The organism is Streptomyces sp. NPDC089424 (assembly GCF_044749345.1).
Classification (GTDB): domain Bacteria; phylum Actinomycetota; class Actinomycetes; order Streptomycetales; family Streptomycetaceae; genus Streptomyces.
In genome coordinates this window covers 958127-1012987 of record NZ_JBIVHU010000001.1, presented here as the reverse complement: position 1 = coordinate 1012987, position 54861 = coordinate 958127, and the positions used below count along the sequence as shown (strand labels likewise).

Annotated in this window: 57 protein-coding genes (2 of these 57 only partly in view); 35 read left to right on the top strand and 22 right to left on the bottom strand. The window is 73.3% G+C overall.

What is annotated here, in order from left to right; genetic code table 11:
* Window positions 1-211, bottom strand: partial view of a dienelactone hydrolase family protein gene (locus ACIP2X_RS04510; RefSeq protein ID WP_401668866.1) — the 5' end (the start) only. The gene continues 461 nt to the left of window position 1, outside the view; 211 of the gene's 672 nt are visible here — the first part of the coding sequence; its start codon is at window positions 209-211; the stop codon falls past the left edge of the window.
* 245 nt (window positions 212-456) lie between these two features.
* Between ACIP2X_RS04510 and ACIP2X_RS04505 the strand changes: the two genes are divergently transcribed.
* The 4 genes from ACIP2X_RS04505 to ACIP2X_RS04490 all read left to right on the top strand — a co-directional run bounded on the left by ACIP2X_RS04505 (window position 457) and on the right by ACIP2X_RS04490 (window position 3759).
* Window positions 457-864, top strand: coding sequence for a RidA family protein (locus ACIP2X_RS04505; protein ID WP_401667350.1), 408 nt, complete (start codon window positions 457-459; stop codon window positions 862-864).
* 77 nt (window positions 865-941) lie between these two features.
* Entirely contained in the window at window positions 942-2063 is a 1122-nt protein-coding gene (locus ACIP2X_RS04500; RefSeq protein ID WP_401667348.1) for an amidinotransferase, read from the top strand.
* Window positions 2064-2185: 122 nt separating this feature from the next.
* Window positions 2186-2605: a YciI family protein gene (locus tag ACIP2X_RS04495; RefSeq protein WP_401667345.1), complete on the top strand. Its 420-nt coding sequence runs from the start codon at window positions 2186-2188 to the stop codon at window positions 2603-2605.
* An 8-nt stretch (window positions 2606-2613) separates the two neighbouring features.
* Window positions 2614-3759, top strand: coding sequence for an RNA polymerase sigma factor (locus ACIP2X_RS04490; protein ID WP_401668863.1), 1146 nt, complete (start codon window positions 2614-2616; stop codon window positions 3757-3759).
* A 17-nt stretch (window positions 3760-3776) separates the two neighbouring features.
* On the opposite strand, the gene ACIP2X_RS04485 is transcribed toward ACIP2X_RS04490, so the two are convergent.
* Entirely contained in the window at window positions 3777-4733 is a 957-nt protein-coding gene (locus ACIP2X_RS04485; protein ID WP_401667342.1) for a GlxA family transcriptional regulator, read from the bottom strand.
* Between the two features lie 113 nt (window positions 4734-4846).
* Between ACIP2X_RS04485 and ACIP2X_RS04480 the strand changes: the two genes are divergently transcribed.
* Both ACIP2X_RS04480 and ACIP2X_RS04475 read left to right on the top strand, forming a co-directional pair.
* The gene (locus tag ACIP2X_RS04480; protein ID WP_401667340.1) at window positions 4847-5485 is read left to right on the top strand and encodes an HD domain-containing protein; all 639 of its coding nucleotides are present in this window, start codon (window positions 4847-4849) and stop codon (window positions 5483-5485) included.
* A 160-nt stretch (window positions 5486-5645) separates the two neighbouring features.
* Window positions 5646-6152: a hypothetical protein gene (locus ACIP2X_RS04475; RefSeq protein ID WP_401668861.1), complete on the top strand. Its 507-nt coding sequence runs from the start codon at window positions 5646-5648 to the stop codon at window positions 6150-6152.
* Between the two features lie 59 nt (window positions 6153-6211).
* On the opposite strand, the gene ACIP2X_RS04470 is transcribed toward ACIP2X_RS04475, so the two are convergent.
* A complete protein-coding gene (locus ACIP2X_RS04470; protein WP_401667338.1) occupies window positions 6212-7234 on the bottom strand; it encodes a hemolysin family protein in 1023 nt (340 codons plus the stop codon).
* A complete protein-coding gene (locus ACIP2X_RS04465; RefSeq protein ID WP_401667336.1) occupies window positions 7231-8589 on the bottom strand; it encodes a hemolysin family protein in 1359 nt (452 codons plus the stop codon). The genes ACIP2X_RS04470 and ACIP2X_RS04465 overlap by 4 nt, the downstream gene beginning before the upstream one ends.
* 340 nt (window positions 8590-8929) lie before the next feature.
* Between ACIP2X_RS04465 and ACIP2X_RS04460 the strand changes: the two genes are divergently transcribed.
* Window positions 8930-9877 (top strand): sporulation protein, encoded by a 948-nt coding sequence (locus ACIP2X_RS04460; protein ID WP_401667333.1) that lies wholly within the window; start codon window positions 8930-8932, stop codon window positions 9875-9877.
* A gap of 37 nt (window positions 9878-9914) precedes the next feature.
* Here ACIP2X_RS04460 and ACIP2X_RS04455 read toward each other — a convergent pair whose 3' ends face one another.
* Complete coding sequence (locus ACIP2X_RS04455) at window positions 9915-10847, bottom strand: M56 family metallopeptidase (RefSeq protein ID WP_401667331.1); 933 nt, start codon at window positions 10845-10847, stop codon at window positions 9915-9917.
* A gap of 6 nt (window positions 10848-10853) precedes the next feature.
* Window positions 10854-11240 (bottom strand): BlaI/MecI/CopY family transcriptional regulator, encoded by a 387-nt coding sequence (locus ACIP2X_RS04450; protein WP_401667328.1) that lies wholly within the window; start codon window positions 11238-11240, stop codon window positions 10854-10856.
* A 105-nt stretch (window positions 11241-11345) separates the two neighbouring features.
* Between ACIP2X_RS04450 and ACIP2X_RS04445 the strand changes: the two genes are divergently transcribed.
* On the top strand, window positions 11346-11585 hold the full coding sequence (locus ACIP2X_RS04445) for a twin-arginine translocase TatA/TatE family subunit (RefSeq protein ID WP_401667326.1): 240 nt from the start codon (window positions 11346-11348) through the stop codon (window positions 11583-11585).
* Window positions 11586-11621: 36 nt separating this feature from the next.
* Here ACIP2X_RS04445 and ACIP2X_RS04440 read toward each other — a convergent pair whose 3' ends face one another.
* Genes ACIP2X_RS04440 through ACIP2X_RS04430 form a run of 3 tightly spaced genes read right to left on the bottom strand, consistent with a single transcriptional unit; the run spans window position 11622 to window position 17199 of the window.
* Window positions 11622-13067 (bottom strand): NAD-dependent succinate-semialdehyde dehydrogenase, encoded by a 1446-nt coding sequence (locus ACIP2X_RS04440; RefSeq protein ID WP_401667324.1) that lies wholly within the window; start codon window positions 13065-13067, stop codon window positions 11622-11624.
* Entirely contained in the window at window positions 13064-15934 is a 2871-nt protein-coding gene (locus ACIP2X_RS04435) for an FAD-binding and (Fe-S)-binding domain-containing protein (protein ID WP_401667322.1), read from the bottom strand. Before ACIP2X_RS04435 ends, ACIP2X_RS04440 begins: the two co-directional genes overlap by 4 nt.
* A complete protein-coding gene (locus tag ACIP2X_RS04430) occupies window positions 15931-17199 on the bottom strand; it encodes an aspartate aminotransferase family protein (protein WP_401667319.1) in 1269 nt (422 codons plus the stop codon). The genes ACIP2X_RS04435 and ACIP2X_RS04430 overlap by 4 nt, the downstream gene beginning before the upstream one ends.
* Before the next feature lie 269 nt (window positions 17200-17468).
* On the opposite strand from ACIP2X_RS04430, the gene ACIP2X_RS04425 reads away from it, so the two are divergent.
* Window positions 17469-19121 carry a PucR family transcriptional regulator gene (locus tag ACIP2X_RS04425; protein ID WP_401668858.1) on the top strand — a complete coding sequence of 551 codons (1653 nt, stop codon included), beginning with the start codon at window positions 17469-17471 and terminating at the stop codon, window positions 19119-19121.
* A 197-nt stretch (window positions 19122-19318) separates the two neighbouring features.
* Here ACIP2X_RS04425 and ACIP2X_RS04420 read toward each other — a convergent pair whose 3' ends face one another.
* Window positions 19319-20002 (bottom strand): TetR/AcrR family transcriptional regulator, encoded by a 684-nt coding sequence (locus ACIP2X_RS04420; protein ID WP_401667316.1) that lies wholly within the window; start codon window positions 20000-20002, stop codon window positions 19319-19321.
* 103 nt (window positions 20003-20105) lie between these two features.
* Here ACIP2X_RS04420 and ACIP2X_RS04415 point away from each other — a divergent pair, with 103 nt between their 5' ends.
* On the top strand, window positions 20106-20840 hold the full coding sequence (locus ACIP2X_RS04415) for an NAD(P)-dependent oxidoreductase (protein ID WP_401667314.1): 735 nt from the start codon (window positions 20106-20108) through the stop codon (window positions 20838-20840).
* A gap of 102 nt (window positions 20841-20942) precedes the next feature.
* On the opposite strand, the gene ACIP2X_RS04410 is transcribed toward ACIP2X_RS04415, so the two are convergent.
* Window positions 20943-22079 carry a PQQ-dependent sugar dehydrogenase gene (locus tag ACIP2X_RS04410; RefSeq protein WP_401667312.1) on the bottom strand — a complete coding sequence of 379 codons (1137 nt, stop codon included), beginning with the start codon at window positions 22077-22079 and terminating at the stop codon, window positions 20943-20945.
* Window positions 22080-22391: 312 nt separating this feature from the next.
* On the opposite strand from ACIP2X_RS04410, the gene ACIP2X_RS04405 reads away from it, so the two are divergent.
* The 3 genes from ACIP2X_RS04405 to ACIP2X_RS04395 all read left to right on the top strand — a co-directional run bounded on the left by ACIP2X_RS04405 (window position 22392) and on the right by ACIP2X_RS04395 (window position 25047).
* Entirely contained in the window at window positions 22392-22877 is a 486-nt protein-coding gene (locus tag ACIP2X_RS04405; protein WP_401667309.1) for a cation:proton antiporter regulatory subunit, read from the top strand.
* A gap of 6 nt (window positions 22878-22883) precedes the next feature.
* The gene (locus ACIP2X_RS04400) at window positions 22884-24134 is read left to right on the top strand and encodes a cation:proton antiporter (RefSeq protein WP_401667307.1); all 1251 of its coding nucleotides are present in this window, start codon (window positions 22884-22886) and stop codon (window positions 24132-24134) included.
* Between the two features lie 160 nt (window positions 24135-24294).
* Complete coding sequence (locus ACIP2X_RS04395; protein WP_401667304.1) at window positions 24295-25047, top strand: DUF4142 domain-containing protein; 753 nt, start codon at window positions 24295-24297, stop codon at window positions 25045-25047.
* A gap of 34 nt (window positions 25048-25081) precedes the next feature.
* Here the strand turns inward: ACIP2X_RS04395 and ACIP2X_RS04390 are convergent, their stop codons facing one another.
* Window positions 25082-25618, bottom strand: coding sequence for a MarR family winged helix-turn-helix transcriptional regulator (locus ACIP2X_RS04390; protein WP_401667302.1), 537 nt, complete (start codon window positions 25616-25618; stop codon window positions 25082-25084).
* Between the two features lie 152 nt (window positions 25619-25770).
* Window positions 25771-26559 carry a GntR family transcriptional regulator gene (locus tag ACIP2X_RS04385; RefSeq protein ID WP_401667299.1) on the bottom strand — a complete coding sequence of 263 codons (789 nt, stop codon included), beginning with the start codon at window positions 26557-26559 and terminating at the stop codon, window positions 25771-25773.
* Between the two features lie 88 nt (window positions 26560-26647).
* Between ACIP2X_RS04385 and ACIP2X_RS04380 the strand changes: the two genes are divergently transcribed.
* Both ACIP2X_RS04380 and ACIP2X_RS04375 read left to right on the top strand, forming a co-directional pair.
* A complete protein-coding gene (locus ACIP2X_RS04380; RefSeq protein ID WP_401667296.1) occupies window positions 26648-27229 on the top strand; it encodes a sugar O-acetyltransferase in 582 nt (193 codons plus the stop codon).
* An 11-nt stretch (window positions 27230-27240) separates the two neighbouring features.
* Window positions 27241-27789, top strand: a complete 549-nt coding sequence (locus ACIP2X_RS04375; RefSeq protein WP_401667294.1) for a TetR/AcrR family transcriptional regulator — start codon at window positions 27241-27243, stop codon at window positions 27787-27789.
* Between the two features lie 12 nt (window positions 27790-27801).
* Here the strand turns inward: ACIP2X_RS04375 and ACIP2X_RS04370 are convergent, their stop codons facing one another.
* Both ACIP2X_RS04370 and ACIP2X_RS04365 read right to left on the bottom strand, forming a co-directional pair.
* The gene (locus ACIP2X_RS04370) at window positions 27802-28182 is read right to left on the bottom strand and encodes a winged helix-turn-helix transcriptional regulator (protein WP_401667291.1); all 381 of its coding nucleotides are present in this window, start codon (window positions 28180-28182) and stop codon (window positions 27802-27804) included.
* Between the two features lie 96 nt (window positions 28183-28278).
* The gene (locus ACIP2X_RS04365; protein ID WP_401667289.1) at window positions 28279-28665 is read right to left on the bottom strand and encodes a hypothetical protein; all 387 of its coding nucleotides are present in this window, start codon (window positions 28663-28665) and stop codon (window positions 28279-28281) included.
* Window positions 28666-28855: 190 nt separating this feature from the next.
* Here ACIP2X_RS04365 and ACIP2X_RS04360 point away from each other — a divergent pair, with 190 nt between their 5' ends.
* The 16 genes from ACIP2X_RS04360 (at window position 28856) to ACIP2X_RS04285 (ending at window position 44951) form a co-directional block, all read left to right on the top strand.
* Window positions 28856-30586 (top strand): enoyl-CoA hydratase-related protein, encoded by a 1731-nt coding sequence (locus tag ACIP2X_RS04360; protein WP_401667288.1) that lies wholly within the window; start codon window positions 28856-28858, stop codon window positions 30584-30586.
* 26 nt (window positions 30587-30612) lie between these two features.
* Window positions 30613-31701 carry a hydrogenase expression protein HypE gene (locus ACIP2X_RS04355; RefSeq protein WP_401667287.1) on the top strand — a complete coding sequence of 363 codons (1089 nt, stop codon included), beginning with the start codon at window positions 30613-30615 and terminating at the stop codon, window positions 31699-31701.
* A gap of 69 nt (window positions 31702-31770) precedes the next feature.
* Window positions 31771-33552: a nickel-dependent hydrogenase large subunit gene (locus ACIP2X_RS04350; protein ID WP_401667284.1), complete on the top strand. Its 1782-nt coding sequence runs from the start codon at window positions 31771-31773 to the stop codon at window positions 33550-33552.
* Window positions 33549-34109, top strand: a complete 561-nt coding sequence (locus tag ACIP2X_RS04345) for a hypothetical protein (RefSeq protein WP_401667282.1) — start codon at window positions 33549-33551, stop codon at window positions 34107-34109. The genes ACIP2X_RS04350 and ACIP2X_RS04345 overlap by 4 nt, the downstream gene beginning before the upstream one ends.
* A complete protein-coding gene (locus ACIP2X_RS04340; RefSeq protein WP_401667279.1) occupies window positions 34106-34768 on the top strand; it encodes a DUF5947 family protein in 663 nt (220 codons plus the stop codon). Before ACIP2X_RS04345 ends, ACIP2X_RS04340 begins: the two co-directional genes overlap by 4 nt.
* Window positions 34765-35403 carry a DUF6084 family protein gene (locus ACIP2X_RS04335; RefSeq protein WP_401667277.1) on the top strand — a complete coding sequence of 213 codons (639 nt, stop codon included), beginning with the start codon at window positions 34765-34767 and terminating at the stop codon, window positions 35401-35403. Before ACIP2X_RS04340 ends, ACIP2X_RS04335 begins: the two co-directional genes overlap by 4 nt.
* Window positions 35400-36860, top strand: coding sequence for a hypothetical protein (locus ACIP2X_RS04330; protein WP_401667274.1), 1461 nt, complete (start codon window positions 35400-35402; stop codon window positions 36858-36860). The genes ACIP2X_RS04335 and ACIP2X_RS04330 overlap by 4 nt, the downstream gene beginning before the upstream one ends.
* On the top strand, window positions 36857-37393 hold the full coding sequence (locus ACIP2X_RS04325) for a hydrogenase maturation protease (RefSeq protein ID WP_401667271.1): 537 nt from the start codon (window positions 36857-36859) through the stop codon (window positions 37391-37393). The genes ACIP2X_RS04330 and ACIP2X_RS04325 overlap by 4 nt, the downstream gene beginning before the upstream one ends.
* 46 nt (window positions 37394-37439) lie before the next feature.
* Window positions 37440-37556 carry a DUF6893 family small protein gene (locus tag ACIP2X_RS04320; RefSeq protein ID WP_401667268.1) on the top strand — a complete coding sequence of 39 codons (117 nt, stop codon included), beginning with the start codon at window positions 37440-37442 and terminating at the stop codon, window positions 37554-37556.
* 143 nt (window positions 37557-37699) lie between these two features.
* Window positions 37700-38077 carry a hydrogenase maturation nickel metallochaperone HypA gene (locus ACIP2X_RS04315; RefSeq protein WP_401667266.1) on the top strand — a complete coding sequence of 126 codons (378 nt, stop codon included), beginning with the start codon at window positions 37700-37702 and terminating at the stop codon, window positions 38075-38077.
* Window positions 38078-38079: 2 nt separating this feature from the next.
* Entirely contained in the window at window positions 38080-38775 is a 696-nt protein-coding gene (gene hypB, locus ACIP2X_RS04310) for a hydrogenase nickel incorporation protein HypB (RefSeq protein ID WP_401667264.1), read from the top strand.
* A complete protein-coding gene (gene hypF, locus ACIP2X_RS04305) occupies window positions 38772-41144 on the top strand; it encodes a carbamoyltransferase HypF (protein WP_401667262.1) in 2373 nt (790 codons plus the stop codon). The genes hypB and hypF overlap by 4 nt, the downstream gene beginning before the upstream one ends.
* A 44-nt stretch (window positions 41145-41188) precedes the next feature.
* Window positions 41189-41488, top strand: coding sequence for a HypC/HybG/HupF family hydrogenase formation chaperone (locus ACIP2X_RS04300; RefSeq protein WP_401667260.1), 300 nt, complete (start codon window positions 41189-41191; stop codon window positions 41486-41488).
* On the top strand, window positions 41485-42630 hold the full coding sequence (gene hypD, locus ACIP2X_RS04295; protein ID WP_401667257.1) for a hydrogenase formation protein HypD: 1146 nt from the start codon (window positions 41485-41487) through the stop codon (window positions 42628-42630). The genes ACIP2X_RS04300 and hypD overlap by 4 nt, the downstream gene beginning before the upstream one ends.
* Entirely contained in the window at window positions 42623-43690 is a 1068-nt protein-coding gene (gene hypE / locus ACIP2X_RS04290; protein WP_401667255.1) for a hydrogenase expression/formation protein HypE, read from the top strand. Before hypD ends, hypE begins: the two co-directional genes overlap by 8 nt.
* Window positions 43691-43760: 70 nt before the next feature.
* Window positions 43761-44951: a cytochrome P450 gene (locus tag ACIP2X_RS04285; protein ID WP_401667253.1), complete on the top strand. Its 1191-nt coding sequence runs from the start codon at window positions 43761-43763 to the stop codon at window positions 44949-44951.
* 12 nt (window positions 44952-44963) lie between these two features.
* Here the strand turns inward: ACIP2X_RS04285 and ACIP2X_RS04280 are convergent, their stop codons facing one another.
* The 3 genes from ACIP2X_RS04280 to ACIP2X_RS04270 form a co-directional block, all read right to left on the bottom strand.
* Entirely contained in the window at window positions 44964-45194 is a 231-nt protein-coding gene (locus ACIP2X_RS04280; protein WP_401667251.1) for a hypothetical protein, read from the bottom strand.
* On the bottom strand, window positions 45178-45429 hold the full coding sequence (locus ACIP2X_RS04275; protein WP_401667249.1) for a DUF6400 family protein: 252 nt from the start codon (window positions 45427-45429) through the stop codon (window positions 45178-45180). Before ACIP2X_RS04275 ends, ACIP2X_RS04280 begins: the two co-directional genes overlap by 17 nt.
* Before the next feature lie 107 nt (window positions 45430-45536).
* Window positions 45537-46931, bottom strand: a complete 1395-nt coding sequence (locus ACIP2X_RS04270; RefSeq protein WP_401667246.1) for a diacylglycerol/lipid kinase family protein — start codon at window positions 46929-46931, stop codon at window positions 45537-45539.
* Between the two features lie 290 nt (window positions 46932-47221).
* On the opposite strand from ACIP2X_RS04270, the gene ACIP2X_RS04265 reads away from it, so the two are divergent.
* The 3 genes from ACIP2X_RS04265 (at window position 47222) to ACIP2X_RS04255 (ending at window position 49905) form a co-directional block, all read left to right on the top strand.
* The gene (locus tag ACIP2X_RS04265; protein ID WP_401667243.1) at window positions 47222-47674 is read left to right on the top strand and encodes a hypothetical protein; all 453 of its coding nucleotides are present in this window, start codon (window positions 47222-47224) and stop codon (window positions 47672-47674) included.
* A 190-nt stretch (window positions 47675-47864) separates the two neighbouring features.
* On the top strand, window positions 47865-49025 hold the full coding sequence (locus tag ACIP2X_RS04260; protein WP_401667240.1) for a S1 family peptidase: 1161 nt from the start codon (window positions 47865-47867) through the stop codon (window positions 49023-49025).
* A gap of 259 nt (window positions 49026-49284) precedes the next feature.
* Window positions 49285-49905, top strand: coding sequence for a hypothetical protein (locus ACIP2X_RS04255; protein ID WP_401667237.1), 621 nt, complete (start codon window positions 49285-49287; stop codon window positions 49903-49905).
* Here ACIP2X_RS04255 and ACIP2X_RS04250 read toward each other — a convergent pair.
* Window positions 49889-50602, bottom strand: a complete 714-nt coding sequence (locus tag ACIP2X_RS04250) for an NAD(P)-dependent oxidoreductase (protein WP_401667235.1) — start codon at window positions 50600-50602, stop codon at window positions 49889-49891. The two genes, ACIP2X_RS04255 and ACIP2X_RS04250, sit on opposite strands and share 17 nt — an antisense overlap.
* Window positions 50599-51570, bottom strand: coding sequence for an EamA family transporter (locus tag ACIP2X_RS04245; protein ID WP_401667232.1), 972 nt, complete (start codon window positions 51568-51570; stop codon window positions 50599-50601). Before ACIP2X_RS04245 ends, ACIP2X_RS04250 begins: the two co-directional genes overlap by 4 nt.
* Window positions 51571-51647: 77 nt before the next feature.
* On the opposite strand from ACIP2X_RS04245, the gene ACIP2X_RS04240 reads away from it, so the two are divergent.
* Window positions 51648-52586 carry a LysR family transcriptional regulator gene (locus ACIP2X_RS04240; RefSeq protein WP_401668856.1) on the top strand — a complete coding sequence of 313 codons (939 nt, stop codon included), beginning with the start codon at window positions 51648-51650 and terminating at the stop codon, window positions 52584-52586.
* On the opposite strand, the gene ACIP2X_RS04235 is transcribed toward ACIP2X_RS04240, so the two are convergent.
* On the bottom strand, window positions 52583-54466 hold the full coding sequence (locus ACIP2X_RS04235; RefSeq protein ID WP_401667229.1) for a LamG-like jellyroll fold domain-containing protein: 1884 nt from the start codon (window positions 54464-54466) through the stop codon (window positions 52583-52585). The two genes, ACIP2X_RS04240 and ACIP2X_RS04235, sit on opposite strands and share 4 nt — an antisense overlap.
* Window positions 54467-54856: 390 nt before the next feature.
* Window positions 54857-54861, bottom strand: partial view of a hypothetical protein gene (locus ACIP2X_RS04230; RefSeq protein ID WP_401667227.1) — the 3' end only. 1669 nt of this gene lie beyond the right edge of the window; 5 of the gene's 1674 nt are visible here — the last part of the coding sequence; its start codon lies beyond the right edge, outside the window; the stop codon is at window positions 54857-54859.

Below are 54861 nucleotides of genomic sequence, written 5' to 3'. Positions count from 1 at the left end.
GCCGCTCCTCCCGTTCGCTGAGCAGATCCATCAGCAGGGTGCCCATCCCGGCGGCGCGCAGCTCGGCGGCGACCATGCGGTTGCGCGGGCTGTGCCGGGAGCTGCCGCTGCCGTGCGCGAACAACACCACCGCGTGCGCGGCCGCCGGGACGACGAGGTCGCCCGGGAGCATCGCGCTGTCGGTGGGCACCAGAACCATGTCGGAAATCATCGACATCAACTTCTTCCCCGGCCCGCCGGCCTTGCGCATCGATGCGTCGACTCGTCTCCTTTCTTTCACGTACCCGCCCTGGCGCCCCACCAGCCGGATCCGGCGCACGGTCCTCGCAGGTCCTGGGTCACCGAAAGGTTCCCCAGTCACCGGAAAGTGCGTTCTTCCATGTCAGCGCACGCTCTCCTACGGTTTCCGGGTAACCACCGGAGAGCACAACGCTCCGAGAACGAGGAGGCCGCAGCATGCCCATCACCCTGATGAACCCCGACGGACTGCCCAAGATCGACGCCTACCGGCAGGTGTCCGTCGCGACCGGCTCGAAGCTCGTCTTCGTCGCGGGGCAGGTCTCCTGGGACGCCGACGGGAACACCGTCGGCGAGGGCGATCTCGCCGCGCAGGTCGAGCGGTGCTATCTCAACGTCGGCATCGCCCTGGCCGGGGCCGGCGCCTCCTTCGACGACGTGGCGAAGCTGACCGTGTACGTCGTCGACTGGACCACGGACAAGATGCCCCTGTTCCTGGAGGGCGTCGCCCGGGCGGCCGCGCGGCTCGGGACCACGCCGGTCCCGCCGGGCACACTGATCGGCGTCGCGGCACTGGACGTACCCGAGCATCTGGTCGAGGTCGAGGCCACCGCGGTGATCGACTGAGAGGCCCTGCTGTTCACCTTCGGTGACGGATTGGATATATTGAGTTACTACCATTCCGCGACCGAAAGCGGTTGAGCATGGCGGTGGCACAGAGGACCGACATCGCTGCGGAGGAGCCCCTTGCCGGGCCGGTCAATTCGCACAACGAGTGGGATCCGCTGGAGGAGATCGTCGTCGGGCGCCTGGACGGCGCGACGATCCCTTCCGGACACCCGGTCGTGACCTGCAACATTCCGCCCTGGGCGGCGCGTTTCCAGCGGCTCGCCGCCGGTTTCCGCTATCCCGACGTACTCATCGAGCGGGCCCAGCAGGAGCTCGATCAGTTCATCGCCCTCCTGGAGTCGCTCGACGTCACCGTCAGACGTCCGGACGCCGTCGACCACCGGCGGCGTTACGGCACTCCCGACTGGTCCTCGCGCGGCTTCTGCAACACCTGTCCGCGCGACAGCATGCTGGTGATCGGCGACGAGATCATCGAGACGCCCATGGCATGGCCCTGCCGGTACTTCGAGACCCACTCCTACCGCGCGATCCTCAAGGACTACTTCCGGCGGGGCGCGCGCTGGACGGCGGCACCCAAGCCTCAGCTGACCGACGAACTGTTCGAGCCCGGCTTCCGCATCCCGGAGCCCGGTGAGCCGATGCGCTACATCCTCACCGAGTTCGAGCCGGTCTTCGACGCGGCGGACTTCGTTCGGGCGGGACGGGATCTGTTCGTCACCCGGAGCAACGTCACCAACGGGATGGGCATCGACTGGCTGCGCCGCCATCTCGGGCCCCGCTACCGCATCCACGAGATCGAGAGCCGCTGCCGCACGCCCATGCACATCGACACCACGTTCGTGCTGCTCGCGCCCGGCAAGGCGCTGGTCAACCCCGAGTACATCGACGTGGACCGGCTGCCCGACGTGCTGCGCTCCTGGGACATCCTGATCGCCCCCGAGCCGCAGCCGATCGACGAGCGCCTGCTGAGGATCACGTCGATGTGCGGCGCGTGGCTGAGCATGAACGTGCTCATGGTCGACGAGAAGCGGGTGATCGCGGAGCGGCATCACACCGCCATGCTGCGGGCGCTGGAGCGGTGGGGCTTCGAGCCGATTCCGTGCGACCTGCTGCACTACGCGCCGTTCGGCGGCTCGTTCCACTGCGCGACGCTCGACGTGCGGCGCCGCGGCACGCTGGAGTCGTACTTCTCCTGATCCGGAGAAAGTCGCGTGATCCGGAAAGAATTCTCAGCGGCGATGTCGAGAACCCGCGACCGGCTCCGTCCCCGGGGTGAACGCGGCCAGAATGGGCCGCATCGCCGGCGAGGGGAACCACCATGGCCAAGTATCTGCTGCTCAAGCACTACCGGGGCGCTCCGGCCGCGGTCAACGACGTGCCCATGGAGCAGTGGACGCCCGAGGAGATCACGGCGCACGTGCAGTACATGCGGGACTTCGCGACCCGGCTCGAGAAGTCCGGCGAGTTCGTCGACGGCCAGGCGCTCGCCCCCGAGGGGACGTTCGTCCGGTACGACGGTGAGGGGCGTCCACCGGTGACCGACGGGCCGTTCGCCGAGACGAAGGACCTGATCGCCGGCTGGATGGTGATCGACGTCGACACCTACGAGCGCGCCGTCGAGCTGGCCGGGGAGCTGTCGGCCGCCCCCGGGGCCGGGGGCAGGCCGATCCACGAGTGGCTGGAGCTGCGCCCGTTCCTGGCCGCGCCGCCCACCGTCACGGAGTGCCCGCACCTGTGACGTCGTCGATGAACGAGGCCCTGCTCAGGAGCCTCACCCCGAGCGTGCTCGCGATCCTCGTCCGCCGCGGAGCCGACTTCGCGGCGGCCGAGGACGCCGTGCAGGACGCGCTGGTCGAGGCGGTCCGCGTCTGGCCGTCCGATCCGCCACGCGACGCGAAGGGCTGGCTGGTCACCGCGGCATGGCGCAAGTTCCTCGACGCGACCCGGGCGGACGCCGCCCGGCGCCGCCGGGAGGACCTCGTCGACGAGGAGCCGGAGCCGGGGCCCGCCGCCGGCGTGGACGACACGCTCCAGCTCTACTTCCTGTGCGCGCATCCGTCCCTGACGCCGTCGTCGGCGGTCGCGCTCACCCTGCGCGCCGTCGGCGGGCTCACCACCCGCCAGATCGCCCAGGCCTACCTGGTGCCCGAGGCGACCATGGCGCAGCGCATCAGCCGCGCCAAACGCACCGTCTCCGGCGTGCGGTTCGACCGGCCCGGTGACGTCGCCACCGTGCTGCGCGTCCTCTACCTGGTCTTCAACGAGGGCTACTCCGGGGACGTGGACCTCGCCGCCGAGGCCATCCGGCTCACCCGGCAGCTCGCGGCCGCGATCGACCACCCCGAAGTGGCCGGGCTGCTCGCCCTGATGCTGCTCCACCACGCCCGGCGCGCCACCCGGACCGCGTCCGACGGCAGCCTGGTGCCGCTCGCCGAGCAGGACCGCGGCAGATGGGACACCGCGTCCGTCGCCGAGGGCGTCGAGATCCTCCAGGCGGCCCTCGCACGCGACCGGCTGGGCGAGTTCCAGGCCCAGGCCGCCGTCGCGGCACTGCACGCCGACGCGCAGACGGCCGAGGAGACCGACTGGGTGCAGATCGTCGAGTGGTACGACGAGCTCGCACGCCTGACCGACAGTCCCGTCGTCCGGCTCAACCGGGCGGTCGCCGTGGGCGAGGCCGACGGACCGCGCGCCGGGCTCGCTGCGCTCGCGGAGGTGGACGACGCGCTGCCCCGGTACGCGGCGGTGGCGGCGTACCTGCACGAGCGCGACGGTGACCTGACAGCGGCGGCGCGCCTGTACGCCGAGGCGGCCCACCAGGCACCGAACCTCGCCGAACGCGACCACCTGCTGCGCCGGGCCGCCCGCGTGAACGCCCGCCTCCGTCGCTGAAGGCCCGGCGGCGCGGGTCAGTCCTGAGGTCGGGTCGTGGCGAAGCGTCTGCGGTAGTCGGTCGGCGTCGTGCCGAGGTGGCGGGCGAAGGCGCGGCGCAGGGTCTCGTCGCTGCCGAGGCCGCTGCGGTGCGCCGCGACCGTGACGCCGTGCCCGTCGAGGAGGAGTTGCTGCGCGCGGTCGAGCCGGACCCGCTCGACCCAGCGGGCGGGGGTGGTGTTCAGTTCGGTCCGGAAGAGCCGGGTCAGATGACGGGTGCTGACGGCGGCGGCGGCCGCCATCGCGGGCAGGCTGTGGTCCGCGGCCGGGTCGGCGAGCACGGACGCGGTCAGTGTGCGCAGCGGACCGCTGCGGGCCGGCGGGGTCGACAGTGCCGTGGAGAACTGCGACTGGCCGCCGGGACGCTGCATGAAGACGACCAGTTCCCGCGCGGCCTGCCGGGCCGCGTCCGCCCCGTGGTCCTCCTCGACCAGCGCGAGGGCCAGATCGATGCCCGCGCTGATGCCGGCGGAGGTGACGTACCGGCCGTCGCGGACATGGAGGGCGTCCGGCTCGACCCGCACCCGGGGGTAGCGGCGGGCCAGTGTCCGGGCGTGCCGCCAGTGCGTGGTCGCCCGGCGCCCGTCGAGCAGGCCCAGTTCGGCGAGGACGAAGGCGCCGCTGCAGACCGAGGCGACCCGCGACGCCCGCTCGGCCAGGGTCGCCGCCGCCGCCAGCAGTTCCTGCCCCGCCGGTTCGTCCGCGAGCCGGTCGGCTCCGGCGACCACGAGCGTGTCGACGGGCCCTGCGTCGGCCGCCGCCGAGGTCCCCGCCAGCGCCAGGCCCGAGGCGGTCGGGACGTCGCCGCCGCGCGGGGAGACGAGAAGCGGTGTGTAGGCACAGCCCAGCCGTCGCGCCTGGTGGAGCACCTCCAGCGGACCGCTGACGTCGAGCAGGGTGACCCCCTCGAACACGAGGAAGGCGACTCGCGTCATGTCTGGATCTGTGGGTCGAATGGCAGCAAGGACATGGCACCAGGGTAGGTCACCGGGTGACGCTGAAGGAGGTCGCCGAAGGGCGAAGAACGACCGGAGAGAGGCCGACAACCATGAGCGAATCGATCGCGGGCGTGGAGATCCCGGACAGCACGCTGGCGCGGGAGGCGACGGAGCTGGTGCGGGACGTCGCTCCGCCGCTGCTGTTCGACCACTCCCGGCGGGTGTTCCTGTTCGGGGCGCTGCGCGGCCTGCGGCAGCGGCTGCCGTTCGACCCGGAGCTGCTGTACGTGGGGGCGATGTTCCACGACCTGGGCCTGACCCGGCGCTACCGCCGCACCGACCAGCGTTTCGAGATCGACGGCGCCGACGAGGCCCGGCGCTTCCTGCACGCCCACGGCGTCACCGGCGAGCCGGCCGACCGGGTCTGGACGGCCGTCGCGCTGCACACCACCCCGGAGATCCCGCTGCACATGGCGCCCGAGGTCGCCCTCGTCACCCGTGGGGTGGAACTGGACGTCCTCGGCATCGGCTACCACACCGTCTCCGAGGAGCAGCGCGCGGCGATCGTCGCGGCCCATCCCCGACCGGACTTCAAGAACCGGATCCTCGCGGCCTTCACCGAGGGCATCGAGGACCGCCCGGAGACGACCTTCGGCAACGTCAAGGCGGACGTTCTCGCACACTTCTCCCCCGGTTTCGTCCGCGGCGACTTCGTGGACGTCATCAAGAACTCCGACTGGCCCGAGTGACCGAAGCGCTGCCAGAGCCCTCCGGTTCGTTCCGCTTTGCCCTCTGGTGCACGCGCGTAGACCTCGGGCACGATGCGGTCTGCTCCACCTGCACAGCCACCCCCCACCCCGGAATCATGGCCCCGCGCAGGAAGGTTCCCCCATGCAGGCCGTCCAGCCCATGAAGGCTCTCAAGGTCCGATCCGTGCTGACCGCGCTGGCACTCGTCGCCGCCCCCGGCGTCGCGGTCGTCGGCACCGCGGGTCCGGCGCATGCCGCGACCAAGATCAGTCACGCCACCGCGACCTCGATGTTCCGCCAGTCCGGCATCACCTGGTCGTCCTCCGGAGGCTGCTCCGACCGCAACAACCCGACCTGTACGTCCTTTTCGCAGCTCAACCTCGCCAGCGCCCAGGGCGCGCAGACGCTCAAGCAGGCGAGCGGCTGCGCGCTGAACATCACCGGCGGTACGGAGACCGGGCACGCCTCGGGGACGTACTCGCACTGGAACGGCTACAAGCTCGACTACAGCAAGTACACATGCGTCGGCAACTACATCAAGAACACCTTCACCTACATCGGCCCGCGGGGTGACGGCGCCCTCCAGTGGCGGTCCGGCTCCGGCAACGTCTACGCCGACGAGGGCAACCACTGGGACGTCACCTACTACAACTGCGGCGGTTGCTGAGCCCGTAGGGGCAGCCATCGCCGTGCCGGGCGGCCGTCGTGGACGGCCGCCCGGTCGCGTCAGGCCCTGGCGGGCGCCGGGCCGACCAGTTCGGAGAGCACGTCCTCCATCGTCACGAATCCGAGGACCGCGCCCTTCTCGCCGGTCACGGCGGCCAGGTGGCTGCCGTCGGCGCGCAGGGCGGTGAGGGTGTCGTCCAGCGGCGTGTCGATGCGCACCCGGGTGACCGGGTGCAGCGCCTCGCGCGGGAACGGGCGGTCGCGGTCGGTGACACCGAGGGTGTCCTTGATGTGCAGATAGCCGAGCACGCTGCCGTTCGGCCCGGTGACGGGGAAGCGGGAGAAGCCCGCCTGCGCCGCGACCCGCTCCAGCCCGTCCGGCGTGACCGTGTGGCCGACCGTGCGCATCCGGGGCACCGGGACGAGGATCTCGCCCACCGGGCGGGTGCCCAGCTCCAGGGCGTCGCGCAGCCGCTCGCCGTCGGCCGGGGAGAGCAGTCCGGCCTCGCTGGAGTCGACGACCATACGGGCCAGCTGGTCGTCGGTGAAGACCGCCTCGACCTCGTCCTTCGGTTCGACCCGCAGCAGTTTCAGCAGGGCGTTGGCGAAGGCGTTGATGCCGAACACCACCGGGCGCAGGGCGCGGGTGAGGGCGACGAGCGGCGGGCCGAGCAGCAGGGCGGTGGGCACCGGCGCGGCCAGGGCGATGTTCTTCGGGACCATCTCGCCGATCAGCATGTGCAGATAGGTCGCCACGCCGAGCGCGATCACGAACGCGATCGGATGCACCAGGCCGTGCGGGACGTGGGCCGCCTCGAAGGCGGGCTCCATCAGATGCGCGATGGCGGGTTCGGCGACCGCGCCCAGCACCAGCGAGGACACGGTGATGCCGAGCTGGGCGGTGGCCATCATGGCCGAGAGGTGCTCCAGGGCCCACATCGTCATCCGGGCCCGGGTGTTCCCGGCCTTCGCGTGGGGCTCGATCTGGCTGCGCCGCACGGAGATCAGCGCGAACTCCGCGCCGACGAAGAACGCGTTGGTCAGCAGGGTGAGAGCGCCGATGGCGAGTTGCAGCACGGTCATCGGGACGCCTCCCCCGTCGGTTCCTGCGCCGCCGCCGGCCGCGCCCCGGACCGCGCGGGCCCGAGGATGCGCACACGGTCGGCCCGGTGGTGGTCGACGTCGAGGACGTCCAGGTGCCAGCCGTCGTCGAGGTCCACGACATCACCCTTGGCGGGGATGCGCGCGAGGCGGGTGGCGACCAGGCCCGCCACGGTCTCGTACGGTCCCTCGGGGGCCGTCAGTCCTATCCCGGCCAGCTGGTCGAGACGCACGGAGCCGTCCGCCTCCCACGCGGCGCGGCCGTCCGCGGTCCGCTGGGTGGGCAGCAGGTCGGGCACCTCGACGGGGTCGTGCTCGTCGCGGACCTCGCCGACGACCTCCTCGACGATGTCCTCCATCGTCGCCACGCCCGCCGTGCCGCCGTACTCGTCGATCACCACGGCCATGGTGCGCGTCGCGCGCAGCCGCTCCAGGAGCCGGTCGGCGGTGAGGCTGTCGGGCACCAGCAGGGGCGCGGTGGCCAGGTCGGTGACCGGGGTGAGCGCCCGCCGGTGCCGCGGCAGCGCGAGCACGTCGCGGATGTGGACCGTACCGATGACGTCGTCCAGCCCGGCGCGGTAGACCGGGAAGCGGGAGAGCCCGGTGGCGTGGGTGAGGTTCGCGGCGTCCGCGGCCGTGGCCCGTGCTTCCAGGGCCTTGACGTCGACACGCGGCGTCATGACGTTCTGCGCGGTCAGCTCGCCGAGGTGCAGGGTCCGGACGAAGAGTTCGGCGGAGTCGGCCTCCAGGGCGCCCTCGGCGGCCGAGTGCTGGGCGAGCGCGACCAGCTCCTCGGGGCTGCGGGCGGAGGCCAGCTCCTCGGCGGGCTCCAGGCCGACCCGTCGGACGAAACGGTTCGCCGTGTTGTTCAGGTGGCGGATGAACGGGCCGAAGGCGGCCGTGAAGCCGCGCTGCGGACCGGCCACCACCTTGGCGACGGCGAGCGGGCGGGAGATCGCCCAGTTCTTGGGCACCAGCTCACCGATCACCATCAGCACCACGGTGGACACGACCACGCCCAGCACCGTCGCGACGGGCGACGCGGCGCCGCCGAGGCCGATCGCCTCCAGCGGCCCGCGCAGCAGCGTCGCGAGCGACGGCTCGGCGAGCATGCCGATCACCAGGGAGGTGACCGTGATGCCGAGCTGGGCTCCGGACAGCTGGACCGTCAGGCGGCGTACGGCCTTCAGCGCGCCCTCGGCGCCGCGCTCACCGGCGGCGGCGGCCCGCTCCAGCTCACCGCGCTCGACGGTGGTCAGGGAGAACTCGGCGGCGACGAACACCGCGCAGGCCAGTGTGAGGAGGAGGGCCAGCAGGAGCAGCAGGACCTCGGTCACCGTGCCACCCCCGTTCCCTCACAGTCGTGGTGTGGGTGGGGCGTGGCACGGCTGGTACTGGGAGGCTCACCCATTGCGGGTCCCTGGCTCCTTTTCGGTCTGTCGGTCCGGGCGGGCGTCGACTGCCGACACCCTCGCCCCATGGTAAAGGACGAGCAAAGCATGCTGGTCAAGTCGTCGACGCGGCGAGGGTGCGGCGTCTTTCGGACTTTCCCGCGCCGTGGGCCTCGACACCGCCTGCGGCGCTACGGGCCACCCTATGCTTCTACTCGCTTGTAGAGAACGGCCGGGCCCTCCCGGTTGTTCCGTCACGGACGCACGTGAAGGAGTGGACGCCGCGATGGTGTTCAAACGGCTGCTCGGTTCGCTCGGCGTGGGCGGGCCCACGGTGGACACGGTCCTCGACCCCGGTCCGGCCCGGCCGGGCGGCGGCCTCTCGGGGACGGTCCGCCTCCAGGGCGGTGACGCCGACTTCGACATCGACCACATCACCCTGGAACTGGTGGCCCGGGTGGAGGCCGAGCACGAGGACGGCGAGAGCGAGGGCGTCGTCGTCTTCGACCGGTTCACCGTCGCAGGGGACTTCCGGCTGGCGGCGGGCGAGCGGCGCAACGTGCCGTTCACGGTCACGCTGCCGTGGGAGACGCCGGTGACCGAGCTGTACGGACAGCCGCTCGGTGTCGTCCTCGGGGTACGGACCGGGACGGCGGTGGCCGGCGCCAAGGACAAGGGCGACCTGGACCAGCTGACCGTCGGTCCGCTCCCGGCGCAGGAGGCGATCCTGGAGGCCTTCGGGCAGCTCGGGTTCGGTTTCCGCTCGGCAGACCTGGAGTACGGCCGGATCGGCGGCACCGGGCAGCGGCTGCCGTTCTACCAGGAGATCGAGCTCGCCCCCGCCCCGCGCCTCGCCGACCGGGTGAACGAGATCGAGCTGACCTTCCTGGCCTCGACCGCGGGCGTGGAGGTGGTCCTGGAGGCCGACAGGCGCGGCGGCCTCTTCTCCCAGGGCCACGACGCCCTGACCCGCTTCACCGTCGGGCACCAGGACGCACGGGACTGGAACGCCGCAGTGGAGGGGTGGATCGGGCAGTTGCTCGGACGCCGTGCGGCACACGGCTCGCACGCCCCGCACGGGCACGAAGGACACCACCACCCCGGCCCCGGCACGGGCAGTGCCGTGGCGGCCGGCGCGGCCGGGCTCGCGGTGGGCGTGGTCGGCGGCATGGTCGCCGCCGAAGTCGTCGACGAGGCGGGCGACTTCTTCGAGGGTGACGACGAGGAGGCGTGACCGCGTCCGGGTCGCCCCCGGACTGCCGCGGCGGCGTTCACAAGGGCGTCGCGGCGTGCAGGATGAAGGCAAGCGTCACGGCGGAGTTCGCGGACGACATCGCGGAGGCCGCCGTCCCGGCGGCGGCCGTCCACGCGGCCACCCCCACGGCGGTGAACGCGGAGGGCCAGGTGCGCGTCGCGGGCGCGGGCCCCAGCAGCGCCGCGACCCGGCGCGGCACGGGTCCGGACGCGGCGAACCCCGCGACACCGGGCAGCGGCGTACCAGGCGGGACCAGGGCCGCCCTGCCGATCGCGCGCGCCACGGTCCGGCGGTCACCGATCGCCTGGGCCGCCTCCTCGTCCGCCCACCGCTCCGTCGTGTACGACACCGTCGTGCGCAGCGGACGCAGGAACGGGTTGGCGCGCGCCGCAAGCCCGGCGACGAGCAGGAACCGGTGATGACGTGCGGCCAGGTGGGCCCGCTCGTGGGCGAACAGGGCGCGCCGCTCGGCGGGGCGCAGCGCCCGCAGCAGTGCCGTGCTGACCACGATCCGGTCGCGGGCGCCGCCGGGCAGGGCGTGGGCGTAGGGCAGGTCGTCGGGCAGGACCGCGACCTGTGTGACGGGCAGGCCGGCCAGGGCGCGGTGCGCGCGGCGGCGCCTGCACCGGTGCCGTCCCAGCGTGCCGGCGCACGCCACGGCGACGGCCAGCAGGGCGGGGATCGCCGCCTTGCCTGCCACCTCGTCGTAGGGGACGGCCGCGCGGACCTCGGGGTCGGACCAGCCGTCCGGCAGCGGGTTGCCGGGGAGTTGGGCGGTGCCGACCACCATCAGCAGTCCCAGGCACAGCGTGCTGCACGCGGCCATGACGCCGGCCATCACCGTCAGCAGCCGGGTCGCGAGACGCGGGTGGAGGTGGTGCTCGGCGAGCCGCGCGATCGGCCACGCGGTGAGCGGCAGCACCAGCGGCAGGAAGACGAAGACCCCCATGCGGCCTCAGTCTTCCCCTTCGTCCTTGGCCCGCTCCAGCAGGTCCCGCAGCAGCCGCTCGTCCTCCGGCGCGAGGGCGGTCACGAAGCTCGCGAGCACCGCCTCGCGGTCCTGCTCGGCGTCCAGCACCTTGCGCATCTTCCGGGCCGCGAGGCCCGCCTCGTCCGAGGCCGGCGTCCAGGCGAAGGACCGCCCGATCCGCTCACGGGTCACCGCACCCTTGGCCAGCAGCCGGGTCAGGATCGTGATCACCGTGGTGTAGGCGAGGTCACCGCCGAGCCGCTGCCGCACCCAGCCGGCGGTCGCGGGCCCGTCCGCCTCCCGCAGGGCGGCCAGGACCTGCACCTCCAGCTCGCCCTGCCCCCGTCGCCGGGGGCCCCGGTGATCCGTCACGCCCTGTCTCCCTTCCGCTGCCGCGCACTTCACGGGCGGTCCATCGTACGGACACCCGGCCTCTTCCCCGCCCACCGGCCTTCTACAGTGCTGTAGATTCCAGGTATGTTCGGACTGAGTGAACTCGCCGTCGTACTCATCGTCGTCATAGCCGTCCTCGCTGCCAAGAAGCTTCCCGAACTGACCCGCTCGGCGGGCACGTCGGCGCGCATCCTGAAGGCGGAGGCAAGGGCGGCGGGAGAGCGGCCGGACCAGGCGGGCGACCAGGCCGCGCCCCGGGTCGTCCAGGGCGAGGTCGTCACCCCCGCCGGCCAGGAGTCCCGCCCTCCGTCCTCCGGCCGGTGAGCCCCGCAGCGCTGACGGGCGCCGCCCGGACCGGCCTCACGGCGTCACGGGCATCGCGAGGTACTGGTACTCGAGGAACTCGTCGATCCCGACCCGGCCGCCCTCGCGGCCCAGCCCGGACTGCTTGACCCCGCCGAAGGGCGCCGCCGGGTTGGAGACGAGGCCGGTGTTGAGCCCCACCATGCCGACGTCCAGGCTCTCGCTGACGCGCAGCGCACGGTCGAGGCCCGCCGTGTAGACGTAACCGACCAGTCCCCAGGGCGTGTCGTTGGCGCGCCGGACGACCTCCTCCTCGTCGTCGAAGGTGAGGATCGCGGCGACCGGGCCGAAGATCTCCGTGGCCATCAGACGGCTGTCCGGGGCGACGTCCATGAGCACGGTCGGCGGGTAGAAGCAGCCCGGCCCCTGCGGCGTACGGCCGCCGACGAGCACCCGGGCGCCGCGCTCCACCGCGTCGGCGACCAGCCGCTCGACCTTGGCGCGGCCTGCGGCGTCGATGAGCGGGCCCACGTCCACGCCCTCCTGGGTGCCGGGGCCCACGACGAGCGCCCCCATCCGTGCGGCGAGCCGCTGCCCGAACTCCTCGGCCACCGACCGGTGGACGAAGAAGCGGTTGGCGGCCGTGCAGGCCTCCCCCATGTTGCGCATCTTGGCGACCGTCGCGCCCTCCACGGCCGCGTCGAGGTCCGCGTCCTCGAAGACGACGAACGGCGCGTTCCCGCCCAGCTCCAACGAGGCGCGGACGACGGTGTCGGCGCACTGGGCGAGCAGCAGCCGCCCGACCTGGGTGGAGCCGGTGAAGGACAGCTTGCGCACCCGGCCGCCGCGCAGGAGGGGCTCGCACACCTCACCGGCCCGGGAGGTGGTCACGACGTTCAGCACGCCGTCGGGCAGCCCGGCCTCCTTCAGGATCGCGGCGACGGCGAGGCTGGAGAGCGGGGTCTGCGGCGCCGGTTTGAGCACCGCCGTGCAGCCGGCCGCGAGCGCGGGACCGATCTTGCGGGTGCCCATGGCCAGGGGGAAGTTCCACGGGGTGATCAGCAGGCAGGGGCCGACGGGACGGCGGGAGAGCAGCATGCGGTTGCGGCCGTCGGGCAGGATCCCGTGGCCGCCGTCGATGCGGACGGCCTCCTCCGAGAACCAGCGGAAGAACTCCGCCGCGTACGCCACCTCGCCCCTGGCCTCCGCCAGCGGCTTGCCCATCTCGGAGGTCATCAGCCGGGCGAGCTCGTCGGTGCGGCCGAGGATGATCTCGTAGGCGCGGCGCAGGATCTCGCTGCGGCGCCGGGGTGCCGTGCGCGCCCACTCCGGCTGGGCCCGTACCGCCGCGTCCTCGGCCAGGCGTGCGTCCTTGGGCCCCGCGTCGGCGACATGGGCGACGGTCTCGCCGGTGGCGGGGTCCTCGACGGGCATGGTGGCGCCGTCGGCGGCGTCCACCCAGGTGCCGCCGATGAACAGCTGCTTGCGTACGTCCCAGGTCATGAGGGCTCTCCTGATCGGTCGGCGGCGGGGTCGAGCAGTTGGGCGAGATGGACGGCGTGGATCTCGCGGTCAGCGGCGAGGTGGCCGATCTGGGTGGCGCAGCTGAAGCCGTCGGCGACGACCACGGCGGGCCCGTCGGCGGGGAGTTCGCGCAGGCGGGGCGTGAGCGCCAGGCCGGCGACGGCCATCGAGGTGTCGTAGTGCCGTTCCTCGAAGCCGAAGTCGCCCGCGAGGCCGCAGCAGCCCTCTGCCTCGTCGACCTGCCCGGCGCCGAGCCGCCGCAGCAGGTCCGCGGGGCGGCGTCCGGGGAAGGTCGCGTACTCGTGGCAGTGCGTCTGCAGGACCACCCTGTCCGGCAGGGGCGGCGGGGCCCAGTCGGGGGCCGCCAGGTCGGTCAGGGCCGCGGTGAGGGTGTGGACGCGGACCGCGACGCGCCGCGCGGCGTCGGTGCCGAGGAGTTCGGGGACGTCGCTCCTCAGGGTGGCGGCACAGCTGGGCTCGGCCACGACGACGGGCGACTCGTCGCCGGTGTCCAGGCGGGCGACGGTGCGCGCCATGACCCGCCGGGCGATGGCCAGTTGACCGGTACCGACCCAGGTCAGCCCGCAGCACAGGCCCGTACGGGGCGTGCAGGGGACGCCCGCGTCGTGCAGCACGCGGCGCGCCGCTCCCGCCACCTCGGGGCGGAAGGCGCGGGTGAAGCTGTCGACGAGGAGGACGGCCCTCGCGGGTTCGTCGCTGTCCGCCCCGCGCAGGGCCTCGCGCAGGGCGCGCCGGGAGGCGAGGGCGGGGATCGCACGGCGGGTCGTCAAGCCCCCGAGGCGGGCGAGCTGCCCGGCCAGCGGACCGCGCAGCAGCGCGTTGAGCGGGCGGGCGGCGTGCCCGGCCAGGGCGGAGGTCAGGGGCAGCCAGCCCAGGGTGTAGTGCGAGCGGGGCCGGAGCCGGTGCCGGTAGTGGCGGTGCAGGAACTCCGCCTTGTACGTCGCCATGTCGACGCCCACCGGGCAGTCGGCGGCGCACGCCTTGCACGACAGACACAGGTCGAGGGCGTCCCTGACCTCGGCGGAGCGCCAGCCGTCCGGGACCGTCCGCCCGCGCAGCATCTCCTGGAGCAGGCGGGCCCGGCCCCGGGTGGAGTGCCGCTCCTCACCGGTGGCCCGGTAGCTGGGGCACATCACGCCGCCCGTCCCGGCGCGGCAGCGGCCGACGCCGACGCAGCGACGGACCGCGCCCGCGAAGCCGTCCGCGTCGTGGGGGTAGGTGAACTCGGTTCCCACGGGCGTGATCTGATGCAGCGCCAGGTCGGCGTCGAGCCGCGCGGGAGCCACCACGACTCCCGGGTTGAGCAGCCCCTCCGGGTCGAAGGCCGCCTTGAAGGCGGCGAACGCACCGCGCAGCCGGGGACCGTACATGACCTCCAGCAGCTCGCCGCGCGCCCGTCCGTCGCCGTGCTCGCCGGACAGCGTGCCGCCGTGGGCGACCACCAGCTCGGCCGCGGCGCGCAGGAAGCGGCGGGTGGCGGTGCGGCCGGCGTCCGTGACCAGGTCGAAGTCGACGCGCACATGGACGCAGCCGGCACCGAAGTGGCCGTACAGCACACCGGTCAGCGCGTGCGCCGCGAGCAGGGCGCGGAAGTCCCGCAGATAGGCCGCCAGATCGCCGGGAGCGACCGCGGCGTCCTCCCAGCCGGGCCACGACTCCCCGCCGTCGACCAGTCGGGCGGCCAGTCCGGCGCCGTCCTCGCGGACCCGCCACAGCGCGCGCCGCTCGGCCGGACTCGCGACGACGCGACCGCCGGTCATGCGGCCGCGGGCCTTGAGCGCGTCGAGGAGTCCGGCCGCCCGCGCGGTGACCGCCGCCTCGTCGTCGCCGTCGAGTTCGACGTACAGCCAGGCACGGCCCTCGGGGAGCCCGGTGACGGAACCGGGACCCCGGCGGGCGCGCATGGTGGCGACGATCGCCTCGTCCATGCCCTCCACCGCGGTGGGCGTGTGGCGCAGGATCTCGGGGACGTCCTCGGCGGCGTCGACGACGTCGTCGTAGCCGAGGGTGAGCAGCGCGGTCGCCGCAGGGGTCGCGACGAGCCGGACGGTCGCCGCCGTGACGACGGCGCAGGTGCCCTCCGTGCCGACGAGGGCGCGGGCCATGTCGAAGCCGTTCTCCGGCAGCAGCCGGTGCAACGGGTAGCCGGAGACCTGGCGGGGGATGCGGCCGAGTTCGGTGCGGATCGCGGCGAGGTCGTCCTCGACCAGGCGCCGGACGTCGGCCGCCAGCCGGGCCACCCGGTCGGCGTCCGAGGGGTCCGTCGCGTGCAGCCCGGTGTGGTCGGCCACGGCGCGCAGCCCCCCGGCGGTGACGATCTCCAGGGACTCGACATGGTCGCTGGTCCGGCCGTGCCGTACCGACCGGTTGCCGCACGCGTCGTTGCCGATCATGCCGCCCAGCGTGCAGCGGCTGTGCGAGGACGGGTCCGGGCCGAAGGTGAGTCCGTGCTCGCCGGCCGCGTCCCGCAGGTCGTCGAGCACCGCTCCGGCCTCGATGCGCGCGGTGCGTGCCACCGGGTCGACGTGCAGGATCCGGTTCATGTGCCGGGAGAGGTCCAGGACCATACCCGGCCCCACGGCGTTGCCCGCCATGCTGGTGCCGCCGCCCCGCGCGGTGACCGGGACGCCCTCGCTCCGGCAGGCCGCGAGTACCGCGCGGACGTCGTCGGCGGAGCGCGGGAAGGCCACGGCCACCGGTGGGACACGGTAGTTGGAGGCGTCGTAGGCGTACGGGCCGGTGGCGCCCGGGCCGGTATCCACGCGCAGGCCGGGCGCGCTCCCGGCGAGGCGGGCGGCCGTCCGCCTCCCGGCCGCCGTGGTCATCGCCGCGCCGCTTCGGACGTTCCGGCCTCCACCGCCGCCGCCCATGCCCGAAGGCCCTCGTCGATCTCCGTCCCGTCGACGACGAGGGCCGGGATCATCCGCACGACCTGGTTCCAGGCGCCGCACAGCAGCAGGAGCAGCCCTTCGTCGACCGCGGCGCGCTGCACGCGGGCGGCGGTCCCGGGGTCGGGGCCGCCGTCCTCGGTGACGAACTCGGTGCCCAGCATCAGCCCGAGCCCCCGTACGTCGCCGATGCCCGGTGTCCGCCCCGCCACCGCCTCCAGGCCCTGGCGCAGCCGCAGACCCATCGCCTCGGCGTTCTCGACGAGCTTCTCGTCGCGTACGACGTCGAGGGTGGCGCAGGCCGCCGCGCAGGCCACGGCGTTGGCGCCGTAGGTGCCGCCCTGCGAGCCGGGCCACGCCTTGCGCATCAGTTCCTCGGGGGCGGCGATGCCGGACAGCGGGAAGCCGCTCGCCAGGCCCTTGGCGGTGACGAGGATGTCGGGTGCGACGCCGAAGTGGTCGTGGCCCCAGAAGCGTCCGGTGCGGCCCACGCCGGTCTGCACCTCGTCGAGGATCAGCAGGAAGCCGTGCCGGTCCGCCCGCTCCCGCAGGCCTTCGAGGAAGGCGCGGGTCGCGGGCACGTATCCGCCCTCGCCGAGCACGGGTTCGACGATGACGGCGGCCGTGTCGGCCGGGGACGAGATCGTCTGGAGGGTGTAGTCGAGTTCCTTCAGGGCGAAGTCGGTCGCCGTCCCCTCGTCCCAGCCGTAGCGGTAGGCCGTCGGGAACGGGGTGACGACGACACCGCTCATCAGGGGGGAGAAGCCGGAGCGGAAGCGGACGCCGGACGTCGTCATCGCGGCGGCGGCGACCGTACGGCCGTGGAAACCGCCGTGGCAGACCAGGATGTTGGGCCGGCCGGTGGCCTGGCGGGCCAGCCGCAGCGCCGCCTCGACGGCCTCGCTGCCGGAGTTGGTGAAGAACAGGCTGTCCAGGCCGTCGGGCAGCACCTCGCCCAGTTTGCCGACCAGGTTGCGCAGCGGACGGTGCATGACGGTCGTGTACTGGCCGTGGACGAGCGTGCCCACCTGCTCACGCGCCGCCGCCACGACCCGGGGGTGGCAGTGCCCGGTGCTGGTGACGCCGATGCCGGCGGTGAAGTCGAGATAGCGGCGGCCGTCCTCGCCGTAGAGGTGAACGCCCTCGCCCCGGACCGCCGTGACGGGCGTGGCCTGGCGAAGGTGCGGCGACAGTGCGGTCATGGTCGTCTCCCGGCCGATGCGTTGCGGACTGCTCCGACCCTTCGAGCGTCGCGGCCGGTCGCGGGCGCGGACAATGCCTGATCTGTCCGGTGCGGACCCGGAGTCCGGACGTTGTGTCCACCGCGCGGGGCGGATCCCGGCTCCTGGGCGCGGCGCCGCGCACGGGGGCAGCTCTTGCCACAGGTCAGTGCCGGTTGTCAGAGTGTCCGCACGGGCAGGGAGGCAGGATGAGCCGGAGTGCCGCACCCAGTGAACCGCCGGACGGGCCCATGGCGGACGACGGACGACCGGGTGACGGCACGTCAGGGAGCGGCCGCGTCCTCACGGTCGCCGGCGTCCTGGCGCTTCCCGTGCTCGCGGCCGGCCTGCCCCAGGTGGTCACCGGCGCCGTGCGCCTGGACAGTCCGGTGCGCTGGGTGCACATCACCGAACTCACCGACCCCGCCTCCTTCCTCAAGGGCGGCGAACTCGTCCTGACCACCGGCATGCCGCTGCCCGAGGACACGGCGGGCATCCGCCGCTACGTCGACGAACTCGCCGACGTCGGTGCCGCTGCCCTGGTGATCGAACTCGTACGGCGCTACCACCGGCCGCCCGAGGCCCTCGTGGCGGCCTGCCGTGCACGGGACCTGCCGCTCGTCACCCTGGCCAGGGACGTCAACTTCCTTGAGGTCACGCAGGTCGTGCACGCCCTCCTCCTCGGCAATCAGGCGGACGCGATCCGCCGGACCCAGCGCATCCACGAGGCGTTCACCGCGCTGACCCTGCGGGGCGCGGGACCCGGGGACGTCGTACGGGCGGCGGCGGAGATGAGCGGCCGCACGGTCGTCCTGGAGAACCTGGTGCACCAGGCCCTGATCTGCGAGCCCTCCGGCAGCACCGTGGAGGAGGCGCTCACCGGCTGGGAGCGGCGGTCCCGGTCGACTCCCCCGGCCGATCACCCCCGGACGGGCGGGCCCGAGGGCTGGCTGGTGGCGCCGGTGGCGTACCAGGGCGAACGGTGGGGGCGCGTCGCCATGCTGCCGCCCCCGTCGGGCACAGCGGGCGCGGGCGCGGCGAGCGCCTTCTCGCCCGCGGACGTCACCGTCCTGGAGCGCACGGCGATGGCCCTCACCATCGCCCGACTGATCCACGCCACACCCTGGGAGCGCACCGCCCACCGCGGCGCGCTGCGCGACCTCGCCGAGCAGCGCCACCACTCCCCCGAGGACGCCCGCGCCCGCTTCGCCGCACTGGGACTGCCCACCGAGGGAGCGGTCTACGTGGCGGTCCTGGCGGACGGGGGGACGGGCTGCGACGAGGCCGGGCTGGAGAGCAGGCTGTCCCGGGAGGTCACGACGCTGGGCGTGCCGGCCCTCGTCGGCGCGACGGCCCCCGGCCGGGTCGGCGTCCTGCTGGCCCCGCGACCGTCGCAGCGATGGCGGTCCACCGCCGAGCGGCTGAGCCGCGTGGTGCTGGCCGCGCACCCCGAAGCGGTGGTGAGCGCGGGCCCGGAGGTCACCCGGCTCGCCGACGCCGCCCGCTCCCTGCGCGCGGCGGCCCGCGTGGCCGAGGCCGCGCTGCCCGGCCGGCCGCTCCCGGACGGCAGGTCGTTCCACGAACAGTCCGACATCGGGCTGCGCCATCTGCTGTTCGCGCTCCGCGCGGACACGAGGGTCCAGGACTTCGCCGAACGGCGCCTCGGCCCGCTCGTCGACCACGACACCCGGCACGGCACCGATCTCCTGACGACGCTGCGCCACTACCTGGAGGCGGCGGGCAGCAAGACCACCACCGCCCGCCGCGGCAACCTGTCCCGCGAGACGGTCTACCAGCGGCTGCGCACCATCGAGCGGGTCCTCGACTGCGACCTCGCGTCGGGCGAGGAGCGCACCGAACTGCACACGGCGCTGACCGCCCTCGACGTCCTGCGGCTCGGGTGACGCCGAGGCCCGAAGGACGCCGCTAGGGCCTGTCTGACAATTCGCGTCGTCGCCCGGAGGGCGGCCGGACGGCGTCAGGTGCGTGCTCTCGGTGCGCCGGGCCCTGACCCGCGTACTGGACGTACTCGGGTCAGGGCCCGGTGCGGCGAGAGTGCGCGCATGGCGCCGTCCGGCAGACGGGAATTGTCAGACAGGCCCTAGGTCCGCGCGGTCTCGTCGGGGTGCAGGGCGTCGAGGACGAGGGTGAGGCCGAAGCCGAACTCGTCGGCGTGGTCGTAGCCCGGTTCCAGGACGTGCTCGGTGGCCAGTTCGGCCAGGTGCGGGTAGGTGTCGGCGGGCATCTCGCGCAGGATCGCGCCCGCGACCTGGTCCAGTTCCGCGGCGCCCGTGAACGGCAGGCTCAGTTCCTGGAGCACGAAGCCGTAGAGATAGCTGTCGATCAGCGAGACGGCGTGCGCGGTCATGGCGACGGAGAATCCCGCGGCGCGCAACGCGCCGATGACGGCGTCGTGGTGGCGCAGGGTCGCCGGGCCGGGCCGGGAGCGGGAGTCCATCAGGCCGACGGCCCACGGGTGGCGCCGCAGGGCGGCACGGGCGGAGAGCGCGCGGTGGCGCATGGCGCTCTTCCAGTCCGTGTCGCGCGGCGGCAGATCGATCTCGCCGAACACGGCGTCCACCATCCCGTCGAGGATCTCCTCCCTGCCCGCCACGTGGTGGTAGAGCGACATCGCCTCGACGCCCAGCGCCCCGGCGACCGCCCGCATGGTGAGCGAGGCCGAGCCCTTCTCGTCCGCCACCGCGACGGCCGCACGGATCACGCGCTCACGACTGAGCGGGGTGCGCGCCGACACCCCGCGCCGGCCCTTGTCGCCCTCGCCCATCTGCCCCTCCCTGTCCGCCTGTTGCCCGCCCGTTGACTGCCTTACAGCATACGGCTAGCGTACCTTACTAAGTAAGGTCGGCGATCGGTGGAGGGGGCTCACCATGGGGACGGATCAGGTGGAGCGGGCGGACCGCGTGACGAAGGTCTGCATCGTCGGGGCCTCGGGCAAGCTCGGCCGCTACATGGTCGGGCACGCCCTGGACCGCGGCTACGAGGTGGTCGGCGTGTGCAGGGAGGCCAGCGTGCCCAAACTGGCCGCGTTCGAAGGGCGGATGACCGTCGTCCCGGGCCACACGAACGATCCCGAGGTGATCCGGCGGGCGGTCGCCGGGTGCGACGGAGTGCTGACGGTGCTGGTGCCCTGGGGCGTGCGGCAGTACTCGTCGGGCACGGCCCAGGCGGTGCTCGACCACGCGCGTCCCGGTGCGCGGCTGGTCTTCTCCTGCGGCTGGCACATCACGCGCGACGGCAAGGACAGGTACTCGCGGCTGTTCACCCTGGGCGTCCGGATCGCCGCCGTGCTCGGCAGGCTCGTCCGCGCCGTCGAGATCGACGACCAGGTGGAGGCGTGCCGACGGGTGTTCGCGAGCGGCACGCGGTGGACCGTGGTGCGCGGCAGCAGCCTGGAGGAGGGCGAGAGCCAGGGCCTGCCGGTGTGGAGCCGGCACGTGGGCGACCCCGTGCTGGCCGGCAACCTCACGCGCCGGGTGGACTTCGCGCTGTTCATGGTGGCGGCGCTCACCGACGACAGCCTCGTCCAGGAGGCCCCGGCGATCGTCGGCCGCCGCACCCCGAGCGCCCTCGCCCACGCCGGTGAACCGCACGACCACGCCTAGGACCGGTCACGAACCGTTCCCGGCGGGGCGGGCCGAAGACCCGTAGGTGCTCCGGCCCGCCCCGGGTGCCACGCGCCGCCCGGCGGCCCCATCGGGCCGTGCTTACGCCGGGTCGATACGGAAGACGCTGCCTCCGATGGCGAGCACGTACAGTTCGCCGTTGCCGCCCTGCGCCAGGGAGATGACCTCGCCGCCGTTGGCTCCGAGGTCGTGCACGGCCGTCACCTTGCCGTCCTTCAACTGCAGGGAGCGGACGGTCCCGTCGCAGTAGTCGCTGTACACGTACTGCCCCTTGAGGGCCGGGATCGCCTTGCCCCGGTAGACGAAGCCGCCGGTCACCGAGCAGCCGAAGTTGGCGCGGTCGTACTCGTGGATCGGCGGCACGTGGTTCGCGGGCTCGGTGCCGCCACGGAAGGGATGGGTGCCCTCCATCTGGCCCCAGCCGTAGTTCTCGCCGCCCTTGCTGCCGGCCGGGGCGCGGTCGATCTCCTCCCAGTCGTTCTGGCCGACGTCACCGATGAAGAGGTCGCCGGTGCCCGAGTCGAAGGAGAATCGCCACGGGTTGCGCAGCCCGTACGCCCAGATCTCGTCCCGCGCGTTCGGGTCGTTCACGAACGGGTTGTCCGGCGGGATCGCGTACGGCTTGCCGCCCCTCGGGTCGATCCGCAGGAGCTTGCCGAGCAGGGTGCCGAGGTTCTGCCCGTTGCCGTGCGGGTCGCCGCCGGAGCCCCCGTCGCCGAGCGCGATGTAGAGGTATCCGTCGGGGCCGATCTTGATGTCGCCGCCGTTGTGGTTGGAATAGGGCTGCGTCTGGGTGAGCACCGTACGCCGCGTGTGCGGCTGGATCCTGCCGTTCCGTACGGCGAACTCGTCCACGGTGCTGGTGCCTTCGAGGTTCGTGAACGAGATGTAGAAGTGGGCGAAGCGCTTGTCGAACGCGATGCCCAGCAGCCCGCGTTCGCCGTCGACGGTGGTCTCGGCGGAGATGTCGAGGACGGGCTTGCCGAGCCCCTTGTCGCCCAGGACCCTGACCCGGCCTGCGCGTTCGGCGACCCAGAGCCTGCCGCCCGGTCCGGCGGCGCCGGCGATCGGATTCTGGGCCGTGGCCACGTTCTTGAGGGTGACCGTCGCCGCCTGCCGTGGGGCGGCCGGCTCGTCGGCCGATGCCGCCGTCAGGGCGAGGGAGGCGACGAGACAGATGGTGCCGATGATCGCTGTGCTTCTGGTGCGAACTCTCACCGAGATCCTCCTGGAGGCGGTGCACCGGCAGGTCACGCACGGCTGGTACGCGTCGTGGGGTGCCGTCCGCGCCGGCACGCGACCTGTGGGGGGTGGGGTGTGCGACTGGCTACAGGTGAGGGTACTGGGGCGACCCCGTTTGGTATAGACCAACCGCGCCGGAAGCCGCGGACCAGTCGCGGCGGAGCGGCGGTCGCGCGACCGACCCGGTCGCGACCGCGCGCCTAGGATGGTTTCCACAGGCCCGGTCCGGGGTGCCATGGCGCGTCCCACGGTCGCCGTCGTCGACGCCCCGCGAGAGAGGGGGTCGCCATGGGCGCCTCACGCCTGAGCAGTACGCCGCTGCCGGGAATCGGCGTCCGATACGACCTGACCACGCGCGAGCGGCGCCGCCTGTCGGTGGTCGCGCACCGCGACGGGGAACGCACCCTCAGCACGTACCGCAGGGACGACCCGGACGACTGCGCCCTGTCCGTACGGCTCACCGCCGAGGAGGCCGCCGCCCTCGTCGACGCGCTGCTGCCCGAGCACCACGCGCCGAACCTGCTCTCCCCGGCCGGCCTCGGCCTGGTCGCCGAGCGGCTCGAACTGCCGGGGAGCTCGCACTGGAACGGACGGCTGCTCGGCGAGACCCGGCTGCGCACCACCACCGGCGCCTCGATCGTGGCCGTGCTGCGCCGGGCCGAGGCGATCCCCTCCCCCACGCCGCAGTTCCGGCTGGCCGGCGGAGACACGCTGATCGTGATCGGCACCCGCGAGGGCGTGGAGGCGGCCGCCGGGACACTCGGGCAGGAGTGAGCCGCCGTGCACTCCTCGACCGTGTTCCTGATCGAGTTCGGGGCGATCATCCTCGCCCTGGGGTTGCTGGGCCGGTTCGCGGGCCGGCTCCGCTTCTCCCCCATACCGCTGTATCTGCTGGCCGGGCTGGCGTTCGGCAGGGGCGGGCTGCTTCCGCTGGGCGCGAGCGAGGAGTTCATCGCCGTGGGCGCCGAGATCGGCGTCATCCTGCTGCTGCTCATGCTCGGCCTGGAGTACACGGCCAGCGACCTCGTCACCAACCTCAAGGCGCACTACCCGGCCGGCGTGGTCGACTGCGTCCTCAACGCGCTGCCGGGCGCCGCGCTGGCGCTGCTGCTCGGCTGGGGCCCGGTCGCGGCCGTCGTCCTGGCGGGCGTCACCTGGATCTCGTCCTCGGGTGTGATCGCCAAGATCCTCGGCGACCTGGGCCGGATCGGCAACCGCGAGACGCCCGTCGTCCTCAGCATCCTGGTCCTCGAAGACCTCTCCATGGCCGTCTACCTGCCGATCCTGACCGCCCTGGTGGCGGGCATCGGCCTCGCGGCCGGTGGGGTCACCCTGGCCATCGCGCTCGGCGCCGCGTCCCTCGTCCTCGTCCTCGCGGTGCGCTACGGCCGGCACATCTCCCGTTTCGTCTCCAGCGACGACCCGGAGAAACTGCTGCTGGTCGTCCTGGGACTGACCCTGCTGATCGCCGGCCTCGCCCAGCAGGTGCAGGTGTCCGCGGCGGTGGGCGCCTTCCTGGTCGGCATCGCGCTCTCGGGCGAGGTGGCCGAGGGCGCGTACAGCCTGCTCGCACCGCTGCGCGATCTGTTCGCCGCCGTCTTCTTCGTCTTCTTCGGCCTCAACACCGATCCCGCGAGCATCCCGCCGGTGCTGCTGCCCGCCCTCGGCCTGGCCGTCGTCACCGCGCTGACGAAGATCGCCACCGGCTACTGGGCGGCCGGACGGGCGGGCGTCGGCCCGAGGGCCCGCTGGCGGGCCGGCGGCACGCTGGTGGCCCGCGGCGAGTTCTCCATCGTCATCGCCGGGCTCGCCGTCACCGACGGGATCGAGCCGTCCCTCGGTCCACTGGCCACCGCGTACGTCCTGATCCTGGTCCTGCTCGGCCCCCTCACCGCCCGGTACACCGAGCCGGCCGCCTCGCGGCTCTCCCGGCGGCTCCGCCGCCCGGTGCCGGCGAACGGGAAGGCCGGGACCAGCGGCCGGGAACCGCACGAGCCGCTCGACGACCAGGACAGCGTCGGCCGGGCCTGACGGACGGCCCGTCGGGACGCACGGGACCCGAGACGGACCCCTCCCCCGCCCATGTGACGCAGAACACACCGCAGAGTGCAAAATTTGACCAGTGCAATGATGAATCGGGCCCGCCGGTCCGTACCTCCTGACGTACCAGCCACTCGCGTCAGGAGTCCCCATGCCCGTCTCACCCAGCAAGTTGGGAAGCATCTTCGTGTTCGGCGCGATGGGTCTGACCCTCGCCGCCCTCGCGTACCCGGCCATGCTCGGGATCGAGAACACCGCCGGCTCTCCGGACCGCATCATCGCGAACACGCCCTACGGCCCCCTGACGGAGGCCGACCGTGACTTCGTCGTCAAGGTCCGCTCGGCGGGCCTCTGGGAGTACCCGCTCGGGGAGATGGCCATGGTGCGGGGCACGACGCCGGAGATGAAGGAGGCCGGCGAGCATCTCATCGTCGGGCACGCCAGACTGGACGCCACCTGTCGCAGGATCGCCCCCGAACTGGGCATCACCCTGCCCAACCAGGCGACGCCGCAGCAGCAGCAGTTCGTGGCGACGGTCGACTCGGAGACGGGCAACCAGTTCGACATCACGGCCGTCAACATCATGCGCGTGACCCACGGCCAGATCTTCCCGGCGATCGCCAAGATCCGCGCCAACACCAAGAACACGCTGGTCCGTGCGCTGGCCGACCAGGCCAACGACACCGTCCTCGACCACATCACGGTGCTGGAGAGGACCGGCATGGTCAACTACGAGCAGGTGCAGTTCCAGCAGACCGCGCCGCCGAAGCTGCCCAAGGAGCAGCTGACCCCGCCGCCGCCCCAGCCGGGCTCCCCCATCCTGGCCCTCAAGCCGCGGCCCGACCTCGATGTGAACACCACGTCGCCGACGCCGAACCCGACGCCCGCGGCAGAGGTGGGCTGAACAAGGAGGGGGCGCCCGCGGCCGTGCGGCGAGCTCAGGCGCCGTAGCGCTCGGCCGGGGTGTCCTCCCAGCCGAGCGGGTGCGGGCCCGGGTCGCCCTGGGCCGCCGCGAGGGGCTCTCCGCCCGCCTCGTTGAAGGCGGTGAGCGCGTCGACGAGCCCCGCGCGCTGGTCCGGGTCCAGTCGCTGGACGATCGTCGCGATCTCGGCCCGGCGCCGGGCGGTGACCACGGCGACGGTGCGCCGGCCTTCCTCCGTGAGCTGGAGGAGGGTCTCACGGCGGTTGGCCGGGTTGGTCTGCCGGTCGGCCAGCCCCGCCGCGATCAGCCGGTCGACCATCCGCATCGCCGTCGAGGGGGAGACCTGCAACTGGTCGGCGAGCGCCACCAGCTTGGTGGCGCCGCGGGTGGACAGCACCATCAGCATGCGGAACTGCGGGAGTGTCACCCGTTCCTCGACCTGCGCCAGTGACCGGGCGGAGACCGCCACCAGCAGCCGCGACGCGGTCAGCACCGCGCGGGTGACCGCGTCCACGTCGTCCATGCCCTTCACGGGCTCCTCACGCTCCGCCATGCCTCTTTCTATCGCGCCGGGGCCCACCGGCACGCGCCCTACCGGAGCAGAATTTCCCGGCCCTGGACATCGCGGGGCGCGACGGCGGGCGTCCGTGGGGTGCGCCGGGCACGAGGACGACCGAGGTGAGCGGTGTCCCGGCCGGCCGCGGATCAGCCCTGTTCGCCGCAGACCATCCGGAACGCCGCGCGGACGGCGGTCGGTTCGTGCTCCGGCGCCACGAACGCGAGGACGCTCAGCGCGGTGCGGGCCAGGTGGCGCGCGACCACCCGGGTCGCCTCCGCCTCGTTCCTCGCGCGCAGCGCGGACAGGAGCGCCTGGTGATCCTCGTCGGCCCTGCCCCGCACACCCGGTCCGCCGAGCCGGGCCAGCCGGACGTGGCGCTCGCCGTGCTCGGTGAGCGAGGCGATCATCCGCTGCAACTGCGGCCCCACCGCCTGCGCGGCGACACCGTGGAACTCCCGGTGCGCGGCGAACCACTCCTCGGGCCGGTCGTCGCCGACGTGCCGTCGCATGCGCTCCAGGGCGCCGGACATCCGCCCGAGGTCCGGCTCGCCGAGCGTGCGCGCCGTGACGCCGGCGGCGAGGGACTCCAGCATGATGCGGGCGCCGTACACCGCGTCGAGGTCCGCCGGATCGACCGCGCGCACCCGGGCCCGCTGGTCCGGACGGGCGTCGATGAGCCCCTCCTCCTGGAGCAGCCGGAACGCCTCGCGCATCGGCGTGCGGCTGACCCCCAGCCGACGCGCCATCTCCGCCTGGAGCAGCGGCGAGCCCGGCGTCAGCTCACCGCTGAGGATCATGGCGCGCAGGTGTCCGTGCACGTCGAGGGCGAGGCGCCGCCCGCCCGCGGCCGCGCGGGGCGCCTGCGCCGGGACGATGCCCAGGGCCTCGGGGTCCTCGGGGTGCTGCTCCGCCGGTTCGTCGGTCTGGCTGCCCACACGGGGACTGTATCCACCCCATCCGCCTCACGAGGCTCAGTGGCGCACTCGGCCGGTCGGACATACGCCCGAGTGTACGATCGTACGCATGCCGACGGATCACTTCGCACAGGACCCCCGGACCCAGCTGGAGCGCATGCGGGCCGGTGACCTCTACATCGCCGACGACCCGGAGATCGCCCGCCGCCAGCAGCGCGCCGTGCGCCTGGCCGCCCGCTTCCAGGCCGCCTACACCGAGGACGCCGACGCGGCGCTGCCGCTCCTGGCCGAACTGCTCGGCTCCGTGGGCGAGGGGGTGCACGTACGGCCGCCGCTCCACGTCGACTACGGCAGCAACATCACGATCGGCGCGCGCACCTTCGTCAACTTCAACCTGACCGCGCTGGACGTCGCCGCGATCACCATCGGCGAGGACTGCCAGATCGGGCCCAACGTCCAGTTGCTCACCCCCACCCATCCGCTGGAGCCGGGGCCGCGGCGCGACAAGCTGGAGGCCGCCCGTCCGATCACCGTCGGGGACAACGTGTGGCTCGGCGGTGGCGCGATCGTCCTGCCCGGCGTGACGATCGGAGACAACTCCGTGATCGGCGCGGGCGCGGTGGTCACCAAGGACGTGCCCGCCGACGTCGTCGCCGTCGGGAACCCCGCCCGTCAGGTCCGCACCCTCTGAAGGTCTCCCCCATGGCTACCGGACACACCGACCCGCAGCGCCGCGCCCGTATCGTCGCCGCGACCCTCGACCTCGTCGCCGAGGAGGGGGTCGCCGGTGTCTCGCACCGGAAGATCGCGGTGCGCGCGGGTGTCCCGCTGGGGTCGATGACGTACCACTTCAGCGGGATCGAGGAGGTGCTGCGGGAGGCGTTCGGTCAGTTCGCCGGTCATATCGTCGCCGTCTTCGACGCCCATCTCGCCGCGGCGGCCGACCGCGAGGAGGCCCGGGAGGCGGTGACGGACCTCGTGCACACCCTGTCGGAGGGCAGCGGGCGGGACCTCGTCCTCGCGCAGGAGCTGTACACGCTCGCCGCCCGCCGGCCCGCCTACCGGGAACTCACCCACGAGTGGATGCGGCGCAGCCGCCACCACCTCGAGAGGCACTTCGACCCGGACACCGCCCGCCAGCTCGACGCCCTCATCGAGGGCCTGGTCCTCCACCGCGCGCTGGCCCGCGAGCCCCACGACCGCGCCCTGACCCGGGAAGCCGTGCGGCGCATCACGACGACGGGGCGGTGACCTCGGCGGCCGTCAGACCTCGAAGCGGCTGCGGGCGGCCTCGATGTGGCCGAGGTAGCGGTGGGTCCAGTCGCACATGCCGTCGACGGTGGCCCGCAGGCCCTGGCCCGCCTCGGTGAGGGTGTACTCGACGCGCGGGGGCACGGTGGGGTGCACCTTCCGGTCGAGCAGGCCGTTGCGCTCCAGCATGCGCAGGTTCTGGGTGAGCATCTTGTGGCTGATGCCCTCGACCTCGGCGCGCAGCTCGCTGAAGCGCAGCGTGCCCGCACCGAGAGCCTCGATGATCAGCAGCGCCCATTTGTTGGCGACGTCGGAGAAGATCTCCCGGGCGAGCGAGTCGCCGCGCCTCAGGTCCGCGTCCTCGGCAGACCCGGCGAACCGCTGTGTCCCCATCCGATCCCCCGCTCGCCGCGACGCGTTCTGCCCGGTCACCGCCACTCTCCTACGGTTCCCCGGTCACCGCAAGCGAGCACGGGAGGCCGGCGGCCGTCAGCCCGGCCGGTGTCCGGATGCGGAGTCGTCGGGGTCGACGCCGGTGAAGGCGTCGTCGTCCTTGGTCCCGCTCGGCCGGCCCGAGCGGCCCCTGCGGCCGGTGTCGCGCATACCCTTCTCCGACTTCTCGGCGTAGTCCTCGCCGCTGCGCCCCTCACCGGAGACGACGTCACCGGGCACGGAGCCGCGCTCCTCCTTGGACCTGCTGCGGCCCGCCCCGCGCTTCGGCGCGTTCTCCTCGGTGTGGAAGGAGCGCCGGGCACTGGGATTGTCCTGCTGTCGCGTCGCGTCGACGTCGGGGGACCAGCCGTGCTGCTCGGTCCCCTCGTGCCGGCTCGGCCCGCGGCCGGGCGACGGCTTCGACGACTTGTTTTCCTTGGCCATGCGCCGACCTGCCTGTCCGCTGTCGGAGGGGGGCGCCCGACGGGTGCCCGGTCCCTAGTGATTCTCCCACTTGCCGACACATGGGGCATACCCGCACATAAGCGGCAGATGGCGGGAAGCCCGCCTCCTACGAGTGACCGCCGGGATTCGCGCCGACCTCCGCGGAGCTGTCTGTACGACCATCACCGGCATGCGCATCCTGCTCATCGGCAGCGCCTACAACAGCCTCACCCAGCGTGTGCACGCCGAGCTGCGCGAGCGCGGGCACGAGGTCGCCGTCGAGGTGACGCCGCACGGCGACGACGTGCGGACGGCCGTCGGGCGGCACACACCCGACCTGGTCGTGGCGCCCATGCTCAAGGCCGTCGTACCGCGCGAGGTGTGGTCGGCCCGGGTCTGTCTGATCGTCCATCCCGGCCCCGTCGGCGACCGGGGCCCCTCCTCGCTGGACCGGGCCCTCCACGACGGTGCCACCGAGTGGGGCGTGACCGTGCTCCAGGCCGACGCGGAGATGGACGCCGGGCCGGTCTGGGCGGCGGCCGCCTGCACCCTCCCCGGCGTCGGCAAGAGCGACCTCTACCGCAACGAGGTGTCCGACGCGGCGGTCCAGGCGGTGCTGCTGGCCGTGGAGCGGTTCGCCTCCGGCCGGTACGTGCCCCGGGACCAGTCGACCCTGCCGAAGGCGCCCGGCGCCCGGACCAGGCCCGTGATGCGCCAGGAGGAACGCCGTATCTCCTGGGCCGACGACGCCACCGGCACCGTGCTGCGCACCCTGCGCGCCGCCGACTCGCAGCCCGGCGTGCTCGACGAACTGCTCGGCGGTGAGTGGTTCCTGCACGGCGGGCATCCCGAGCCCCGGCTGCGCGGGCGGCCCGGGGAGCTGCTCGCGACCCGGGCGGGCGCGATCTGCCGGGCCACGACGGACGGCGCGGTCTGGATCCCCGAGCTGCGGGAGCGTACGGCCGCCGGCGCCCCGCGCGCCTGCAAGCTGCCCGCCGTGACCGCCCTGGGCGCGCGGCTGCCCCGGCTGCCGGCACCGGAGGCCGCGGACGACGCGTCCTGGTCCGACATCCGCTACCGGGAGGACGGGCCGGTGGGTGTCCTGTCGTTCGCGTTCCCCGGCGGGGCGATGTCCACCGACCGGTGCCGACGGCTGCTGGCCGCGTACCGCGCCGCAACCGAGCGGCCGACGGCCGTGCTGGTGCTCGGTGGCGGGCGCGACTTCTTCTCGAACGGGATCCACCTCGGTGTCATCGAGGCCGCCGCCGATCCGGCCGCGGAGTCCTGGGCCAACATCAACGCCATGGACGACCTCGTCGAGGCGGTCCTCACCACCACCGACCGGCTCGTGGTGAGCGCCGTCGGCGGCAACGCCGCCGCCGGGGGCGTGATGCTGGCGCTGGCCGCCGACGAGGTGTGGTGCCGCTCCGGCTCGGTGCTCAATCCGCACTACCGGCGCATGGGCCTGTACGGCTCCGAGTACTGGACGTACAGCCTGCCGCGCCGGGTCGGCGCGGCCATGGCGGAGCGGCTCACCCAGGAGGCGCTGCCCCTCACCTCCGCCCGCGCCCGGGACATCGGGCTGATCGACCGGGTCGTCACGTGCCCGCCGGAGCGGTTCACGGACGACGTCACCCGCCTGGCCCATCGGCTGGCCACCTCGGCCGCCGCGCAGTCACGCATCGCCGCGAAGAAGGCCGAGAGCCAGCGCCGTGAGGCGGTCACCCCGCTGGCGGCGGTCCGGGAGCGGGAACTGCGCCTGATGCACAGGATCTTCTCGGACCCCGACGCGCCCTACCACGCGCTGCGCCGGGCCTTCGCCCGCAAGGAGCGGGCTCCGGCCGGGCCGGCCGGTGCGGATGCGGGGGTCGTCGCGCTGTCCGACGCTTGGCTGGAACATGGGCCGATTCATCGGCTCTGAGGCTTTTCCTCCCCGGGAGGCAGTTGATGAACGCAGCATCGCCGACCACGGCTCAGGAGCCGGGCGCGGCCGGCTCGCCCGGCACGGACGAGGAACCGATCCACATCCTCTGGATCAACGCCGGGCTGAGTTGCGACGGCGACTCGGTCGCCCTGACGGCCGCGATGCAGCCGAGCATCGAGGAGATCGCCCTGGGGGCGCTTCCCGGGCTGCCCAAGATCGCGGTGCACTGGCCGCTGATCGACTTCGAGTGCGGTCCTGTCGGTGGCGCGGACACGTTCATCGAGTGGTTCTTCAAGGGCGAGCGCGGGGAGATCGACCCGTTCGTCCTCGTCGTCGAGGGGTCCATCCCCAACGAGGCGATCAAGCAGGAGGGCTACTGGTGCGGCTTCGGCGACAACCCGGAGACCGGCCAGCCCATCACCACCAGTGAGTGGATCGACCGGCTCGCCCCGAAGGCCCTGGCCGTCGTCGCGATCGGCACCTGCGCCACGTACGGCGGCATCCACGCCATGGCCGGCAACCCGACCGGCGCGATGGGGGTGCCCGACTACCTCGGCTGGGACTGGAAGTCGAAGGCGGGCATCCCGATCGTGTGCGTGCCCGGCTGCCCCATCCAGCCGGACAACTTCGCCGAGACGCTGACGTATCTGCTGTACCAGGCGGCGGGTTCGGCGCCGATGATCCCGCTGGACGACAAGCTCCGGCCGACGTGGCTGTTCGGGGCGACCGTACACGAGGGCTGCGACCGGGCCGGCTACTACGAGCAGGGCCAGTTCGCGATGGAGTACGACTCGCCCAAGTGCCTGGTCAAGCTGGGCTGCTGGGGTCCGGTCGTCAAGTGCAACGTGCCCAAGCGGGGCTGGATGAACGGCATCGGCGGCTGTCCGAACGTGGGCGGCATCTGCATCGCCTGCACGATGCCCGGCTTCCCCGACAAGTTCATGCCGTTCATGGACGAGCCGCCCGGCGGCAGGCTCTCCAGCACCGCCAGCGGTGCCTACGGCGCGGTGATCCGCAGGCTGCGGTCCATCACGGCGAAGACGGTGGACAAGGAACCCAGGTGGCGGCACACGGGCCGGGAGATCACCACCGGCTACCGGCCCCCCTGGTGACCCCGCTCCCCCGGCCGCTCCCCCCTCCCCCCTCGCAGAACCGACCGACCGAAGGGCATCACAGACACAATGGCGACCTCGACGACATCCGGTGACGGCACCGGACTGGTGGAGATGGCGTGGGACCCGATCACCCGGATCGTGGGCAGCCTCGGCATCCACGCGAAGATCGACTTCAAGCAGAAGCGGGTCGCCGAGTGCTACAGCACCTCGTCGGTCTTCCGCGGCTACAGCGTCTTCATGCGGGGCAAGGACCCGCGCGACGCGCACTTCATCACCAGCCGGATCTGCGGCATCTGCGGCGACAACCACGCCACGTGCTCGGTGTACGCGCAGAACATGGCCTACGGCGTCAAGCCGCCGCACCTCGGTGAGTGGATCATCAACTGCGGTGAGTCCGCGGAGTTCATGTTCGACCACAACATCTTCCAGGAGAACCTGGTCGGGGTCGACTACTGCGAGAAGATGGTCCGCGAGACCAACCCGGGCGTCATGGAACTCGCCGAGCGCACCGAGGCACCCCACGCCGCCGACCACGGCTACCGCACCATCGCCGACATCATGCGCGCCCTGAACCCGCTGGAGGGCGAGTTCTACCGCGAGGCGCTCTCGGTCAGCCGCTACACCCGGGAGATGTTCTGCCTGATGGAGGGGCGCCACGTGCACCCCTCCACGCTCTACCCGGGCGGCGTCGGCACCATCGGCTCCGTGCAGCTGTTCACGGACTACATGTCCCGCCTCATGCGCTACGTGGAGTTCATGAAGCGCGTCGTGCCGCTCCACGACGACCTGTTCGACTTCTTCTACGAGGCGCTGCCCGGCTACGAGGAGGTCGGCCGCCGCCGGGTGCTGCTCGGCTGCTGGGGGGCGTTCAACGACCCCGAGTACTGCGACTTCACCTACGCCAACATGACGGACTGGGGCCGGCGGATGCTCGTCACCCCCGGCGTCGTGGTGGACGGCAAGCTGGTCACCAACGACCTCACCGAGATCAACCTCGGCATCCGCATCCTGCTGGGCAGCTCGTACTACGAGGACTGGGTGGGCCAGGAGCAGTTCGTCACGCACGACCCGCTCGGCAACCCGGTCGACCCCCGCCACCCGTGGAACCAGCACACCATCCCGGCCCCCCAGAAGCGGGACTTCGACGACAAGTACAGCTGGGTGATGTCGCCGCGCTGGTTCGACGGCAAGGACCACCTGCCGCTGGACACCGGCGGCGGCCCGCTCGCCCGGCTGTGGTCGACGGCCCTGTCGGGCCTGGTGGACATCGGGTACGTGAAGGCGACCGGGCACAGCGTGGTCATCAACCTGCCGCGCACGCTCACCAAGCCGGAGACCACCTTCGAGTGGAAGATCCCGCAGTGGAGCAACGCCCTCGAACGCAACCGGGCCCGCACCTACTTCCAGGCGTACGCCGCCGCGGTGGCGCTGCACAGCGCGGAGATGGGCCTCGCCGAGGTGCGCGCCGGGCGCACCCAGACGTGGGAGAAGTTCGACGTGCCGGACGAGGCGATCGGTGTCGGCTTCACCGAGGCGGTGCGCGGGGTGCTCTCGCACCACATGGTCATCCGGGACGGCAAGATCGCCAACTACCACCCCTACCCGCCCACCCCGTGGAACGCCTCGACGCGCGACACCTACGGCACGCCCGGCCCCTACGAGGACGCGGTGCAGAACACACCGATCTTCGAGGAGAACCCGCCGGAGAACTTCAAGGGCATCGACATCATGCGCGCCGTGCGCAGCTTCGACCCGTGTCTGCCGTGCGGTGTGCACATGTACGTCGGTGACGGCCGCACCACCAAGGCGATGCACGTCCCCACCGGCCTGAGCGGTCTGGCCGGATGAGCGGGACGCACGGCACGGTGGACGCGGAGACGGCCGGCCGGCTCGTCGAGGAGGCCCTCGACCGGCTGGCCGCCTCCGGCGACCCCTCGGCGTGCGAGGCGGCCGAGGAACTCGTGCGGGTCCTCATGGAGTTCTACGGCGCCGGTCTGGCGCGCGTGCTGGACCTGGTGGAGCGCGACGCCGGCGCGTCCGGCGCCCTCAAAGCCCTGCTCGGCGACGACCTGGTGGCGAGCCTGCTGGTGCTGCACGGCCTGCACCCCGAGGACGCGCGCGCCCGCATCGCCCGTGCGCTCGACGGGCTCCCCCAGCCGGTCGAGAACGCCGGCTTCGACCCGGCCACCGGCGTGCTGCGGCTGCGCCCCGCCGGCTCGGGCGGCTGTGGCTGCGGGGGCGCCGGGGGCGTCGAGGAGGCCGCCCGGAGCGCGCTGGCGTGCTTCGCGCCGGAGGTGACCTCCGTGGAGATGGAAGCCCCGGCGCGGGAGCCCACGTTGCTCCAGATCGGCTCCGCGCCGCCCGGCGCCGGGACGGGCGGCCGCTCGTCGGCCGGCGCGCGGTGAGCGCGCCGACCGGCCCGGGGCCCCTGCGGCACGGCGCCGGCCCCCGGGGCCTGCGCCGCTTCACCACCCCGCGCGGGCCTCGTGAGGAGCGCTGCGAGCTGTGCGCCGCGCCGCTCACGGACCCGCGGCACCGGCACCTCGTCGACGTCGAGAAGCGCGCCTTGGCGTGCGCCTGCGACCCCTGCGCCCTGCTGCTCGACCGCTCAGGGGACACGCGGGGCCGGTTCCGCACGGTGCCCGGCCGCTGGCTGCGCGACCCCGGCCACCGGATCGACGAACAGGCCTGGGAACGGCTCGGCATCCCGGTCGGGGTCGCGTTCTTCTTCCGCAACTCGGCGCTCGACCGGCTGGTCGCGCTGTACCCGAGCCCGGCCGGGGCGACCGAGAGCGAACTGGACCCGGAGCACTGGCAGTCCGTGCTGGCCGCCACCGAACTCGCCGGGCTGCTGGCACCCGATACCGAGGCGCTGCTGCTGCGCCGCCACGAGGGCCGGGTCGACTGCTTCCTGGTGCCGGTCGACATCTGCTACGAACTGGTCGGCCGGATGCGGCTGCGCTGGCAGGGCTTCGACGGCGGCGCCGAGGCCCGGGCCGACCTGGAGGCCTTCTTCGCGTACGTCGACGAGCAGGCCCGCGAGCCACGAGGGAGCCGGTCGTGACCGAGTTCGCGTTCACGTGCACCGGGGTGCGCGCCGACCCCTACGCCATGGGCCCCACCCTGGTGTTCCGGCTGCGTGTCACGGCGTCACCGCCGACCCGGGTGCACGCGCTGGCGCTGCGCTGCCAGATCCGGATCGAGCCGGCCCGGCGCGGCTACGACGACCGTGAGGCGGCGGCGCTGACCGACTTGTTCGGTGAACGCTCGCGGTGGGGCAGCAGCCTCAACCCGGTGCAGTTCGCGCAGGTGCAGGTGATGGTGCCCGGGTTCACCGGCGAGGTCGAGACCGATGTCGCCGTGCCCTGCACCTATGACATGGACATCGCGTCCACCCGCTACTTCGACGCCCTCCAGGACGGCGAGGTGCCGTTGCTGATGCTGTTCTCCGGCACCGCGTTCACCGGCGAGGGCGGCTTTCGCGTCGAGCCGGTCCCCTGGGACAAGGAGGCCGGATTCCGGATGCCGGTGAAGACGTGGCGGGAGATGGTCGAACAGCACTTCCCGGGCTCCGGCTGGATCAGGCTGCCCCGGGACACCATGGACGCCCTGGTGGCGTACCGGTCGCGGCGCGCGCTGCCCTCGTGGCAGGCGACGGTCGAGGCCCTCATGACGGCGGCCGGGGAGAGGACACCGTGATCACGACGACCTTCGACCCCGGGACGGAGGCGCGCCTGGCCGTCGCCCGGCAGGTCGCCGACGCCGTGCTGTTCGAGGGGTACGTGCTCTACCCGTACCGTGCGTCCGCCGCGAAGAACCGGCTGCGCTGGCAGTTCGGCGTGCTGGTGCCCCCGGCGTGGAGCGCGGCCACCGAGGAGCACGAGTTCCAGCACACCGAGTTGCTGATGGAGCCGAGGCCGGGCGCGACGCTCGCCGTCGAGGTGCGCTTCCTGCACGCCCGGCGCCGCACCGTGCAGCGTGCCTGCCCTGGCGGCGGCTTCGAGACGGTGCCCGAACTGGCCCTGGAGGACCGGGTGCTGGTGCCCTGGGACGAGGGGCACGAGGAACAGGTGCGGCTCACCGTGCCGGTGGCGAAGCTGGCGGAGGGCGATGTCGTCGTGCCGTTCGGCATGCCCGCGTCCGAGGAGAACGAGCCCGTGACGGACGGCGCGGGCGCGACCGTCGGCCGGCTGGTGCGGCGCCGCGAGGAGGTCAGCGGCACCCTGCGGCTGTCGATGAGCGAGCTGGACGGGCCGTACCGGACCCAGCGGCTCAGCGTGGTCGTGGAGAACACCGCCGACTGGCTGCCCGCGCGGGACGCCGACCGTGACGCGGCGCTGCCCCGTTCGCTGGTCGCGTGCCACACGCTGCTGTGCCTGGACGCCGGGCGGTTCCTGTCGCTGACGGACCCGCCAGAGTGGGCCAAGGGGGCCGCCGCGGCCTGCCGCAACCTGCACACCTGGCCGGTGCTGGCCGGTGAACCGGGCCGCGCCGACCTGGTGCTCTCCTCACCGATCATCCTGGACGACCACCCCGCGATCGCCCCGGAGAGCCCCGGCCAGCTGTACGACGCCACGGAGATCGACGAGATCCTCGCCCTGCGCACCGCGGCCCTGACCGACGAGGAGAAGCGCGAGGCCAGGGGTACGGACGAGCGGGCCGCCGCGGTGATCGAGCTGGCCGACACGATGCCGCCGGAGGTGCTGGAGCGGCTGCACGGCGCGATCCGCGGTCTGCGGGAGGTCACCGGGCCGGGCACGCGCGCGCCGGACGGTGTGCCGGCGTTCCGTACGCCCGACGGGGCCGATCCCTTCCCGCAGGACGGCGTGATGCGCCCCGACACCCCGTGGTGGGACCCGGGCGGGGACACCTCCGTCGATCCGTCGCACGACCACGTCCTGGTCGACGGACGGCCGGTGCGGGCCGGCTGCCGGGTACTGCTGCGGCCCCGGCTGCGGCACACCGACGCCCAGGACCTGTTCGTCGACGGGCGGTACGCGCTGGTGGAGGCGGTGCTGCACGACGTCGACGGCGGCGTGCACATCGCGGTCACGCTGGAGGACGACCCGGGTGCCGACATCCGGCGGGAGCAGGGGCGTTACCTGTACTTCCAGCCCGACGAGGTGGCCGTCGCCGAGATCCGGGAGGACGCGTGAGCGCCGCATCCGGATCGAGCCCCCGTGCCCTGGTCGCCGGGGTGGGCAACATCTTCCTCGGCGACGACGGCTTCGGCGTCGAGGCGGCACGGCTGCTGTCCGGCCAGGAGCTGCCGCCCGGCACCGAGGTCGCCGACATCGGCATCCGCGGGGTGCATCTGGCATACCAGCTGCTCGACGGGTACGACACCCTCGTCCTGCTCGACGCCACCGCCCGCGGCGGCGAGCCCGGGACGCTGTACGTCATCGACGCGGCGGAGCCGGGCTCGCGCCGCCCGCCGCAGGACGTGCCGCTCGACGGGCACCGGATGTCGCCCGACGCCGTGCTGGCCCTGCTGGACACCCTGTGCGCCGGCACCGGTGGCCGGCCGCCGCGGCGCACGCTGGTGGTGGGGTGCGAACCCGCCACCGTCGAGGAGGGCATCGGCCTGAGCCCTGCCGTCGCCGCCGCGCTGCCCGAGGCGGTGCGCCTGGTCGTCGGGTTGCTGCGCGACCCGTCCGCAATGAAGGAGGGCGATGAAGCAGTCGTCTAGGTGCCGAGGACTTCGCCGAGGCACCCCCCACCCCACGGAGAGCATCATGAACAAGCGCATCATCAGCGGTGCGGCCGCCGCGACCGCCGCCACCGCGTTCGCCGCGTTGGTCACCCACGTCATGCCCGACATCAAGCGCTACCTGCGGATTCGCCGTATGTGACACCGGCCGGACCGCCCGCCTCCGGCCGGGTGCACCGAACGGGCCAGGCATCCGTGTGACCCCGGCGCGCCGCTCGGCCGGGCGCCGGGCCCCCGCCGTGTAATGGGCGCCCAGGACATCAGCCGGGCCCGGGACGGAGACCGATGCACGAAATGTCCGTCGCCCTGTCGGTCGTGGACCAGGTCGAGCGAGCGGCGCAGTCACGAGGCGAGTCCGGTGTCCGCGCCGTGCGTCTGGAGGTCGGCGAGCTGGCCGGGGTGGTGCCCGACTCCCTCGCGTTCTGCTTCGAACTGGCCTGCGCCGGGACCGTGCTGGAGGGCGCCGCGCTCACCACCCGGGCCGTGCCCGGCCGGGCGTCCTGCGCGCCGTGCGGGCGGGCCTGGGACACCGGGATGCCGCCCGACATGACCTGCGCGGGCTGCGGGAGCGGCGCCACCGACCTGCTGGCGGGCCGTGAGCTGCGGATCACCGAGGTGCACTGGGCCGAGCCCGTCCCCGCCACCCCCCTCAAGGAGAGCTGACCATGTGCCGCGTAGTGGACCTACGGCAGGCGGTGCTCGCCAAGAACAGCATGGCGGCCCGCGTCCTGCGCACCGAACTGACGGCCCGGGGCACGACGGTGGTCAACCTCCTGTCCAGTCCGGGCAGCGGCAAGACGGCCCTGCTGGAGCGGGAGTTGCTGCTCGCCCGGGAGCGCGGCCTCGCGACCGCCGCGCTCACCGCGGACCTCGCCACCGAGAACGACGCCGTGCGGCTCGCGCGTTCCGGCGTGCCGGTCAAGCAGGTGCTCACCGACGGGCTCTGCCACCTGGAGGCCGACATGCTGGCCGGGCACCTGCACGAGTGGCTGCCCGAGGACACCCGCCTGCTGTTCGTGGAGAACGTCGGCAACCTGGTGTGCCCCGCCTCCTACGACCTCGGTGAGTCGCTGCGGGTGGTGCTCGCCTCCGTCACCGAGGGCGAGGACAAGCCGCTGAAGTACCCGACCGCGTTCGGGCTGGCGCAGCTGGTCCTCGTCACCAAGTCCGACCTGGCGGGGCCTGCCGAGTTCGACGAGGCCGCCTTCCGCGCCCATGTGCAGCGGGTCAACCCGGGCGTCGAGGTGGTGCTCACCTCCGTGCGCAGCGGTGAGGGCGCCGGCGTCCTCGTCGACCGGGCGCTGGCCGCGGCCGAGGGGCACCACGTGCACGCGCCGGTGATGGCACGGGCCGAGGCGTGAGCACGGCGCCGGAGACCGGCACGGTCCCGGACGTACGTACCGGGCGCGCCGTGCGACGGGCCCGGGTCGTCGTACGGGGCGTGGTGCAGGGCGTGGGTTTCCGGCCGTACCTGTACGGACTCGCCACCACGCTGCGGCTCTCCGGTCATGTCACCAACACCGGCGACGGTGTGCTCGTCGAGGTGGAGGGCACGCCGGACGCCGTCGCCCGGTTCTGCACGGGCATCGCGCCCGGCGCCCCGCCGCTCGCGCAGGTCGAGGCCGTGGAGGCCACCGACCTGCCGCCCACCGGGGACCGGGGCTTTCGTATCGTCGCCTCGCACACGTCAGGCACCGTCCGGACGCTGGTCGCTCCCGACACCGCCACCTGCGCCGACTGCCTCGCCGAACTGTCCGACCCCGCCGACCGGCGCCACCGCCACCCCTTCATCACGTGCACCCACTGCGGGCCGCGCTTCACCATCGTCACGGGACTGCCCTACGACCGTGCGCACACGACGATGGCGGACTTCCCGCTGTGCCCCGACTGCGCCCGGGAGTACGAGGATCCGGCCGACCGGCGCTTCCACGCCCAGCCCGTCGCCTGCCCCGCCTGCGGCCCGCGTCTGCGGCTGGCCGACGCGCGGGGCGAGACGGTCGACGGCGATCCGATCGAGGCGGCACGGGCCCTGCTCGCGGCGGGTGCCGTGCTCGCCGTCAAGGGGGTCGGCGGCTACCACCTCGCGTGCGACGCGACCGATCCGGCGGCGGTGGGCGAGCTGCGCCGCCGCAAGGCGCGCGGACACAAGCCGTTCGCGCTGATGGCCGGGGACGTCGCGGACGTCGAGCATCTGGTGCGTGTCGGGCCCGCCGAGCGGGAGTTGCTCACCGGCAGGGTGCGGCCCATCGTGCTGATGCGCCGCCGCGCCGCGGGCCGGGCCGCCCCGGGGGCCCCGGTGCCCGCCGAGGGTGTGGCGCCGGGCAGCGCGGACCTCGGCGTCATGCTGCCGTACACCCCGGTGCACCATCTGCTGTTCGGGGGCGAGGACGCTCCCCGGCTGCTGGTGATGACGAGCGGCAACCTCTCCGGCGAGCCCGTCGTCACCGACGACGCCGAGGCCCTCGAACGGCTGGCGGTCCTGGCCGACGCCTGGCTCACCCACGACCGGCCCATCCATGTGCCGTGCGACGACTCCGTCGTGCGGGTGTGCGACGGTGAGCCCCTGGTGCTGCGGCGCTCGCGCGGCTACGCGCCCCTGCCGGTCCCCCTGCCCGTGCCGGTGTCGCCCGCGCTCGCCGTCGGTGGGGACCTGAAGAACGTGTTCTGCCTCGGCGAGGGCCGCAGGGCCTGGCTGTCCGCGCACGTCGGGGACATGGACGACCTCGCCACGCAGCGGATGTTCGACCGCGCGGAGCGGCAGCTGGAGTCGATCACGGGCGTACGGCCGGCGCTCCTCGCCACCGACACCCACCCGGGATACCGGTCGGCCGCGTGGGCGCGGCGGCACGCGGAGGGGCGCCCGGTGGTCCCGGTGCAGCACCACCACGCCCATGTCGCCGCCGTGATGGCCGAGCACGGCCTCGGAGCGGCCGACCGGGTCATCGGGGTCGCCTTCGACGGCACCGGGCACGGGCACGACGGGGCCGTGTGGGGCGGTGAGTTCCTGCTCGCGGGCTACGACGGCTTCCGCCGGTTCGGGCACCTCGCCTATGTGCCGCTGCCCGGCGCGGACGCGGCGGTGCGGCGGCCGTACCGCATGGCGCTGGCGCATCTGCACGCGGCCGGCCTGGCGGCCGGCCCGGACCTGCCGTGTGTCGCCGCCTGCCCGCCCGCCGAACTCCCCGTGCTGCGCGCCCAGTTGGACCGAGGGCTGAACTGCGTGCCCACGTCCAGCATGGGGCGGCTCTTCGACGCCGTGGCGTCCCTGGCGGGCGTCTGCCAGCACGTCGGTTACGAGGCGCAGGCGGCCGTCGAGCTGGAGGCCGCCGCCGTGTCCGCCGTCGGGGAGGACCACGACCCGCGCTACGCCTTCCGGACGGCGGGCGCCGCGACGGTCACCGCCGGCGCGGGGCCCCTGCTGGCGGCCGTCACCGAGGACGTCCGGGCGGGCGTCCCCGCGGCCGTGATCGCGGTGCGCTTCCATCTCGCCGTCGCCCGGCTGGTGCGGCTGGTGTGCGCGGCGGCCCGCACGGAGACGGGCCTGGAGACCGTGGCCCTGAGCGGCGGGGTGTTCGCGAACACACTGCTGTCCTCGGCCTGCGCCCGCGGCCTGCGCGCGGACGGGTTCACCGTCCTGCGGCACCGCGGGATCCCGCCGAACGACGGCGGACTCGCCCTCGGCCAGCTCGTGGTGGCCGCCCGCGCCGCGGAGCGGGGCGCGAACGGATGACGGCCGCGGGCCCGCCGCCCGACAAGGAGTCAAAGGAGACGCGTATGTGCCTGGCGGTACCCGGCAGAGTGCTGGGCGTGGAGGAGCGGGACGGTACCCGCATGGCCACCGTCGACTTCGGCGGCGTGGTCAAGGAGGTGTGCCTGGAGTACCTGCCGGATCTCCAGGTCGGCGAGTACGCCATCGTCCACGTCGGGTTCGCCCTGCAGCGGCTGGACGAGGAGTCCGCCCGCCGCACGCTGGAGCTGTTCGAGAACCTCGGCATGCTCCAGGAGGAGTTCGGCGACCCGTGGGAGCAGGCCGAACAGGCGGCCCGCAGCGACGCCGGGGAGGTGCGGCCGTGAAGTACATCGACGAGTTCCAGGACCCGGAGCTGGCGGCGCGGCTGCTCGACGACATCAAAGCCACGGTGACGCGGCCGTGGGCGCTGATGGAGGTGTGCGGCGGCCAGACGCACACCATCATCCGGCACGGAATCGACCAACTTCTGCCCGAAGAGGTGGAGTTGATCCACGGGCCGGGCTGCCCGGTGTGCGTGACGCCGCTGGAGGTGATCGACAAGGCGCTGGAGATCGCCTCCCGGCCCGAGGTGATCTTCTGTTCCTTCGGCGACATGCTGCGCGTTCCGGGGACGGGGCGTGACCTGTTCCAGGTGCGCGGGGAGGGCGGTGACGTCCGCGTGGTGTACTCGCCGCTCGACGCGCTGCGGATCGCCGAGGAGAACCCGGGCCGCGAGGTCGTCTTCTTCGGCATCGGCTTCGAGACGACGGCCCCGCCCAACGCGATGACGGTGTACCAGGCCCGCAAGCGCGGCATCCGCAACTTCAGCCTGCTCGTCAGCCACGTCCGGGTCCCGCCGGCCATCGAGGCGATCATGCAGTCCCCGGACTGCCGGGTGCAGGGCTTCCTCGCGGCGGGCCATGTGTGCAGCGTGATGGGTGTCGAGGAGTATCCCGGGCTCGCGGAGCGCTTCCGGGTGCCGATCGTGGTGACCGGGTTCGAACCGCTGGACATCCTGGAGGGCGTCCGGCGGACCGTGCGGCAGCTGGAGCGCGGCGAGCACCGGGTCGAGAACGCCTACCGGCGCGCGGTCCGGCCGGAGGGCAACCCGGCGGCGCGGGCGATGCTGGACGACGTCTTCGAGGTCACCGACCGGGCCTGGCGCGGCATCGGGGTCATCCCCGACAGCGGCTGGCGGCTGTCCGCCCGTTACCGGGACCACGACGCCGAGCACCGCTTCCAGGTCGGCGACATCATGACGCGGGAGCCGGCCGAGTGCCGCAGCGGCGAGGTGCTGCAGGGGCTGCTCAAGCCGCACGAGTGCGAGGCCTTCGGGACCACGTGCACGCCGCGCACGCCGCTGGGGGCGACGATGGTGTCCAGCGAGGGCGCCTGTGCGGCGTACTACCTGTACCGGCGGCTGGAGCTGCCGGACCGCCGGACGCCGGTGACGGCCCCGAGCCAGGAGGGCACCTCCCTTGTCTGAGACCACGGCAGCGCCGGACATGCTCTCCTGGACCTGCCCGGCGCCCCTGCGCGACCGGCCCCGGGTGGTGATGGGCCACGGCGGTGGCGGCGCCCTGTCCGCCGAGTTGATCGAGCAGGTCGTCGTGCCCGCGCTGGGCGGCCCGGAGCCGGCCCCGCTCACCGACTCCGCGACCGTCGAACTGGGCGGTGCGCGGCTCGCCTTCTCCACCGACTCCTTCGTCGTACGGCCGTTGTTCTTCCCCGGCGGGAGCATCGGCGACCTGGCCGTCAACGGCACGGTCAACGACCTCGCCATGAGCGGGGCCCGTCCGGCCTTCCTCTCGTGCGGGCTCATCCTGGAGGAGGGCGTCGAGATCGCCACCGTCGCCAGGGTGGCCGAGGCGCTCGGGGCGGCCGCCGAGGCCGCCGGGGTGCGGGTCGTGACCGGTGACACCAAGGTGGTCGAGGCCGGCCACGGCGACGGCGTCTACATCAACACCTCCGGCATCGGTCTGATCCCGGCCGGTGTCGACCTGCGTCCGGGGCGCGTCGTCCCCGGGGACGTGGTCGTCGTCAGCGGGGCCGTCGGCCTGCACGGCGTGGCCATCATGAGCGAGCGCGAGAACCTGCGGTTCGAGGTCGAGATCGAGAGCGACTGCGCCCCGCTCGGCGGACTCGTCGAGGCGATGCTGGCGGTCACGCCCGACCTGCACGTCCTGCGCGACCCCACCCGCGGGGGCCTGGCCGCCTCCCTCAACGAGATCGCCGCCGCCTCGGGGACCGGGGTCGTGATCCAGGAGCGTGCCGTGCCCGTGCCGCCCCCGGTGGCGAGCGCCTGCGCCCTGCTCGGCCTCGATCCCCTGTACGTGGCGAACGAGGGCAAGCTCGTCGCCTTCGTGCCCCGTGAGCACGCGGACGCGGTGCTCGCCGCGATGCGGGCGCACGAGCGGGGGGCCGAGGCGGCGGTCATCGGCGAGGTCGTCGCGGACCACCCGGGCATGGTGGTGGCCCGCACGGGGCTGGGCGGGACCCGGGTGGTGGATCTGCCGCTGGGCGAGCAGCTGCCCCGGATCTGCTGAGCAGGATTCCGGATCGCCAAGGCGAACTTGCTAGGCTGTCCACCTCTTTTTATGACAAAAGGGGCATTTCATGAGCGTTGATCCTCCTATAGTCCGTTTCGACCGACCGGGCCACCGGCTGCACGAGATCAACGCCCGCCTCCAGGCGGCCGGACCCGCGGTGCCCGTCGACCTGCTCGACGGCGTGAAGGCCTGGTCGGTCACCCGGTACGACGTGCTGCGCAGCCTGACCGAGGACGAACGGGTCTCGCGTGACGCACAGCGGCACTGGCCCGCGTTCTCCTCGGTGCCGGCCACCTGGCCGCTGCACCAGTTCCTCGTCTCCCCGACCGTCCTCAACGCCTACGGGGCCGACCACACGAGGCTGCGCACCGCCATGCGGGGCGCGTTCTCCCCCGCCCATGTCCGGGAGCTGGAGAGCACCCTGCGTGACCGGGTCACGGCCCTTCTCGACACGCTGGGCACCCCGGGCTCCGGTGAGGTGGTCGACGTGCGCGCCGACTACGCGCACGTCGTCGCCGCCGGGACGATATGCGATCTGTTCGGGGTGCCGCCGGGCATGCGGGAGGAGACGCGGGCCGTCGTCCGCGCCTTCACCGAGCCCTCGCCCGACGCCGACCCGGCCGCCGTGGCGCACCGGACGCTCACGTTCCTCGGGAGCCTCCTGCGACCGGGGTCCCCCGACCTCAGCCTGATCAGCACCCTCCTCTCGTCCGACCTCACGGACGAGGAGCGGGTGCTGGCCCTGGCCGTCACCGTCGCGGGCGGTGTGCCCTCGTCGACCTGCCTGATCACCAACGCCGTCCACGCGCTTCTGACCCGCCCCGAGCAGCTCTCGTCGGTCACCGGCGGACACACGTCCTGGGCCGCGGTGGTCGAGGAGACGCTGCGCGCGGACGCGCCCGTGCAGCACATGCCGCTGCGCTACGCGGTGGCGGACATCGACCTCGGTGAGGGCGTCGTGATCAAGCAGGGGGAGGCCATCATCATGGGCTTCGGCGCCGGCGGGCGCGATCCGCGGGTCAACGGCCCGGCGGCGGCCGACTTCGACGCCGGGCGCGGCGACGGGACGCACGTGGCGTTCGGCCACGGCGTGCACCGCTGCATCGCGGAACCACTGGGCCGGCTGCAAGCCGTCACGGCGCTGTCCGCGCTCTTCGGCCGCTTCCCTCGGCTGGCACTGGCCACCCCGAGCGCGGAACTGGCCCTGCTGCCCACCTTCGTGTTCCACAGCAAGGCGTCGCTGCCCGTCGTCCTGTGACGACGGACCGCGTCAGGGAGTCAGGCCCTGGCGGCCCGGGCGGGTGTCGAGGGTCCAGGTGTGCGTGCAGCCCGGGCACTGGAGGTGGACCCGGGCGCCCTCGTTGGCGATGAGGTAGCGCCAGTGCGTGGCGCAGTTGCGCCGGGCGGCGCAGGTCACGCAGTCGCGGGCGTCGTCGCAGCGGGGGCAGGGCACCCAGGCCCGGCGGGCCCGGTCGGCCTGCGGATCAATGGGAAGTCGCATCGCCGGCGTCCCGTCGCGGCAGCACACCGGCCGCCACCAGCATGGCGTAGGTCCGCTCCTGCTCCTCGTCGAGGCCCGAGTAGAGCAGGGCGTGCGCGGCCTCCTCCGACCGGAGGGCCTCCACGGGGTCCCAGTCGGGCCCGAGGGCCGCCAGCACCTCGGCCCGCCGACGGGCTTCCTCCCGCGTGAGGTCGATGCTGAAGGGCACGTGGTCGCGGCTGGAACTGTCATCCATGGGGGCGGTGCTTTCACGGGGGTACGTCCTGGCTCCGCCACGTCTACCAGGCGTATCGCGCCGCGTGAAGCGGATGTGACGGATGCCATCGTCCCGGACGGATGGGCTCAGGCCGCCGGCGCGTCCTGCTGAGCGGGCTCGTCGGCCCGGGGGCGGGCCGGGCGGCCGGAGCGTGCGGGGGCCGCCGTACGTCCCACCGCGGCGGCCAGTTTGCGCAGCCGGCGCCAGTCCAGGCGGGGCGGCAGGTCGGGAACCCCGGGCCGCTCGCGGGGGACGCGCACGCGCAGGGCACGGCGTTCGATGCGGCACCGCACGGGGGTGGCGAGGGTCGTGGCCTCACCGTCGAGGCCGACGTCCAGGCGCGGTGCGTCGGCCTCGATGATCACCTGCTGGGCCGTGAGCGCCCCGAACCCCTGCGGGTCGAGCAGCAGCTCCGCCGCCTCCAGGGCGCTGTCGACCTTCACGGACAGCACGCCGAGCCTGCCGGAGTTCAGTCGCTGCCGCCGGCCGAAGCCCAGGGGGTCGTCGATGCGGTACGGGTTGTTGCTCACCAGCACGGCCTGCGGGTCGGTGAAGACCCTCCCGTCGGCGCGGGCGGTCAGGCGCGGGCCGCGCTGCCGGGTGAGCAGGTCGGGCAGCAGGTCCAGCGCCGTGCCGACCTTGTCGTCCCGGTAGCCGGGGCTCTGCACGACCGCGCCGTACACGCCGAAGGAGGCGTTGTTGACGAACGGCCGGTCGCCCGCGAAGCACAGGTCGACGCGGACCTCGACACCGTCCGTGAGCGCGTCGAGACACGCGGCGGGGTCGTCGCGGTCCAGGCCGAGGTCCATCGCGAAGTGGTTGCGGGTGCCGGCCGAGATCACGAGGAACGGCAGTCCGTGCTCGGCCGCCACCGCCGCCACCAGCGCCTGCGTCCCGTCGCCGCCCGCGACGCCCAGCAGGTCGGCGCCGTCGGCCACAGCCTCGCGCGCGAGAGCGGCGACGTCCTGATGGTTCTCGGGGTCCAGCAGCACCACCTGGGCACCGAGGCTCTCGGCCTTCTCGCGCAGCGAGAACTTCTCGACCTTGCCGCCGCCCGAGCGCGGGTTGAGCAGCAGGAACGGGCGGCGCGGGGGCGGGGTGCGGTACTCCCTGAGCCGCCCCTGCCGCAGGCCCGTGCTGCGCAGGGCGTACCGGCCCCAGGACACGGCCACCCACCACAGCACGGCGGAGACCGTCACCACCCACAGCAGGTTCGCCCCCGCGAAGAGCACGACCACGCCGACGGGGGTGGCGAGGGCCAGGACGGCGGCACCGACGCGCGCGGGGCCGCGCCGGGACAGGGTCCACCACAACGCGGCGCAGGTGAGGCCGAGGCCCGCGAGCCCCACGACGAGCAGGACCACGCCGACCACGCCGCCCTGGGCGAGCGGCAGCAGGAGCGCCACCGCCGCCGCCACCAGGGCGCCCCTGGCGGCCCAGGTCTGACGGTGATGCCGCCACCGAACCGATGTCGCTTCCACAGGTCCCCTCCACCCGCCGCCGTCCGGCGTCGCCGTCCGTGCGCATCCAAGGTCTCATGCGCGCGCACCGCGGGGCAGAGGGGTCCGGGGGCGCGTGTGCGCCGGGGACGACGCGGAGGGCGCGCGACGGTTCACAGGGCTCTGACCTGCGAAAACCGCGCGCGGGCGGGTCCGCGCCGCCCGGTCCTGCCTGGTCCGTTCGAGTGGTGCGATCCTCCACACGGTCGTAGCGTCTAAAGCAGCCGACTCGATCGACGCGCACGGACGCAGCACAACGGCGGGGAGCGGACATGAAGAGGCACAGCACGAGGGCGGCCGTCACGCTCTGCATGACGGCGGCGCTCGCGGCGACCCTGACCACCGCCTCCGGCGCGCCGTCGAGCGCGAGCACGGAGCGGCAGGTGACGGAGCCGGTGCTGGTCGACTGCTTCTGGCGCACCACGGTGCGGCCCGACGACTTCCTGCTGGCCTGCGGGGACGGCAACAGCCGCCTCGAATCCCTGAAGTGGGTGCGCTGGGACGGTGAGGCGGCGACGGCCCGGGGGGTCAACTGGGTCAACGACTGCAAGCCCTACTGCGCGGCGGGCCGGTTCCGGGCGTACCCGGTGACGGTGCGGCTGGAGGACCCCAAGCCGTGGAAGAAGAACCCGGACCTGCAGCAGTACGGCAAGATCAGCCTGACCTATCAGGAGGGCAGGCCGGAGGGGTTCACGAAGGTCGTCACGTACCCCCTGTGGAGTTGAGTCGGACCCTCTCGGTCCGTACTCGCCCTTGAGCTGAAGGTCCATGCCTCAGCAGGCCCTCATGAAGAGGGCCTGCATTGGCATGGACCTGACTGGCATGCCTGGCTAAGCTCTACCCCGACCCTTTGAGAGCGCTCTCACTTGCGGTTGTTCCACCCCCACCTTGCTGGAACGACGAAGGGCAACTCCCTTGAGACGCAAGCGACTCATGCGTGCCGGTCTGGCCGCCCTGCTCATGCTGGGCACCTGGACCGCCGCAGGCACCCTCCCGGCCGCGGCGAGCGGCTCCTCCCCCACGGCCGGCGCACCACAGGCCTCCGCCGGACTCGTCGAGGCCATGCAGCGGGACTTCGGTCTGACCAGGGCCGAGGCCGAGGCGCGACTGGCGGCCGAAACCGAGGCCCGGGACGTCGCGCCCGCGGCACGCCGCGCCGCCGGGGCGGCGTACGGCGGCTCCTGGTTCGACGCCGGCAGCGACCGGCTGACCGTGGCCGTCACCGCCGACGCCCCGGCCGCCACCGTACGGGCCGTCCGCGCGACCGGCGCGGCCGTGCGCACGGTGGAGCACAGCGCCCGTGAGCTCGACGCGGCCGTGGCGCGCCTCGACCGGGCCGACGCCCCCCGGGGCGTGAGCAGTTGGCACGCCGACCCGGTGACCAACACCGTGGTCGTCGACGTCGTCGAGGACCGGCGGACCGACAACGATGTCCGCCGGTTCGTCTCCCGCGCCCGGGCCGCCGGTCCGGTCACCGTGGAGACGGTGCCCGCCCGGCCCGGCACGTTCGCGGCCGGGACGGTCGGCGGCGACCCGTACTACACCGGCAACGTCCGCTGCTCCATCGGCTTCTCGGTGCACGGCGGGTTCGTCACCGCCGGGCACTGCGGCGGGGGCGGCGCCGCGGTCCGGGGCTGGGACGGCACGCACATCGGCACGTTCCAGGGCTCGTCGTTCCCGGGCGACGACTACGCCTGGGTCAGCGTCGGCAGCGGCTGGTGGACCGTTCCGGTGGTCCTCGGCTGGGGCACGGTCCCGGACCGGCTCGTGCGCGGCTCGGCCGAGGCTCCCGTCGGCACCTCGGTCTGCCGCTCCGGCTCCACCACGCGCTGGCACTGCGGCACCGTGCTGGCCAGGAACGAGACGGTCAACTACAGCCAGGGCGCCGTGCACCAGATGACCAAGACGAGCGTCTGCGCCGAACCCGGCGACTCCGGCGGCTCGTTCATCAGCGGCGACCAGGCGCAGGGCGTCACCTCGGGCGGCTGGGGCAACTGCTCCGGCGGCGGGGAGACGTGGTTCCAGCCGGTCAACGAGATCCTGAACCGCTACGGGCTGACGCTGCACACGGCGTGAGCGCCCGGCGGCGCGGCTGAACGGCATGGCAGTGCACTCCCCTGCACTGCCATGCCCCTGCGCTGCACTGCCATGCCCCTGCACTGCACTGCACTGCGCCGTACGGAACGGGAGTCGCCACAAAGGGGGTGATCATGATCTGTTACGCCTTGGTGACCAATGGGATGAAGTTGTGACATGAAACGGGGGCAACGAACCGCCGCCGAGGCGAGTCGTAGGAGTCGTAACGACGGGAAGCGCACGACACATTGGGGGAAACATGACCGTCCGCGCCCGACTCCGCACCCGACTCGGCATCGCCGCCCTCGCGACCGGCGCCGCCGTCGCCCTCACCGCCGTCCCGGCCTCCGCCGGCCCGGCCGCCCCCGGCTCACCCCGCTTCCTGGCCCCGCGCGAGCTGCCGCCGCACCCGGCCTCGGCCTGGTACGCCGGGCCCGTCACCGCGGGGCAGCCGGAACCGCTGCCGATGTGCGTCGGCGACGCGTTGCCCTCGACCGCCTCGCACCGCACGTACTGGACGGAGTTCGACACCAACGCCCTCCAGGTCACCGTGGTCGAGCGCAACGAGCAGCGGGCCAAGCGGTTCGCCGCGCTGCTGCGCACGAATCTGGCCGACTGCGCCCGGAAGCTGATGGAGCAGGACCCCGACGTGACGGCGGCCAAGAGGTACTACGGCCGGCTGGACGTCGAGGAGGGCGCCCACGTCTACGGCATCGACACCGCGCTCTCGTGGGGCCCCTCCGACATCGCCCTGTTCTCTGTCGGCCGGGACGGCAGGACCGTGACGGTCGTCAAGTGGGCGCAGATGGGCGACTTCCAGCACGCCCAGGTCGCCGACTTCAAGGCGACGACCGTGAAGGCCGTCAAGAAGCTCCACTGAGAGGGTCACCGTCGCGGGCCCCGGCCGGGCCGTCGTCGTGGACGACGGTGATGTGCCGCTCGGTTCCGGGGCCTTCGAGCGCGTCGGCCACCGCGACGGCCAGGTCCTCCGCGCTGATCCACGACCGGCCGTCGGCCGCGGTGAGCAGCGTGTCGGTGCCACGCCGGTAGCGCCCGGTGCGCTCACCCGGTTCGAGCAGGGCCGGCGGGCTCAGATACGTCCAGTCCGCGTCCTCGTGTGCCTGGCAGGCCCGTAGCTGGGCGACACCGGCGAGGGCGACGGCACGGTACTCGGCGGGCACGTACGTGGGGTCGTCGGCGACCAGCGCTTCCCGGTCGACGGGGCTGCGCAGGGCGCCGGCGCCACCGACCAGGAGGACACGTGACCCGCGGCGGGCGGCGGCGTCCAGCACGGTCCGGGTCGCGCCGACGAGGAACGCCTCGTCGGCCGGGAAGGTCCGCAGGGCCACCACGACCGCGTCCGGGACCGTGCCGTGGGCCGCGGCGCCCGCCAGCGCCTCCCGAAGGGCATGCGGGTCGTTCGCGTCGACGGCGAGGGGTGTGACGTCGGGTCCCTCACCCGAAGGCCTCCGGGACAGGGCCAGCACCCGGTGGCCGCGCGCCGCCACCTCGCGGATCACCCGGCTGCCCACCGTTCCGGTGGCCCCGAGGACGGCGATCGTCCTGCGCGTCGTCATCGAAGTCGCTCCTGACGCATCGGGTCCTGCACGGCCCCGCCGCGCGCCGGACGGCCGTGCGCGGTCGGGGGGTTGAACTGCGCCGCGAGCAACGCGGCGAGGGCGAGGACGAAACCGGTGGACTGCGGCAGGCTCAGGGACTCGCCCAGAGCGAGGCCGACGAGGGTCGCGACCAGCGGGGACAGCAGGACCAACGGCGCGGACGCGCCGACCGGCAGCCGCCCTATCCCGCGGAACCACAGGGTGTACGCGATCAGTCCGCCCATGCTCCCGAGCCAGAGGTAGCCCGCGGCCGCCCCGGCGTCGATCCACTGCGGCACTCCCTCGATCGCGAGGGCGAGCGGCAGCAACATCACCCCGCCGGCGGTCAGTTGCCACCCGGCCAGCGTCAGGGGGCCGACCCCCGCCGGGCGTCCCCAGCGCTTGGTGAGGACCACGCCGCCGGCCATCGCGGCGGTGCCGCCCAGTCCGGCGAGCACGCCGACGGCGTCCAGCCGCGCCTGCGGTCCGAGCACGACCAGGCCGACGCCGAGCACGCCGAGCGCCCCCCAGGCCCATCGCCACACGGTCGGCCGCTCGGCGAGCACCGCGACGGCCAGTCCCGCGACCAGCAGCGGCTGGGTGGCGCCGAGGGTGGCGGCGACACCGCCGGGGAGTCGTTCGGCCGTCAGGAACAGCAGCGGGAAGAACGCGCCGATGTTGAGGACCCCGAGGACGGCGGTCTTCCACCACCAGTCGCCGCGCGGGAGCACCCGGGTCAGGGCGAGGCCGACGAGCCCCGCGGGCAGCGCGCGCATCAGAGCGGCGAACAGCGGATGCCCGGGCGGGAGCAGTTCCGTGGTGACGGCGTACGTGGTGCCCCAGCACGCGGGGGCGAGCGCGGTCAGCGCGACGGTCGCCACCCGCCGGGCGGACGCGCCGCGCGGCGGGCCGGACGCCCGCTCGGTGAGGGTCTCCAAGGTCTCCATGCGGGTAGTCTCCGCACCTGGCGTCATGAATCCAAAGCATGCTTGTCATAGCAGCCATGAACGAGAACGATGGCCGGGTGGACCTGCAGCAGATGCGCTACGCCGTCGCCCTCGCCGAGACCCGCAACTTCACCCGTGCCGCCGAGCGCTGCTCGGTCGTGCAGTCCTCGCTGAGCCACCGGATCGCCGGTCTGGAACGCGAACTCGGGGTGCGGCTCTTCGCCCGCTCCAGCCGTCGCGTCGAACTCACCGGCGCCGGGGAGGCGTTCGTCGCCGGTGCCCGCGAGTGCCTGGCCGCCGCCGACCGGGCGGCCGCCGACGCCGCCGCGGCGACCGGCGTGATCCGGGGCCGGCTCGCCGTCGGAGTGATCGTGACCACGGCCGCCGTCGACGTACCGGAACTGCTCCAGCGCTACCGCGCCCGGCATCCGCAGGTCCGCGTGGTCCTGCGGTCCGGACGCAGCGACGACCTGGTGGCGGACATCCGCGCGGGCGAGCTGGACATCGCCTTCCTCGGGCTGCCCGAGAGCCGGCGGCCCTCGGGGGTGGAGACCGTCGTCCTCGACCGCGACCGGCATGTGCTGGTGGTGCCGGCCGGGCACCGGTTCGCGGGCGCGTCCCGGGTCACGCTGGCTCAGATCGCCGGGGAGACCTTCGTGGACTTCATGGCGGGAACGCCGGCCCGGGCCCAGTCCGACGAGGCGTTCGCCGCCGCCGGCCTGGCCCGGGACGTCGCGTACGAGGCGGCCGTCGTGGAGCTGATGACCCGTCTTGTCGCGCGGGGGCTGGGCGTCGCGCTGATGCCGTCGGCGTTCATGCGCCCCCTGGTCGCCGCCGATCCGGAACTGGCCCTGGTCCCGGTGACCGACGGACCCCGCCGGGTGGAGTATCTGGCCTGGAGCCGCTTCAACCCCGGCCCGGCGACCCGGGCCGTGCTCGATGTGCTCGGGGTCAGGTCACCCGCCCGGCCGGGGCGCCGGTCCGACGGCGAACCGGAAAGGAGCACTGTCGACTAGTCGACAGGGGCGAGGAACTCCTCGGGGGACAGCGCCCGGCCGACGATCCGGGTGTCGCCCATCCAGCCGTAGAAGCCCTGCCCGAAGCGCTCGTCGAAGGAGGTGGCGCCGAGGATGAACGGCTTTCCGAGGGTGGCGATGCCGGTGGACCGCTGGGACGGGTTGCGGGCGATCTTCGAGCCGTCCACGTACACCACCGTGCGGCGGCCGTCGTTGACCACGGCGACGTGCATCCAGCGGCCGACGGGCACCGCGTGGCTCCACGACGTCGGGTCGGCGTCCTGGACGTGGGGGTAGACCACGAACTGGAGGAAGCGCTCCGGCGACACGTTGAGGCTGCACGTGGGCTCCAGCGGGGACCAGCCGGTGGTCTTGCCCGCGTCGCCGCTGCGGCCCTGCCAGCTGAGGATGCCCATCCAGCTGTGGTCGCCCTCGAAGGGCTCGGGCAGCCGGACGAAGGTCTCAATGGTGTAGCCGCGCAGGAACTTCTCGCCGTTCAGGGGGGCCTGTGCGGCGGTGCTCAGGATGGCGCCGCGGTCGGGGCTCTTGCCCCCGTCGAACCGGAGGCTGGCGCGGGCGGGCTGGCCGGGGTGGTGGTCCTCGGACCAGGTGAGCGCGTCGGGCCCGCTGGTGTGGAGCCGGCTGACCGTCAGGTCGTTGCCGTTGCCGGACAGGTCCCGCACGACGACGCCGTCGGCGACGGGCGTGCCGGGGGCTCCCGGTGCCCGGGTGCCGTCGGCGTCGAAGCGCCAGTAGGCGAGGGTGCCGCGCGGCATCACGGCGGACGGCGGGCGCGGGGCCGGCGGGGTGACCGGGGCGAAGCCCTCGAAGCGCTTGTCGAAGTCGATGGTCAGGCTGAACCGGTCGACGTCACCGGTGAGTTCGATCGTCTCGGCCTCCAGCGGCGACCTCTTCTTCGGATCCCGGGCCAGGAACCAGGGCGAGAACGTCTCCACGTCGACGACGCCCCGGGCGAGGTCGAACCCGTAGGTGCGGATCATCCCGGCGCCGCCGTAGTAGCGGTCCTGGTAGTTGGTGATGTGCACGTGGACATCGTTGTCGAAGTCGTTGGTCAGGACCGTGCGCCCGGGGGGCCAGTAGTGGCCGCCGAGCGCCAGGAAGATCTGGTCGTTGCCCTTGATCAGGCCGTTCCACAGGCGGTCGCCGTTGCCCGACAGCGTCGCGCGGCCCTCATCGTCGGCCCAGGCGATGTCGTGCGTGGTGAGGACGGCGGGCAGGGCCGGGTGCTTGTCCAGCACGTCCTGCGCCCAGCGCAGTCCCCTGTCCGACACCCGCCAGTCCAGGGCGAGGACGAGCCACTCGCGGCCTCCGGCGCGCAGCACGTGGTACGTGTTGTAGCCGTCGGGCGAGGCGCCCCGGTAGGTGGGCATGGACGCGTAGCGCGCCGGGCCGAACGCGGCGAGGTAGGCGGAGTCGCCTCGCTGGTCGTCCGTCGAGGAGCGGATGTCGTGGTTGCCGGCCAGCACGCTGTAGGGCACCTTGCCGTGCAGGGTGCGGAAGGTGTCGGCGGCGAGTTCGATCTCGTCCTCGGTGCCGTGCTCGGTGACGTCGCCGAGGTGCGTCATGAAGGCGATGTTGGCCGAGGCGCGCTCGGCGGCGAGGTACCGGAAGGTTTCCCGCAGCGGCGTCGGGTCGGCGCTGTCGGCGTCGAAGAGGTACTGCGTGTCCGGCAGCACGGCCAGCGCGAAGCGCGGGCTCTCCGTGTCGAACCGCCCGCCGCGCTCCCCCTGAACGGACTGCGCCTGCGCGGCGGCCGGGCCCGCGAGGGCCACGCCGGCCGCACCGGCCGCGGGCACCGCCACCGCGGCGCGCAGCAACGCGCGTCTGTGTACGGGGTTGTGCTCTTCTCCAGCGCTCATGGCTGCTCCAGGTGTGGTGAGCTGCGTGTGGTCAGGCCGTACGCTGCTCACCCACGCTGGCCGCCCGGTGGCGCTCAGCTGAACAGGGACTACGAGGTGCGGGATGTCACACCTCCAGCACGTCCCCCGTCGGCACCGCCCGATCCGTGGCCGGCGATTCGTTCGCCGCCGGCCCCGTGACCGGCAAGCGGGCGCCCGCCGTCGCGTCGGCCGCGCGCTCGAGGGGATCGAACCCGCCCGGACCGAACCGGGCGTGCAGCAACCTCGCGTCCCCTCCGCCGTGACCGCCCTCCCCGGTGGACGTCTCGATCTCGCGCGGGCGCTCCCGGAAGCGGCGCGGCCGCAGCTCGGTGCGCCCGATGGACCGGGCGGTGTTCCGGCTGCTCGTCGTTACG

Bases quoted from the DNA above. Each gene is read 5' to 3' on its own strand.
- ACIP2X_RS04315 (WP_401667266.1), top strand. From the start codon at position 37,700: ATGCACGAAATGTCCGTCGCCCTGTCGGTCGTGGACCAGGTCGAGCGA.
- ACIP2X_RS04495 (WP_401667345.1), top strand. From the start codon at position 2,186: ATGGCCAAGTATCTGCTGCTCAAGCACTACCGGGGCGCTCCGGCCGCG.
- ACIP2X_RS04395 (WP_401667304.1), top strand. From the start codon at position 24,295: ATGCCCGTCTCACCCAGCAAGTTGGGAAGCATCTTCGTGTTCGGCGCG.
- ACIP2X_RS04345 (WP_401667282.1), top strand. From the start codon at position 33,549: ATGAGCGGGACGCACGGCACGGTGGACGCGGAGACGGCCGGCCGGCTC.
- ACIP2X_RS04350 (WP_401667284.1), top strand. From the start codon at position 31,771: ATGGCGACCTCGACGACATCCGGTGACGGCACCGGACTGGTGGAGATG.
- ACIP2X_RS04320 (WP_401667268.1), top strand. From the start codon at position 37,440: ATGAACAAGCGCATCATCAGCGGTGCGGCCGCCGCGACCGCCGCCACC.
- ACIP2X_RS04445 (WP_401667326.1), top strand. From the start codon at position 11,346: ATGTTCGGACTGAGTGAACTCGCCGTCGTACTCATCGTCGTCATAGCC.
- ACIP2X_RS04485 (WP_401667342.1), bottom strand. From the start codon at position 4,733: ATGACGCGAGTCGCCTTCCTCGTGTTCGAGGGGGTCACCCTGCTCGAC.
- ACIP2X_RS04355 (WP_401667287.1), top strand. From the start codon at position 30,613: ATGAACGCAGCATCGCCGACCACGGCTCAGGAGCCGGGCGCGGCCGGC.
- ACIP2X_RS04480 (WP_401667340.1), top strand. From the start codon at position 4,847: ATGAGCGAATCGATCGCGGGCGTGGAGATCCCGGACAGCACGCTGGCG.
- ACIP2X_RS04275 (WP_401667249.1), bottom strand. From the start codon at position 45,429: ATGGATGACAGTTCCAGCCGCGACCACGTGCCCTTCAGCATCGACCTC.
- hypB (WP_401667264.1), top strand. From the start codon at position 38,080: ATGTGCCGCGTAGTGGACCTACGGCAGGCGGTGCTCGCCAAGAACAGC.
- ACIP2X_RS04280 (WP_401667251.1), bottom strand. From the start codon at position 45,194: ATGCGACTTCCCATTGATCCGCAGGCCGACCGGGCCCGCCGGGCCTGG.
- ACIP2X_RS04490 (WP_401668863.1), top strand. From the start codon at position 2,614: ATGAACGAGGCCCTGCTCAGGAGCCTCACCCCGAGCGTGCTCGCGATC.
- ACIP2X_RS04300 (WP_401667260.1), top strand. From the start codon at position 41,189: ATGTGCCTGGCGGTACCCGGCAGAGTGCTGGGCGTGGAGGAGCGGGAC.
- ACIP2X_RS04455 (WP_401667331.1), bottom strand. From the start codon at position 10,847: ATGGGGGTCTTCGTCTTCCTGCCGCTGGTGCTGCCGCTCACCGCGTGG.
- ACIP2X_RS04380 (WP_401667296.1), top strand. From the start codon at position 26,648: ATGCCGACGGATCACTTCGCACAGGACCCCCGGACCCAGCTGGAGCGC.
- ACIP2X_RS04255 (WP_401667237.1), top strand. From the start codon at position 49,285: ATGACCGTCCGCGCCCGACTCCGCACCCGACTCGGCATCGCCGCCCTC.
- ACIP2X_RS04360 (WP_401667288.1), top strand. From the start codon at position 28,856: ATGCGCATCCTGCTCATCGGCAGCGCCTACAACAGCCTCACCCAGCGT.
- ACIP2X_RS04365 (WP_401667289.1), bottom strand. From the start codon at position 28,665: ATGGCCAAGGAAAACAAGTCGTCGAAGCCGTCGCCCGGCCGCGGGCCG.
- ACIP2X_RS04420 (WP_401667316.1), bottom strand. From the start codon at position 20,002: ATGGGCGAGGGCGACAAGGGCCGGCGCGGGGTGTCGGCGCGCACCCCG.
- ACIP2X_RS04265 (WP_401667243.1), top strand. From the start codon at position 47,222: ATGAAGAGGCACAGCACGAGGGCGGCCGTCACGCTCTGCATGACGGCG.
- ACIP2X_RS04500 (WP_401667348.1), top strand. From the start codon at position 942: ATGGCGGTGGCACAGAGGACCGACATCGCTGCGGAGGAGCCCCTTGCC.
- ACIP2X_RS04440 (WP_401667324.1), bottom strand. From the start codon at position 13,067: ATGACCTGGGACGTACGCAAGCAGCTGTTCATCGGCGGCACCTGGGTG.
- ACIP2X_RS04475 (WP_401668861.1), top strand. From the start codon at position 5,646: ATGAAGGCTCTCAAGGTCCGATCCGTGCTGACCGCGCTGGCACTCGTC.
- ACIP2X_RS04460 (WP_401667333.1), top strand. From the start codon at position 8,930: ATGGTGTTCAAACGGCTGCTCGGTTCGCTCGGCGTGGGCGGGCCCACG.
- ACIP2X_RS04390 (WP_401667302.1), bottom strand. From the start codon at position 25,618: ATGGCGGAGCGTGAGGAGCCCGTGAAGGGCATGGACGACGTGGACGCG.
- ACIP2X_RS04250 (WP_401667235.1), bottom strand. From the start codon at position 50,602: ATGACGACGCGCAGGACGATCGCCGTCCTCGGGGCCACCGGAACGGTG.
- ACIP2X_RS04435 (WP_401667322.1), bottom strand. From the start codon at position 15,934: ATGACCACGGCGGCCGGGAGGCGGACGGCCGCCCGCCTCGCCGGGAGC.
- ACIP2X_RS04415 (WP_401667314.1), top strand. From the start codon at position 20,106: ATGGGGACGGATCAGGTGGAGCGGGCGGACCGCGTGACGAAGGTCTGC.
- ACIP2X_RS04285 (WP_401667253.1), top strand. From the start codon at position 43,761: ATGAGCGTTGATCCTCCTATAGTCCGTTTCGACCGACCGGGCCACCGG.
- ACIP2X_RS04405 (WP_401667309.1), top strand. From the start codon at position 22,392: ATGGGCGCCTCACGCCTGAGCAGTACGCCGCTGCCGGGAATCGGCGTC.
- ACIP2X_RS04370 (WP_401667291.1), bottom strand. From the start codon at position 28,182: ATGGGGACACAGCGGTTCGCCGGGTCTGCCGAGGACGCGGACCTGAGG.
- ACIP2X_RS04505 (WP_401667350.1), top strand. From the start codon at position 457: ATGCCCATCACCCTGATGAACCCCGACGGACTGCCCAAGATCGACGCC.
- ACIP2X_RS04425 (WP_401668858.1), top strand. From the start codon at position 17,469: ATGGCGGACGACGGACGACCGGGTGACGGCACGTCAGGGAGCGGCCGC.
- ACIP2X_RS04430 (WP_401667319.1), bottom strand. From the start codon at position 17,199: ATGACCGCACTGTCGCCGCACCTTCGCCAGGCCACGCCCGTCACGGCG.
- ACIP2X_RS04235 (WP_401667229.1), bottom strand. From the start codon at position 54,466: ATGAGCGCTGGAGAAGAGCACAACCCCGTACACAGACGCGCGTTGCTG.
- ACIP2X_RS04470 (WP_401667338.1), bottom strand. From the start codon at position 7,234: ATGACCGTGCTGCAACTCGCCATCGGCGCTCTCACCCTGCTGACCAAC.
- ACIP2X_RS04375 (WP_401667294.1), top strand. From the start codon at position 27,241: ATGGCTACCGGACACACCGACCCGCAGCGCCGCGCCCGTATCGTCGCC.
- ACIP2X_RS04245 (WP_401667232.1), bottom strand. From the start codon at position 51,570: ATGGAGACCTTGGAGACCCTCACCGAGCGGGCGTCCGGCCCGCCGCGC.